Raw genomic sequence first — 55051 nt, forward strand, 5'->3', positions numbered from 1 at the left:
CGCACGTCCAGAAGCCCGGCTGGTTCACCGTCAACGTCCTGAACCGCTCGGTGGCCTGGCTGACCCGCCGGGGACTCAGCGTCTGGGGCTCCCGGGTGCTGGCCGTCCGCGGCCGCAAGAGCGGCGCGTGGCGCACCACCCCGGTCAATCTCCTGACCGTCGACGGTGAGTCCTACCTCGTCGCCCCGCGCGGTCACGTGCAGTGGACGCACAACATGCGGGCCGCGGGCGGCGGGGAACTGCGCCTGGGCAAGCGGGCCGACGCGTTCACCGCCACCGAGATCGCCGACGACGACAAGCCCGCACTGCTGCGCGCCTACCTCAAGCGCTGGAAGGCGGAGGTCGGCGTGTTCTTCAACGGGGTGGGTCCGGACTCGTCCGATGAGGAGTTGCGCCGCATCGCCCCGGACCACCCCGTATTCCGCGTCACGCTCACGGGCTGAGCCGCGTCAGGCGTCGAACCGCGACAGCGCCCGCCCCGCCATCGGATGCGTCCGCACGAGCTCGCCCAGCGTCGAGGAGCCGCGGGTGATCCTCGCGAACGCGTTCCACGCGGGGCGGAAGCCGGTCAGGGCCGCGTGCAGCAGACCGGGCTTGCGCTCGAAGACCTTCAGCATGCGCTTGCCGACGGCCATTTCGACGCCGAGGCCGGCCTTGATGGCGAACGCGTAGTTCAGCGCCTGGCGGCGGGCGTCCACGGCGTCGTGCGCCTCAGAGATGCGCACCGCCCACTCCCCCGCGAGCCGCCCCGAGCGCAGCGCGAACGAGATGCCCTCGCGGGTCCAGGGTTCGAGCAGCCCGGCCGCGTCACCGCACACCAGGACCCGTCCGCGGGAGAGCGGCGAGTCGTCGGCGCGGCAGCGCGTCAGGTGCCCGGAGGAGACCGACGGTTCGAACCCGGCGAGCCCGAGCCGCCCGATGAAGTCCTCCAAGTACCGCTTGGTGGCGGCGCCTTCGCCGCGCGCCGAGATCACGCCGACCGTCAGGGTGTCGTCCTTCGGGAAGACCCAGCCGTAACTGCCGGGCATCGGCCCCCAGTCGATGAGGACACGGCCGCGCCAGTCGTCGGCGACCTCCTGCGGAACCGGGATCTCGGCCTCCAGGCCCAGGTCGACCTGGTCGAGCTTGACCCCGACGTGCGCTCCTATGCGGCTGGCGCTGCCGTCCGCGCCGACCACGGCCCGCGCGAACACGGTCTCGCCGTCCTGGAGCACCACCGCGACGGTGCGCCGGTCGGGCACCGTGGATCCGTGCTGCTCGACCCGTGTCACGGTGACGCCCGTGCGCAGTTCGGCGCCGGCCTTCTGCGCGTGCTCGACGAGCTGCGCGTCGAACTCGGGCCGGTTGATGAGCCCGAACAGCATGGTCCTGGAGCGGCGGGTACGCCCGTACTTGCCGTTCAGGGAGAACGTCACCGCGTTGATCCGGTCCTTGAGCGGCAGCTCGAAGCCCGGCGGGAGCGAGTCCCTGGACGGGCCGATGATGCCGCCGCCGCACGTCTTGTAGCGGGGCAGTTCTGCCTTCTCCAGGAGCAGGACCCGTCGTCCGGCGACCGCGGCCGCGTACGCGGCGGACGCCCCCGCGGGGCCGGCGCCCACCACGACGACGTCCCACACCTCCATGGCCCGCTCGTCGTCCATGTCGTTGCCGCCCGTCGAGTTCTCGCTGCTCACGATGGTCTACTGCTCCCGATCCAGCTGCCTGCCGCACGTTTCCCAGGCATCCTACGGCGGGCGCTCGCGTGACCTGCTGTGGGAGGATCATCGGCGCACCCCGCACAACGTCGCACCCACAAGGAGCGTGCCCATGTCGCCGCATCCGATCGCCGCATCCGTCGCCTCGCTCATGCCGCGCGCGAAGGCCGAGCTGACCGAACTGGTGGCTTTCAAGTCGGTGGCCGACTTCGAGCAGTACCCGCGCAGCGAGAGCGAGGGCGCCGCGAACTGGGTCGCGGACGCGCTGCGCGCCGAGGGCTTCGAGGACGTCGCGCTGCTCGACACCCCGGACGGCACCCAGTCGGTGTACGGCTTCCTGCCCGGCCCCGCGGGCGCGCCGACGGTGCTGCTGTACGCGCACTACGACGTGCAGCCGCCGCTGGACGAGGAGGCGTGGGTGACGCCCCCGTTCGAGCTGACCGAGCGGGCGGACGGCCGCTGGTACGGGCGCGGCGCTGCCGACTGCAAGGGCGGCGTCCTGCTGCACCTCCTGGCGATCCGCGCGCTGAAGGCGAACGGCGGGGTCCCGGTCGGCGTCAAGGTGATCGCCGAGGGCTCCGAGGAGCAGGGCACCGGCGGCCTGGAGCGCTACGCCGAGCAGCACCCCGAGCTGCTGACGGCGGACACGATCGTGATCGGCGACGCGGGCAACTTCCGTGTCGGTCTGCCCACCGCGACGGCGACGCTGCGCGGCATGACCCTGGTCCGCGTCCAGGTCGACACCCTCGAGGGCAATCTGCACTCCGGCCAGTTCGGCGGCGCGGCACCCGACGCGCTGGGCGCGCTGGTGCGCGTACTGGACTCGCTGCGCGCCGAGGACGGCTCCACCACCGTGGACGGTCTGGGATCGGCGGAGTCCTGGGACGGGCTGCAGTACGAGGAGGAGGCGTTCCGCAAGGACGCGAAGGTGCTGGACGGGGTCGAGCTGATCGGTTCGGGCACGGTCGCGGACCGCATCTGGGCGCGGCCCGCCGTGACGGTGCTCGGCATCGACTGCCCGCCGGTGCTCGGCGCGACGCCGTCCGTGCAGGCGAGCGCCCGCGCGCTGATCAGCCTGCGCGTGCCGCCGGGCACCGACGAGGCCGAGGCGACGAAGCTCCTGATGGCGCACATCGAGGCGCACACCCCGTGGGGCGCGCGGGTGAAGGTGGAGCAGGTCGGCAAGGGCCAGCCGTTCCGGGCGAACACCTCCAGCCCCGCGTACACCGCGCTGGCGGAGGCCATGGCGGAGGCGTACGACGGCCAGGAGATGCAGTACGCGGGCCAGGGCGGCTCGATCCCGCTGTGCAACACGCTGGCCTCGCTGTACCCGCAGGCGGAGATCCTGCTGATCGGCCTGAGCGAGCCGGAGGCACAGATCCACGCGGTGAACGAGAGCGTGTCGCCCGAGGAGCTGGAGCGCCTGTCGGTGGCGGAGGCCCGGTTCCTGCAGAAGTACGCGGCCGCCAACTGACCCTGGCGGCTTCTCTGCCGGGAGCCAAGTCGTACGCGGTCGGGTGCGCGTCCTCCTTACGGTCGCCGCATGACGACCACCACACTGACGGACATCATCGATCTGACGCCCCGGCTCCGCCTCCTGCGCTTCACCGTGGGACAGGCCTATCTCTGGCGCGACGGCGCCGAGTTGACCCTGGTCGACGCGGGCCCGGCCGGAGCCGGGCAGCCGATCGCCGACGCCGTACGCGACTGGGGGCACGCCCCCGAGGACGTACGGCGGATCGTGCTCACCCACTTCCACGAGGATCATGCGGGCGGGGCCGGGGAGTTCGCGCGGCTGGGCGGGGCCGAGGTGTACGCGCACCGGCTCGACGCGCCGTTCGTGCGCGGGGAGGCGACGGAGCCGGAGCCGGTCCTGGAGGACTGGGAGCGCCCGTTCTTCGCGCAGGCGCAGGCCCAGCTGCCGCCCCGGCCGGCACATCCCGTACTCCCGTCGTCCGTGCAGGAGTTGGCGGACGGCGACGTCCTGGATTTCGGGGGCGGGGCGCGGGTGGTGGCCGCTCCGGGACATACCGACGGCTCGATCGGGCTCGAACTCCCGCAGCACGGCGTGTTGTTCACCGGTGACGCGGTAGCCGCGTCACCGGTGGACGGACAGGTGATGCTCGGCGTCTTCAATCTGCACCGCGAGCAGGCCGTGGCCTCGTTCCGTCGGCTCGCGGCGCTGGACAGCGAGGTGGCGTGCTTCGGGCACGGCGACCCGGTGACGGACGGTGCGGCCGCGGTGCTGCGGGCGGCAGCGGCGGCCTGCGAACCGGCCTGACCCTCCTCACCCCACGGGCACTCCGGCCTCCAGATAGTGCGCGGCGCCGCGTTCACGCGCCCGCAGGGCCCAGCGCAGCCGCTCGTAGCGGACCGGTGGCAGCAGCGCGGCCGCCTCGCTCTCGCTCACGAACCGCCAGCCCCGCAGCTCCGGTCCGGGCAGCAGGACGTGCCGGGCCTCGGCGCTCGTGAGCAGCCCGCCGTCGAAGAGCAGCCGCAGGCCGCCGTAGGCGGGCGGCACCGGGGACTCCCAGTCGACGACCAACAGGCTCGGGACATCGGCCAGTTGGATGCCTATCTCCTCGGCGACCTCCCGCATCCCGGCGCGGGCGGGCGCCTCACCCGCTTCGACGACGCCGCCGGGGAACTCCCAGCCCGGCTTGTACGTCGGGTCGACGAGCAGGACCCGCCCCTCCTCGTCGAAGAGCAGCACGCCCGCGGCGACCGTCTCGGCGGTCGGCTCGGGCGTCTGCACGATGCCGCACGGGGGCGCGTCCCCGGTGCGCACCGCGGCGGCGATCCGCACGGCGGTGTCGTGCGGGGTCAGCGCGCCGTTGTCCACGAGATAGGCGTCGGCGGTGAGCCAGCCCGCGAGGGCGGCCCGGTACGGCCCGATGTCGGCGGGCAGTTCGCCGCCGGGGTCACGCCCGCGCAGGATCGTTTCCCCTGGAGCAAGGAGCACATGGCACACAGGAATCCGCCGGGCAGCGAGACCGCCGAAGATCTCGTCCCGGTACTCCTGGCGCAGCAGCCCCATCGGCACCACCAGCACCCCGCCCAGTTCGGCGAGCAGGGCCGCCGCGGTGTCCACCACGAGTCTGCGCCAGATCGATAGATCCTGATGGTCGCTCACCTCGGCGAGCCGCTTGGGCGGCAACAGCCGCTCGAGCGCGCCGTCGATCACCTCGGGGTCGAAGAGCGTGCAGTTCGGGATCAGATCGATCAGCTCCCGTGCGGTGGTGGTCTTCCCCGCGCGGGACGCACCGTTGACCCAGACGATCACGGTTCCCCCTCTTCTGTTGGCCCCCTGAGGCTTGCCCGCAACACCCTGTCACGGAAACCAGGCGCTGATGAGGGGGCTGATCCGCGGGCCACCGGCCCCGCGGACCTGGGCAGCCGTGCCGCTGCCGGGCCCGTCCCGGGCGGCCCCGGGCCCTCAGCCGTCACCCAGGAGACCCAGCGCCCGCCGCAGATCGGCGCGCTCCCGGTGGTGCGCCCCGGTCATGCCGAGCGCGCCGGCGGCCTCGACGTTCTCCAGCCGGTCGTCCACGAACAGGCACCGGTCGACGGCGACTTCGGCCCGCGCGGCCGCGATCGCGTAGATCTCCGGGTCCGGTTTGGCCACACCGACCCGGGCGCTGCTGACGACGTGGTCCGCGAGATCCGAGAGCCCCATCGCCTCGAGGTCACGCTCCAGGTCCGGCGTCGCGTTGGTCACCAGCACCAGGGGCACCTGGCGCCGCGCCCGGCGCAGCAGGGACACGACGACGTCATCGGCCCGGAAGGGCGCATCGGCGAGCGCCTGCCCCAGCGCGCGGGCGCGCCCGGGCAGGACCTGGTCGCATAGTGCCGAGGTGATGGCGTCCGTCCACTGCGCCGTGGTGATGCGGCCGAGGAGGAGCGGCAGGTCGATGTCGGGGGCGTAGGCGACCGCCGCGGTGGTGCCGACGGCGAGGCCCGCGGCGCGTTCCAGCTCCGCCAGAGGAGTCATGTCGTAGAAGCGGATGACGTTGTCGACGTCGCAGAGCACCGCGTCGAAGGGTCTGCTCTTGGTCTTCCCGGAAGCCGTCACGCCCTTTGACCAGCACAGCCGTCCCCTGCCGCCCGACGGCCGTCGGACACCTGCAACGGCAACCTGATGACTCCCCGTGGTTCATAAGTCGGAGGCACGTTGTCAGTGCCGCCCGCTAGTCTCTTCACATGATCCCCACCGAGAGCCGTGGTTCCGTGCGGTCTGCCGACGAGTTGAACGAGCAGATCCGTGGCCTCATGGCGCGCTCCGGCGGGCGGTTGAGCGAGTCACAGCGCCGGGAGTACGAGATTCTCGTCGTGGAGTGGGCGGCCGCGGTCCGCGGGGAGATCGTGAAGGCCGCCTAGGCGTGTTCTCGCACCGGGCCCACGTCTCGCCCTAGGCCGTGTCGGTCCTGGTCGGTGATGCTGCGTAGGCCTCGCGGACGGGTGCGGGAACACGCCCGCGGTCGTGGACGAGACAGCCGTGCGCACGCGCCCACAGACGGACGGGCTCACCCTCCGGACGGGGATCGAGCCGGCGGGCTCCGCCAGGTCCGCTCCGGTCACCCGAGGACACTCCTTCCCACTGGTCCGCCACATCCTGGAAGAAGGCGGACAGCGAGGTGTACTCGTCCTTTTCGGGGGACGAACCCTCGGTCCAGGACCCCACGGTTCCGGTGCGTGCGTCGAGGAACGTGCCGTAGAAGCCGTCGAGCTCCGCGGCGATGGGCACCCACTCCGTGCGCCAGGAAGGGGATTCAGGGTCACCGGACGGTGCCGCCTCCTCCATGGCCGTCTTGTGGCGGTAGACACGCTCGACGTCCGTGAGACCGAGCAGGAGTCCGCCACCGGGTAGGACTCCCGGGCATCCCAACGCCACCGGACACGAGCGGACATCAGCCGGCCCGCCGGCATCGATGTCGGTCATCAGAAGCCACTGCCGCATCTCCCTCGGCAGCTTCAGACCCATGCGCCGTTCGGCTTCACTGATGGCCGTCTGGTTCCCCGGGTCGCCGAGGGCGGCGAACACATCAGGGCGTGTCGCTCCAGCCACGCGGTCACCCGGCCCCATGCCTGCCTACGTCTCCCGCCTCGGACATCGGTATCCCACTCATGGGCAGACCGTACGCGGACCACTGACAACGGATGGTCACCGGCCGCGCACCCGACGACCGACACCGACGGGCCCGTCAGGCCCCTGCAGCCACCCGCCGCAGCCCGTCGGCCGCCGCCGGGGACAGCGTCGCCTCGTCCAGCCCGGCGAGCGGACGCCACTCCACCGCCTCCGTCGTCCCTTCCTGTTCCACGACTTCCGGCGCGTCCCCCTTGAGCTCGACCGCGTAGAACAGCGCGATCAGGTGCCAGTGGACCCCGCCGCGTCGGACCGTGTACGCGCGGCTGTCGACGAGGCGGGCGTCGACGAGTTCCAGGCCGGTCTCCTCACGGAGTTCCCTCGCCAGCGCCTCCACCGGCTGCTCGCCGTGGTCGATCCCGCCGCCCGGCAGATGCCACAGACCGGGTTCGAAGACCGGTGACGTGTCGGAGAGGCGGGCGAGCAGGACGTGCCCTTCCTCGAGCGCCAGGGCGTACGCCGAGACGCGGGTCCGCGACCGCACCTCCATGCTGCTTCCCCTCCCTCGGGCGGCCACCTGGGGCGGCCGTGGCGAGAAGCACTCTACGGGGCACCCGCCCGCCGTCTTGGGGACAGAACGGCGGGCGGGCTTCCGCTGTGGGCGGCCGGGGGGCTCGGCGCAGCCCGCGACTCCGGCGACCGAGAGCCGGAGACGGATGGCGGGAGTACCGGAAGGCCGGGGTGTCCAGCCGCTGCCCGACGGCGGACCACCGGCCCATGACCGGCCTCCCGGTGTTCCCGCCAGTCAGTCAAGCGCAGCCGCACGGACGGCAGAAGCGTGTGCGCGGGCGCCGTTGCGGCACTGCGTTCACACGGGGTGTGCGGCAAACACACGGTCCGCGCGGCACGGCGCGCTAACCGGCCAGCGCCGCCCGGATCTGGCGCGACGTCTGTTCCGCGATCCGCGGGCTGGTGGCGGCGTACGCCGTGTACGCGCTGAGCCCGCTCGTCAGGGCCCAGCCGCGCCCGCGCAGCCACATCGCGTCGTCCGCGCCGAGTGCGCGGCGGAAGACCGCGCGGGTGTCCGGCGCCATCAGCGTGAAGGCGATCATCAGGTCGACGGAGGGGTCTCCGAGGCCGAATCCCCCGAAGTCGATGACCGCGGAGAGGCGGCCGTCGACGGTCAGCAGATTTCCGGTGTGGAAGTCTCCGTGGAACCACACCGGTGGTACCTGATGGCCGGCGAGGCCAGTGCGGCGTCCCACAGTGCCGTCATCGCGGGCCCGTCGAAGACGTCGCAGACCGCGGCGATGGCGGCCCGCGTGCTCCCGTCCCGCTGGGCCAGTACGGCGCCGGAGGTGTCCGGGCCGCCCTCCGGCCCTCCGTTCGCCCCCGGGTCGAAATCCTGCAACGCCAGGAGGAAAGCGGCCAGTTCACGGGCCGTATCCGTCGAGTCGCCGAGCCCCTCGACCGTGGCCACCTCGCCGTCCAGCCAGCATGTCACCGCCCACGACCACGGGTAGCCGAGCGCGGGCCGGCCCACCGCGACCGGGACCGGCACCGCCAGCGGAAGCCGCGGGGCGAGCCGCGGCAGCCAGTACTGCTCCTTCTCGGCCTGCCCGATGGCCCCGGAGTGCCGGGGCAGCCGGACCGACAGTTCGTCGCCCAGGCGGTGGATGACATGGTCCGACCCGGCCGGATCGACCGGCTTCAGGGGCAGCTCGGCCCACTGCGGGAACTGGGTGTCGACCAGGCGTCTGACCAGCGCGGTATCGATGGCGGGTCGACGGTCGGGGGCGCGCACTGTGGCCAAGTCGGCTGCTCCTGGCGAAGATGTGGGGTGGGGGGTACCGGACCGGTCCATGACAGCGGTCCGAACCCCTGCAGTCGAACGATTTTCCTAAACATCAGGCTCTTCAAAAGTCAAGCACTTCTGCATCATTTCACTCCATCAAGTGATGCGAAGGCGTCGGGAATCGTTACGCCACGACGCCGCGCGGGAAGTGCCGATACGGTGTCCGACCAGGCGCCCCAGCCCCCGGCGACCTCCCGAATCGTTCGCACGAATCATGTGGCAGCGCGGACGGCTCCCCAGGAGCCGGACAGGTGCTCGGCCCGGGGGGACCGATGCGACAGGGCAACCAACAGGACTTCCTCTTCGATGACTTCGGAGACTTCGACGGCATCACCGACATGTCAGGCCTCGACGAATCCGTGTGCGCTCCCGTGGTGCACACACCTGGCGACTGCGCCGTCATCGAACTCAACGGCGAGATCGACCTCCTGGCCTTCCAGCGGATGGCCCCGCTGCTCGACACCGTGGCGGCGGGCCCGTACCGCGTCGTGGCGATCGACCTCACCGGCACCACGTTCTTCGACTGCTCCGGGCTCTCGCTCCTGGTGCGCGCGCACCGCAGAGCCTCGGGACGCGGCGGACGCGTCGCGGTGGTCTGCCGCCACCGCCTGACACTCCGCATCATCGAACTCTCCGGACTGACACAGCTGTTGAATCCGGTGGCGACGCTGGACGAGGCGTTGCGCTGAAGCCGGGAGCGGTCCTGGGGCGGCGGCCGGAGCCACCGCCCCAGGACCGCTGAGCACATCCGATGTCCCGCGAAGGCGCGCGGCAAGACGGACGGCGTCGGCCAGCGGCTGCGTCACGCCCCGTTCTCGGGCTCTTCGGACTCCCCGGGACGCAACTCAACACAACCGAACGCGAGACCGCATCTCACGCTCAACTCTCGTGTTCCTGAAGGGTTCTGACGCGATATCAAGCACCTCCTACCGCTCCCCTTCCAACACACTCCAACACGCTCTACCGTAAACGCGCGTCAGTGACACGTACATGCAGTGATCCAACCTTTCGGGAGTACGGAGGAACGTAACCATGCGTCGTCTTCCCACCCGCAGCCCCGGTGCCGTCCGGCGAAGAGTCGTCGGAGCACTGGCCGTGGCGGTGCTGGGCGCCGGCGGACTCGTGGCGGCACCCGCATCCGCCACCGCGTCCGCACCCGCGCCCCGCGCCGCGTCCGACGAGTCGTCCCCCGCGCTCGACGACGGGCCGGCCCTCACCCCGCCCATGGGCTTCAACAACTGGAACTCCACGCACTGCCGCGCGGACTTCGACGAGGCCATGGTGCAGGGCATCGCCGATCTGTTCGTGGACAAGGGGCTCAAGGACGCCGGGTACCAGTACGTGAACCTGGACGACTGCTGGGCCCTGCCCGAGCGCGACGCGGACGGGAAGCTGGTGCCCGATCCGGCCCGCTTCCCCCAGGGGATCAAGGCGGTCGCGGACTACGTCCACGCCAAGGGGCTCAAGCTCGGCATCTACACCAGCGCCGGGACCAAGACCTGCAGCGACATCGGTTTCCCGGGCGCGCTCGGCCACGAGTACAGCGACGCGCAGCAGTTCGCCGACTGGGGCGTCGACTACCTCAAGTACGACAACTGCAACAACCAGGGCGTCGACGCCAAGCAGCGCTACACGACGATGCGCGACGCCCTGCGCGCCACCGGGCGCCCCATCGTCTACAGCATCTGCGAATGGGGCGAGAACAAGCCGTGGGAGTGGGCCGCGGACGTCGGGCAGCTGTGGCGCACCACGGGCGACATCAGCGACAGCTGGGGCTCGATGCTGTCGCTGATGAAGCAGAATCTGCCGCTCGCGCCGTACGCGGGACCCGGTCACTGGAACGACCCGGACATGCTGGAGGTCGGCAACGGCGGCATGACGGACACCGAGTACCGCACCCATTTCTCGATGTGGGCGGTCATGGCGTCGCCGCTGCTGATCGGCACGGACCTGCGCACGGCGTCGGACACGACGTACGAGATCCTGTCCAACCGTGACGTGATCGCCGTCGACCAGGACCCGCTGGGCAAGCAGGGCTCCGTGGTCTCGTCCGAGGGCGGCCGCTGGGTCGTGTCCAAGGAGATGCGGGACGGCAGCCGCGCCGTGGCCCTGTTCAACGAGACGGGCTCCGCGCAGCGCATCGCGACCTCGGCGAAGGCGGTCGGGCTGCCCTCCGCCACCGCGTACGTCGCGCGCGACCTGTGGCAGCACAAGAACGTCAACACGGCGGGCACGCTCGCGGCGACGGTCCCCGCGCACGGCACGGTGCTGCTGCGCGTGGCCGCCGACCCGAAGTGGTCCACGTATCCCCCGGCCGCCGAACTCGGCCTGGACGAGGGCGTGTTCGTCGAGCCGGGCGGCTCCACCGGGACCACCGCCACGTTCGCGAACCTGGGCCGCACCGCGGCCCGTGACGTCGCCGTGTCGGTGAGCGGGCCGGCGGGCGAGGGCTGGAAGGTCGAGGCGTCCGGGCCGACGAAGGCATCCGTGGTGGCGAGCGGGAAGTCGCTGCGGACCCGATGGACGGTGAGCGCTCCGGCGGGCGCGGCCACGGGGTCGTACGACCTCACGCTGCGCGCCACGTACCGGTCGCCGCAGGGCACGAAGGTCACCAGTACGGTCCCGGTGACGGCGGCCGTCGCGACAGCGCCGCCGAGCGGTACCGCGTCCCTGGGCGAGCTGCCCTGGCTCGCGACGTCCAACGGCTGGGGTCCGGTCGAGCGCGACTCCAGCAACGGCGAGAGCGACGCGGGCGACGGGAATCCGCTCACCATCGGCGGGGTGGTGTACGCCAAGGGTCTCGGCGTCCATGCCGCCAGTTCCGTGGACTACTACGCGGCGCGTTCCTGCGAACGCGTCACCGCGCAGGTCGGCGTCGACGACGAGAAGGGCACGAAGGGCACCGTCGCCTTCGAGGTGTGGGCCGACGACCGCAAGGTCGCGTCGACCGGCGTGCTCACCAACTCCGATGCCCCGCAGGCCCTTTCGGCCGATGTGACAGGGGCCCAGCTGGTGCGGCTCGTCGTCACGGACGGCGGCGACGGGGTCGACTCGGACCACGCGGACTGGGGCGACGCGCAGCTGCACTGCTGAGCGGGGCCCCGGTCGGGGGCGTGCGGGTCCCGTCCCGCACGCCCTCATCCGCAGTCGGTGCCGGGCGGGCGCGGTCGCTCCGTCAGACGGCCTGGTGGCGCGCCCGGTTCACGGCGGAGCCGGACCGCAGCGCGGCGGCCGCCGCGCCCACGAGCCCCGCGTCGGTGCCGGTGGACGCCGGGGCGACCGTGAGGCGCCGCACGAAGGACAGCGTGGCGTAGTCGCGCAGCGCGCGGCGCAGCGGGGCGAAGAGGACGTCGCCCGCCTTCGCCACTCCTCCGCCGATCACCGCGATGTCGATCTCGACGAGCGTCGCCGTCGCCGCGATGCCGGCCGCGAGGGCCTGGGCCGCCCGCTCGAAGGACGCCAGGGCCGCCTTGTCGCCGGCGTGTGCCGCACGGGCCACGGCGGCGGCGGAGGCGTCCCCGTCGGCCTCCGGTCGCCAGCCGTCGGCGAGGGCACGGCGGGCGATGTTGGGGCCGCTCGCGATGCGCTCCACGCAGCCGCGCGCCCCGCAGGGGCACGGGTCGCCGTCGAGGTCGACGCTGATGTGGCCGATGTGGCCCGCGTTGCCGGTGGGGCCGGGGTGGAGCTGTCCACCCAGGATCAGGCCGCCGCCGACGCCGGTGGAGACCACCATGCACAGCGCGTTGTCGTGGCCGCGCGCCGCGCCCTGCCAGTGCTCGGCCGCCGTCATGGCCACGCCGTCGCCGACGAGTTCGACCGGCAGGCCGTCCGTGGCGGCCGCCACGCGCGAGACCAGGGGGAAGTCGCGCCAGCCCGGCACGTTCACCGGGCTGACCGTGCCGGCCGAGCGGTCCACCGGGCCGGCGCTGCCGATGCCGACGGCCCGCGTCCGGGGCCACAGCTCGGACACCGTCAGCTCGGTGAGCACCGCCTCCACCGCGCCCATCACCGTCTCCCCGTCCTCCTGAGCGGGGGTCGGCCGCTGCGCCCGCGCGAGGATCCGGCCCTGGTCGTCCACGAGGGCGCCGGCGATCTTGGTGCCGCCGATGTCGAGCGCGGCGACGAGGTCCATGTGCATCAGTGTCAGATCCCCTGGAGAAAAGGCAGGTCGGAGAAGGTCACTCTAGGAAGCGAGAAAAGCGGTGCACAGTCTCCCCCGAGCCTGACAACGTTGTCCAGGCCCTATGCTCGACGCCACACGCCCGTACAGGATGATGAGGCCTGACGAATCGGGCCCGTCACCCCTTCCGGGTGGCCGGCTTCCCGGCAGCGACGACAGGACAGGACAGCGCATAGTGGACCGCACCGCCCGCCGCACCGAGAACCGCTACGGCAATCGCCCGACGATGAAGGACGTCGCCGCGCGCGCCGGAGTGGGCCTGAAGACGGTCTCCCGGGTCGTCAACGGCGAGCCGGGCGTCACGCCGGACACCGAGCGCCGCGTACAGGAGGCGATCGCCGCCCTGGGCTTCCGGCGCAACGACAGCGCGCGCGTGCTGCGCAAGGGGCGTACGGCGAGCATCGGGCTCGTGCTGGAGGATCTGGCGGACCCGTTCTACGGCCCGCTGAGCCGCGCCGTCGAGGAGGTCGCGCGGGCGCACGGCGCACTGCTCATCAACGGCTCCAGCGCCGAGGACCCGGACCGCGAGCAGGAGTTGGTGCTCGCCCTGTGCGCACGCCGGGTGGACGGCCTCGTCGTGATCCCGGCCGGTGACGACCACCGCTATCTGGAGCCGGAGATCGCGGCCGGTGTCGCGACCGTGTTCGTGGACCGGCCCGCCGGGAAGATCGACGCGGACGTGGTCCTCTCCGACAGCTTCGGCGGCGCGCGGGACGGTGTCGCGCATCTGATCGCGGGCGGCCACCGCCGTATCGGCTTCATCGGCGACCAGCCGCGCATCCACACGGCCGCCGAGCGCCTGCGCGGCTATCGCGCGGCGATGGAGGACGCCGGGATACCGGTCGCGGAGCAGTGGATGTCGCTCGGCGTCACCGACCCCGAGCGGGTGCGGCGCGCGGCCGAGGAGATGCTGTCGGGCCCGGAGCCCGTCACGGCGATCTTCGCGGGCAACAACCGTGTGACGGTGACCGTGGTCCGGGTCCTGGCCGAACTCGACCGCAGCGTCGCCCTGGTGGGCTTCGACGACATCGAGCTGGGCGATCTGCTGAAGCCGGGGGTGACCGTGGTCGCGCAGGACGCGGCGCAGCTGGGCCGGACCGCGGCCGAGCGGCTGTTCCGTCAGCTCGACGGGGCGACGCTGCTGCCGGAGCGCATCGAGCTGCCGACCCGGCTCATCCAGCGGGGGTCCGGTGAACTCGGCCCGGCCGATTGACCGTTGACGCGCTACGGACACACCACTGCCCCTTCCCGACCGTCCTCGGGAAGGGGCAGTGGTGTGTCCGTGGGGTTATTCGCCGGTGGTCGTCAGGTCGCCCCGGCGCGGTCCCGCGTAGCCCTCCAGGCCGCCCAGGGTGAGGCCGGTCAGGCGGGCCACCTCGGCGACGTCGAGCGCTCCGCAGTCGAGGCCGCGCAGCAGGTACCCGGCGAGGGCCTTGGCGGTGGCGGGCTCGTCGGCGATGTCGCCGGCGGTCTGCTTCGCGTACGCGGCGAGGCGCGCGGCGGCCTGTCGGAAGCCCTCGCGGTAGAAGGCGAAGACGGCCGCGTAGCGCGTCGGGATGTGGCCGGGGTGCATGTCCCAGCCCTGGTAGTAGGCGCGGGCCAGAGCGCGGCGCGTGAGGCCGTAGTGCAGGCGCCAGGCGTCGTGCACCTTGTCGGTGGAACCGACGGGCAGCACGTTCGTGGAACCGTCGGAGACGCGGACGCCGGTGCCCGCGGCGGCGACCTGCATGACGGCCTTCGCGTAGTCGGCGGCCGGGTGGTCGCTGGCCTGGTAGGCGGCGGAGACACCGAGGCAGGCGCTGTAGTCGAACGTGCCGTAGTGCAGACCGGTCGCGCGCCCCTCGGCGGCATCGATCATGCGGGCGACGGCGGCGGTGCCGTCGGCGGCGAGGATCGACTGGCTGGTCTCGATCTGGATCTCGAACCCGATGCGCCCGGCGTCGAGCCCGTGCTGCTTCTCGAACGCCTCCAGGAGTCGCACCATGGCCGTGACCTGCTCCGGGTACGTCACCTTGGGCAGCGTCAGGACGAGCCCGTCGGGCAGGCCGCCGTGCTCCATGAGTCCGGTGAGGAAGATGTCGAGGGTACGGATGCCGCGGTCGCGGACCGACGCCTCCATGCACTTCATGCGGATGCCCATGTGCGGGGCGGCGGTGCCGTTCGCGTACGCCTCGGCGATGAGGCGGGCGGCGCGGGCCGCCGCCTCGTCCTCGTCGGCGTCGGACGCGGGCCGGTAGCCGTCCTCGAAGTCGACGCGCAGGTCCTCGACGGGTTCGCGCTCCAGCTTCGCGCGTACGCGGCTGTAGATCGGCTCGGCGAGCTCGTCGGCCAGTCCGAGCACCGCGGCGAACGAGGCGGCGTCCGGGGCGTGCTCGTCGAGCTGGGCGAGCGCCTGGTCGCCCCAGGAGCGGATGGTGCCCGCGTCGAAGGCGTCCGCGGGGACGTAGACGGTGTGGACCGGCTGGCGGGTGCCGGGGTCTCCTGGGTAGCGGCGGCTCAGCTCCGCGTCGACCGGAGCGAGTGAGGCGCTGATGCCCTCGCTGACCGCGCCCGCGAGGCTCGTCGACACCTTCTCCTGCTGACCCATTCGTGCACCCTCCATACGCTCACTGTTTCCGCTTCACGGAATCAACAATCCGTATAGCGAAGTTAACGGGCCGGGTGACCTGCGTCAATGGTCCCCTTGCATGGTCCCGGTACGCGGACGGGGCCGCGCGGCGATGAACGCCACGCGGCCCCGTCGACAGCCGGACAGGTCAGCCCTTGCGGGTCTTGACCTCGTCGGTGAGCTGGGGGACGACGTCGAAGAGGTCGCCGACGACGCCGTAGTCGACGAGGTCGAAGATGGGGGCTTCGGCGTCCTTGTTGACCGCGACGATGGTCTTCGAGGTCTGCATGCCGGCCCGGTGCTGGATCGCGCCGGAGATGCCGTTGGCGATGTACAGCTGCGGCGAGACGGACTTGCCGGTCTGGCCGACCTGGTTGGAGTGCGGGTACCAGCCGGCGTCGACCGCGGCCCGGGACGCGCCGACGGCCGCTCCCAGGGAGTCGGCGAGGGCCTCGATGAGCGCGAAGTTCTCGGCGCCGTTGACGCCGCGGCCGCCGGAGACCACGATCGCGGCCTCGGTCAGCTCCGGCCGCCCGGTCGACTCGCGCGGGGTGCGCGAGGTGACCTTCGTACCGGTCGCCTTCTCCGAGAACGACACCGCGAGGGCCTCGACGGTACCGGCCGCCGGGGCCGCCTCCACGGCGGCACTGTTGGGCTTGACGGTGATGACCGGGGCGCCCTTGGTCACGGTGGACTTAGTGGTGTAGGAGGCGGCGAACACCGACTGGGTCGCCACCGGCCCGTCCGCGCCAGCCTCCAGGTCGACGGCGTCGGTGATGATGCCCGACCCGATCCGCAGCGCCAGACGCGCCGCGATCTCCTTGCCCTCCGCGGAGGACGGCACCAGCACCGCGGCCGGCGAGACCGCCTCCACCGCCGCCTGCAGCGCCTCCACCTTCGGCACGACCAGATAGTCGGCGAACTCGGCGGCGTCGTTGGTGAGGACCTTCACCGCGCCGTGCTCGGCCAGCGCGGCCGCCGTGTCACCCGCGCCCGCACCCAGCGCGACGGCGACCGGCTCACCGATCCGGCGGGCCAGCGTGAGCAGCTCAAGGGTGGGCTTGCGGACGGCACCGTCCACGTGGTCGACGTAGACCAGAACTTCAGCCATGGGAATCTTCCAACTCTCGCAATGTGATGACGACTTGGCGACTCGACGAGTCGGTGCCTAGATGAACTTCTGGCCGGCGAGGAACTCGGCCAGCTGCTTGCCGCCCTCACCCTCGTCCTTCACGATCGTGCCCGCGGTGCGCGCCGGACGCTCGGTGGCCGCGTCGACCTTGGTCCAGGCCCCCTCCAGACCGACCTGCCCGGCCTCCAGGTCCAGGTCCGACAGGTCCCAGGCCTCCACCGGCTTCTTCTTCGCCGCCATGATCCCCTTGAACGAGGGGTACCGCGCCTCACCGGACTGGTCGGTGACCGACACGACGGCCGGCAGCGAGGCCTGGAGCTGCTCCGAGGCGGTGTCGCCGTCCCGGCGGCCCGTCACCGTGCCGCCCTCGACCGCCACCTCCGACAACAACGTCACCTGCGGCACCCCCAGCCGCTCGGCCAGCAGCGCCGGCACAATACCCGCCGTGCCGTCCGTGGACGCCATCCCGGAGACCACCAGATCGAAACCGGCCTTCTCGATCGCCTTCGCCAGCACCAGCGACGTACCGATCGCGTCGGTGCCGTGCAGATCGTCGTCCTCGACATGGATCGCCTTGTCCGCACCCATCGACAACGCCTTGCGCAGCGCGTCCTTCGCGTCCTCGGGACCCACCGTCAACACGGTGATCTCCACATCGTCATCGGAATTCTCCGAGATCTGCAGCGCCTGCTCCACCGCGTACTCGTCCAGCTCCGACAGCAGACCGTCCACCTCGTCACGGTCAACGGTCAGGTCATCGGCGAAGCCCCGGTCGCCAGTGGCGTCGGGCACGTACTTCACGGTGACAACGATCCTCAAGCTCACGCCGGCTCTCCTACTGCAATCGTCTTTTACTGGGCGGCTTTGCTGCTGCGGCTGACAACGCCTTCTTGCAGGCAGCATAGGCGCCTGAAGCGGACTCTTCCGGTCGGGGCGGCCCGCGCTCCGAGCGAAATATTACTCGTCAGTACATCCACTCCATGCCCACTGAGCAAGCGCTTTGAACTGTGACCTTGCCAACGCTCCGTAATCGTGCGGCGCAGGAACTCTCAGTCGCGCAGCGCGTTGAAGCGACCCTGGTGATAGAGGAGCGGACGGCCGGCGCCGGCCGGGTCGCCGCAGACCGCTTCGGCGAGCACGATCCGGTGGTCCCCCGCGGGCACCCGCGCGATGACCCGGCAGACGAGCCAGGCCAGGACGCCGTCGAGGACGGGGACGCCCTCGGGTCCCTCGAACCAGCGGGTGGGGGCGCCGAAGCGGTCGGCGCCGCTCCGGGCGAAGGTGGCGGCGAGGTCGGCCTGGTGCTCGCCGAGTATGTGCACGCCGATGTGGTCGGCCTCGGCGACGGTGGGCCAGCTGGAGGCGCCCAGGCCGACGCCGAACGAGATCACCGGCGGTTCGGCGGAGACCGAGGTGAGGGAGGTGGCGGTGAAGCCCACGGGTGCGGCACCGGCCGCTGTGATCACCGCGACACCGGCGGCGTGCTGGCGGAAGACCGAGCGGAGCAGGTCGGGGGTGGCGGGCCGGGCGGTGCGCAGATCGGGCGTGGCCGTCATGGAGTTGTCCTTCTGCCGGAGGGTTCGAGCGGGGTCCGTGGCTGCGTCAGCAGACGCGACAGCGGGCGCTCGAACAGCGGGCCAGGTCGACGTGGACCCGCTCGTAGAGAAGGAGTTCCGGAGGCATACGGTCAGCGTGACGATACGTGGCGCGTGCAGTCAAGTGCGTTCCGTCATGTGGGAGATGCGTCACCGCCCTCCCTCCCCTCCCCCGCAGCCCACCGGCTCCTTCGCCGGCTCAGATCGCTTCGCCCAGCGCGGCGATGACGTCCGCCTTGCGGGGCTGGCCGGCCGCGCGGCGCACCTCACGGCCGCGGGCGTCCAGGACGAGCACGGTGGGGGTCTTGACGACACCGGTCCTGCGTACGAGACCGAGCTCGGCCTCGGCGTCGATCTCGATGTGGGACACGCCGGGGACCATGGCGGCGACCTCCGCGAGAACCCGTCGGGTGGCCCGGCAAGGTGCGCAGAACGCGCTGGAGAACTGCACGAGCGTGGCGCGCTCCCCCAACTCCTCACCCAACTGCCCGGCATCCAGCGTCACTTCGGTCACGCTCACCTCACACCTCCTCGGTCCACCGCTTCACTTGCAGCGCCGAAACGTCTCGCCGCATTCCCGGTCACGTGACAAGGATCTCGCGCGCGGCCGGAACCAGGACTGGTCACTCGGCCGTTCTTGGGGCACGATCTGCGCAAGCCGGAAAACCTACGGCTGCGTAACTTACCGCCGGGAGCCACCTCCTCCGGAATCCTCCGGAAGAAACTCCCCACGGCAATAAGAAGGGTCCACCCCCTCCATGGCAGAGCTCGTCTACCGTCCGGTCATCGGCGCCGCGAAAACGATGTTCAAGGCGCTCGACCTGAAGATCGACTGCAAGGGCTCGGAGAACATTCCACGCTCGGGCGGAGCCGTCCTGGTCAGCAACCACATCAGCTACCTGGACTTCATCTTCGACGGCCTCGCCGCCCTGCCCCAGAAGCGACTGGTCCGCTTCATGGCGAAGGAGTCGGTGTTCCGGCACAAGATCTCCGGCCCCCTGATGCGCAGCATGAAGCACATCCCGGTGGACCGCGCCCAGGGTGAGCACGCGTATCAGCACGCCCTCCAGTCGCTCCGCTCGGGCGAGGTCGTCGGGGTCTTCCCCGAGGCGACGATCTCGGAGTCCTTCACGCTGAAGAGCTTCAAGACGGGCGCCGTGCGGCTGGCCCAGGAGGCCGGGGTGCCGCTGATCCCGATGGCGCTGTGGGGCACCCAGCGCGTGTGGACCAAGGGCCGTCCGCGCAACTTCAAGCGACAGCACATCCCGATCACGATCCGGGTGGGCGAGGCCATCGAGGCGTCGCGCGACCAGTACGCCGGGGCGATCACGCGCCGGCTGCGCGACCGTGTGCAGGAGCTCCTCGAAGCGGCGCAGCGCGCCTACCCCGTGCGCCCCAAGGGTCCGGACGACACGTGGTGGATGCCGGCCCATCTGGGCGGTACGGCCCCGACCCCCGAAGAGGTCAAGGCCGCCGAGGCGAACTAGAGCCCGTCCGGGGCCGCGCCTCAGGCCGCCGGGTGAACCGTGAGGCGTACGCCGGGGCTGAACTTCTCCAGGAGTTCGGCCAGCTCGGCACCCGCCGCTTCCAGGCACGCGTGCTCGCCCATGCCCTCCAGGAGGAACAGGGCGTCGACGGAGGTGTCGGTGAGCCGGGTGCGGGTGCCCTGGCGCCAGTTCCAGCGGCGGCAGGTGACGCCCTCGTCGTCGCACCAGACGACCTCCCCGGCGTCCGGGTGCTCGACCGCCTGCTCGCCGGACGCGACGGTGACGAAGTCCTCCTCGCCGGTGGCCCTGATCAGCCGCATGCCGCCCTTGATGTGGCCGAGGTCCTCGCCGCCGACCGGGATCAGGCGAGCGACGCTGATCGCGTTGTATACGTCCACGAGCGTGTTGATCCGCGGCAGGCCGCCGTCGGCGAGCGCCCTCTTGGCGAGCGCCTCCGCGGAGTTCCGGGTGCGGTTGGGCTTGGCCCCGAAGGCGGTGTAGGCCGCGCGCCAGGCCGCCATGTGCGGGTCCTCGTGCGGCGCGCGTCCGTCGAGGCGCGCGGCCAGACGGCGTGCGGCGTCGTCGAGGAGGGCCGAGGTGCCGTCCGTGCTGGGCGCGTTGACGAGTCCGTACGCCTCGACGGCGATGTGCCGGAAGTCCGGGGCGATGGCGCGGACGTCGTCGGAGACGGTGAGCTGGAGGGACATGGCCTGCCTTACGAGGTGAGCGAGTCGGGGAGGTTCTCCCAGAGGTACGGACGGTCCGGCGCGCTGCGCATGACATCGAGCACCACCGGATGGGGTACATCAAAGAGTACCGGATAGTCCACCTCACTGAACTTCGGATCGGGCACCCAGGCCAGCCGCTCCCCTTCGAGCGAGAACCGGGCATCGACGCCCGGCTTGTTCCCTCGGCAGTCCTGCCGGTGCCATGAGCCGTGGAACCGTACGGCGATCAGCCCGTGCACACACCAGCCCGCCCCGACGTCGTGCGTCAGCCGCTGATAACAGAGGGCCGTGGGGATGTCCTCCGCGCGCAGCAGCGCGGCCAGGGCATGGGCCTTCGCATGACAGATGCCGGTGCCCTGCTCCAGGACGTCGGAGGCCCGCCAGGTGACGCGCATGTCGCCGCTGTCGGCGGAGTGCGGAATGGTGTCGCGGACGTACTCGTAGGCGGCGCGGGCGTATGCATATGAATCCGCGGAGTCTTTCGCGAGGCGTGACGCCACGTCCCGGACGAGCGGGTGATGGTGATCGATGACGTCGTCGGCCGCCAAATATGCCGACAGATCAGGGTTCTGCTGAATCAGCTGCATGGCACGGGAGCATAGGAACGCGACCGACCGTCAGTCAATGACTTTACGATCGATCGCATACCTATGCAGATTGAGAGGGGGTGGCTAGCGCGCCATCTCCTCCTTGAGGGCTGCGACGAACCCGTCGACGTCCTCCTCGCGGGTGTCGAAGGCGCACATCCACCGGACGTCGCCGGCCGCCTCGTCCCAGAAGTAGAAGCGGTAGTGCTTCATCAGACGCTCGGAGACGTCGTGCGGAAGGCGGGCGAAGACGCCGTTGGCCTGCACCGGGTAGAGGATCTCGACACCGTCGACGGCGCGCACCCCCTCGGCGAGGCGCTGCGCCATCTCGTTGGAGTGCCGGGCGTTGCGCAGCCACAGGTCCTTGGCGAACAGGGCCTCCAACTGCACCGACACGAACCGCATCTTGGAGGCGAGCTGCATGGACAGCTTGCGCAGATGCTTCATGTGCCGGACGGCGTCCTGGTTGATGACGACGACGGCCTCGCCGAAGATCGCGCCGTTCTTCGTGCCGCCGAGCGACAGGATGTCGACGCCGACCGCGTTCGTGAACGTACGCATCGGCACGTCGAGGGAGGCCGCGGCGTTGGATATCCGGGAGCCGTCGAGGTGCACGACCATGTTCCGCTCGTGGGCGTGGTCGCAGATCGCGCGGATCTCGTCGGGCGTGTACAGCGTGCCGAGCTCGGTGGACTGCGTGATCGAGACGACCTGCGGCATCGCACGGTGCTCGTCGTCCCAGCCGTACGCCTGCCGGTCGATGAGCTCGGGGGTGAGCTTGCCGTCGGGCGTCGGGACGGTGAGCAGCTTCAGACCGCCCATGCGCTCGGGGGCGCCGCCCTCGTCGACGTTGATGTGCGCGGACTCGGCGCAGATCACCGCGCCCCAGCGGTCGGTGACCGCCTGGAGCGCGACGACGTTGGCCCCCGTGCCGTTGAAGACCGGGAACGCCTCGGCGGTCGGGCCGAAGTGGCTGCGGATGATCTGCTGGAGACGGGCCGTGTAGTCGTCCTCGCCGTACGCGACCTGGTGCCCTCCGTTGGCCAGGGCCAGTGCGGCCATGATCTCGGGGTGGGCGCCCGCGTAGTTGTCGCTGGCGAAACCCCGGATCGTGGGGTCGTGGTGCCTGCGGGCGTCGGTCCTGGGAGGATTCACGGCTTCTCGGTCAGCCACAGACGGGTCCCGTTCACTTCGGCGGCGGGCCGCCTCCAGACGCCGGCGATGGCCTCGGCCAGCTCCTTGACGTCGGTGAAGCCCGCGAACTTCGCGTTGGGGCGCTCCGCGCGCATCGCGTCGTGCACCAGCGCCTTGACCACCAGGATCGCAGCCGCCTGCTGCGGTCCCGCGTCGCCCCCCGCCTTGCGGAAGGCGTCGCCGAGCGCGAGCGTCCACGCCTCGGCCGCGGCCTTGGAGGCGGCGTAGGCGGCGTTGCCCGCGGTCGGCTTGCTGGCGCCGGCCGCGCTGATCAGCAGGTAGCGGCCCCGGTCGGAGCGGCCGAGACCCTCCTGGAAGGCGAGCGAGGTGTGCTGCACCGTGCGGATCAGGAGCTTTTCCAGCAGGTCCCAGTCGGCGAGGTCGGTCTCGGCGAAGCTCGCGCTGCCGCGCCAGCCGCCCACGAGGTGCACCACCCCGTCGACCCGGCCGAAGTCCTTCTCGACGCGGCCGGCCCAGTCGCGGGTCGCGTGCAGGTCGAGCAGGTCGACGGTGTCGCCGATGACGGTGGCGCCGCCGTGCGCGTAGCGCGCCTCGTCGACGGCCTCGGCGAGGCGCTCGGGATCCGCGTCGGCGCCGACGACCGTGGCGCCCGCCTCCGCGAGCCGCTTGAGGGTGGCGCGCCCGGCCGGTCCCGCGGCTCCGGCGACCGCGATCACGGCACCGTCCAGCGTGTCCCTGGTCTCGTTGGTGTCGGTCATGGCAGTCGCCTCCTGTACGGGATTGCTCACGCGGCCACCCGCTCGGCACCCGCCGCGGTGATCCCCTTGGTCGAGGCGATCACGTTCTTCAGCTTCTTGGAGAGCGCCTCATAGAACATGCTGAGCGGAAACTCGTCCGCAAGCACCTCGTCCACCAGCTTGCGGGGCGGCAGGCTCGTGTCGAGGGCGTCGGGGCCCTTGGCCCAGCGGGAGCCGGGGTGCGGCGCGAGATACGTCGAGACGAGGTCGTACGCGGCGAACCAGTGGACCAGCTTCGGACGGTCGATGCCGTCGCGGTACAGCGTCTCGATCTCGGCGCACAGCTGGTTGGTGACCTCGGGGGCGCGCTGCCAGTCGATGTGCAGCTTGTTGTCGGTCCAGCGCACGACGTCGTGCTTGTGCAGGTACGCGAAGAGCAGCTGGCCGCCCAGACCGTCGTAGTTGCGCACGCGCTCGCCGGTGACCGGGAAGCGGAACATCCGGTCGAACAGCACGGCGTACTGGACGTCGCGGCCCTGCGGGACGCCGTCGGCCTCCAGCTTCACAGCCTCCTTGAAGGCGGTGAGGTCGCAGCGCAGCTCCTCCAGGCCGTACATCCAGAACGGCTGGCGCTGCTTGATCATGAACGGGTCGAACGGCAGGTCGCCGTGGCTGTGCGTGCGGTCGTGGACCATGTCCCACAGCACGAACGCCTGCTGGCAGCGGTCCTGGTCGCCGACCATCCGCGCGATGTCCTCGGGCAGTTCGACGCCGAGGATGTCGACGGCCGCCTCGGTGACGCGGCGGAAGCGGGCCGCCTCGCGGTCGCAGAAGATGCCGCCCCAGGAGAAGCGCTCGGGGGCCTCGCGCACGGCGATCGTCTCGGGGAAGAGCACCGCCGAGTTCGTGTCGTAACCCGAGGTGAAGTCCTCGAAGGTGATGCCGCAGAACAGCGGGTTGTCGTAGCGCGTGGCCTCCAGCTCGGCCAGCCAATCCGGCCAGACCATGCGCAGCACGACGGCTTCGAGGTTCCGGTCCGGGTTCCCGTTCTGCGTGTACATCGGGAAGAGCACCAGGTGCTGGAGGCCGTCCTGACGCCGCGCCGCGGGCTGGAAGGCGAGCAGCGAGTCCAGGAAGTCCGGTACCCGGTAGCCGTCGTCGGCCCAGCGCCGCAGGTCGCGGACGAGCGCCTCGTGGTACGCGGCGTCGTGCGGGAGCAGCGGGGCGAGCTGCTCCACCGCGGCTATGACACGGTCGACCGCCAGATCTGCGGTGGCCTTCGCGGGGGCGCCCTCGGCGCCGAAGTCGATCGACCCGTCCTTGTCCTGCCAGGTCCTGATCTCCTCCACGGCGTCCTTGAGCACGGGCCACGCCGGGTGCTCCACCACCCTGTCGCCGACCGTCGGAGCCGAAGGAACGATCCCCTCCATGCCCGCCTGCACAAGAATTTCCGTCATGTCCCATCCTCCACGGGAGAACCTCGCGTAAGGACACCGTATGCATGCGAGGTTCTCCGGGACAAGAGGAGACTCGGGAAATTATCCTGCGCAACCCCCGGTGTTACCGCTGTTTTTCCTGTCTCGCACGCTTGAAACGATGACCTGTGCCACATCCGCCCGTGCCTGGCGCGCATCGCCGAGCAGTTCGGGGAAGCCGAAGAAGCCGTGGAACATGTGCGGGAAGTGGCTCTCGGTCACCGGGACACCGGCGGCGCGCAGGGCTGTCGCGTACGCGCGGCCCTCGTCGCACAGCGGGTCGCAGCCCGCGGTGACGACGTGGGCGGCCGGCAGCCCGGCGAGATCCTCGGCGAGGAGCGGTGAGACGTGGGGGTGGGCGGGGTCGCCGTCGGACCCGAGGTACTGGTCGCGGAACCAGCGGCAGTGGGCGGCGGTCAGGAAGTACCCGGCGGCGTTGGCGTCGAAGGAGCCGGCCTTCTGCCGGGCGTCGGTCGCGGGGTAGACGAGGACCTGCCGGGCGATGCGCGGGCCGTCCTCGTCGCGGGCGATCTGCGCGACGACGGCGGCGAGGTTCCCGCCCGCACTGTCGCCCGCGACCGTCAACGCGCATGGATCCGCGCCGAGTTCACCGGCGTGGCCGGCGACCCAGCACACGGCGGCGTACGCGTCCTCGACGGCGGCCGGGAACCGGGACTCGGGCGCGAGCCGGTAGTCGACGGAGACCACGACGGCCCCGGCGTCCCGGCACAGGCCGCGCGCCGTCGAGTCGTGACTGTCCAGATCGCAGATGACCCAGCCGCCCCCGTGGAAGAACACGACGACGGGCCGGGGCGCGTCCCCGTCCGTCGCGCCGCCGGACTCCGGCCGGTAGATCCGTACGGGAATCGGGGGCGCCCCGGGCGGCCCCGGTATCTCCCGGTCCTCGACGGCGCCGACGACGGGCGCGGGGAACGGTGCGGCGGGCACGGCCGCGAGGATCCTGCGGGCCTCGGCGGCGTCGGTGACGGCCCCGCCGAGGTCGGGGAAGACGGCTGCCATCGCGTCCACGAGGGGACGGGCCTCGGGGGCGAGGCGGTCGACGGCGTCGGAGGTTTCTTCGATGGACATGGGCGACTCCGGTGGTCGGGTGGGCGCAGGCGCGCGGGTCTCAGGAGAGTCCGCTCCTGAAGTGCGGGATGACCGTCTCGCCCCACTGGCGCAGCGTCTCCAGACAGGCCTCCTGGGGAACCGTGCCCATCTGGATCAGGCACATGATCTCGTCGGCCCCGGCATCGCGCAGACGCTCGACGTAGGCGATGGCGTCGGCCGAAGTGCCGTACGCGTGGTCCGCGTTGAAGGTGGCCGTGGCTGTGGGGCGGACCGGGACGCGCTGTTCGTTGAGGCGGGCGACGACCTGCTCGGCGGCCCGGCGCATCTCGGCCGCCTCGTCCGTGCCGTCGACGACGGCCTCGTCGGGGATGCCCGCACCGCCGTACCAGTGCCCGATGGACTGGGCGAAGAAACGCTGGCCTCGGATGCCGATCCGGCGGGCCGCCTCCCGGTCGTCCGAGACGATGGTGGGGCACAGGACCGCGAAGTGGTCGTTGACGGCCGAGGAGACGAGCCGCTCGGGGGTCCGGCCGGCGATCGCCGCGTCGTAGGCGCCCCGCATCTCGGCGATCGACTCGGGGCCCGCGAAGCCCATCACCAGGGCGCCGACGCCGAGTTCGGCCGCCTGGCGCAGGGTGTCCGTGCGGCTGCAGGCGAGGAACAGCGGCGGGTGCGGGGTCTGGGCGGGCCGGGGCAGGATCGGGTGCGGGCCGATGTCGAGGAGCGGGCCGTGGTGCTCCAGCTCGTCCTTCTCCCAGGCCTTGCCGATGATGCGCAGCGCCTCCTCGACCTCCTGGGTCGTGCGGTCCTTGTCGACGCCGCACAACGACGTCTCCTGGACGGTGCCGCCGCGCCCGGCCCCGAGGTCGAGCCGGCCGCCGCTGAGCAGGTCGAGGGTGGCGGCGCGCTCGGCGACGCGGGCCGGGTGGTTGAACCGGAACGGCATGCAGACCACGCCGTGCCCGACGCGGATGTGGGACGTGCGGGCCGCTACCCAGGTCAGAAAGACCTCCGGCGCGGACATGTGCGCGTACCACTTCAGGGAGTGGTGCTCGACCGCCCAGATCCGGTCGAACCCCATCTCCTCGGCGAACACGGCCTGTTCGACGCAGTCGCGGAAGAGCTGGTGCTCACGCTCGACCGTGGGGTCGGCGAGCTGGGCCTCGAAGATGACGGAGAACTTCATGGCGCCTCCGGGTCGTTGCCTCCATATGACTCATAGCTATATGACGATCCGTCAGAGAAGGGAAGGGGCGGGCACGCACCGGAGGAGCCGCACGCGAAGACCGGGGACGGGGTCGCGGGCCCTTTAGGCTGTGCTTCCCTGCCACCCCGACCCTGGAGCCCCGCCGTGTTCGACCCCGCACCCGAGTACCCGTACCACGACAGCGACCGGCCGGACGGGGCGCCCGCACCGCACGCGCTGCTCGCCCCCGTGCTCGGCCTGCTGGGGAGCTGGCACGGACGCGGGCGCGGTGGATACCCCACGATCGACGGGGAGTTCAGGTACGCCCAGGAGGTCACCTTCCGGCACGACGGGCGGCCGTTCCTCAGCTACGAGGCCCGGGCCTGGCTGCTCGACGCCGACGACGTGCCGGTGCGTCCGGCGGCCCGGGAGAGCGGCTGGTGGCGGCTGCAGCCGGACGGGCGGGTGGAGGCGCTGATCACCCAGCCCACCGGTATCGGGGAGATCGCGGTCGGGCGCGCGGCCGACGGCACGGTCGACCTCGCCACCGACAGCGTGGCACTGACGCCGACGGCCAAGAAGGTCGAGGGGACCCGGCGCCGCTACACCCTGGCCGACGCGGACACCCTGACGTTCGAGCACGATCTCGCCGCGGTCGGACAGCCGTTGCAGCACCACCTGTCGGCGCGGCTGCGGCGCAGGGCCGCTTAGGGCTTGCGCCGGCCCTCGCGGCTCACTTCAATGCGGACGCATGCCGACCTCACCGCTGCCACCGACCGCCTGGGCCGTGCTCGGACTGCTGTCCTTCCCGGGTGAGCGGACCGGCTACGAGCTGAAGAAGTGGGCCGACGCCTCGCTCCGGTTCTTCTACGGGGCGCCCGCCTTCAGCCAGATCTACGCCGAACTGCGCCGGCTGGAGCGGCTCGGGTACGTGACGTCGCGGCGTTCGGGGCCCGAGGAGCCCCGGGTGAAACGGGCGTACGCCATCACGCCGGCCGGCCGGGACGCGCTCGCCGACTGGGCGGCCGGCGGAACCGGCGCAGAGGACGCGGCCGCGGACGCCGTGACGCTTAGGCACCCGGTGGTGCTGCGGGTGTGGCTGGGGCATCTCGCCGCACCGGAGCGGCTGCGGGCCCTCGTCGAGGAGCATCTGGCGCGCACCGAGGGCGAGTTGAAGGAGGTACGGGACGCGCTGGCGCGGGCCGACGGGGTCGAGGCGTGGGCCCATCCGCAGATCGCCCTGCGCTGGAGCGAGCGGCATCTGCTGGCCGAGGTCGAGCTGACCCGGGGCCTGTTGGCGGATCTGGAGGCGCTGCCCCCGGCCGACGGCGGCGCGGGTCAACCTCCGCCGGACTCGCCCACCGACGGGTGACATGACCGCCCGTCCGGGTCCGGGCCGGTAGGACGGGCCGCATCCCTGTCCCGCGCCGCATGGGAGTGCGTCAGCCGTGAGTACCCGCGCCGTCCTCGTCGCCGCCGTCATCACCGGACTGCTCCTCGGGGTGGTGGGGGCCAGAGGGGACGACTCCGGCCACGCGCGCCGCGGCGGGCCGGCGGCGGAGGCGGGCCGCTAGCGGAACCGGACAGTACGGTCCCCCGGATGCCGTCCGATCCGCCGGGCAGGCTCTAGGCTCGGGGCCTGTCGCGTGCGCGCGACAGCCGAGTCGCCGTCGACGGAAGCGAGACAGTCTTGAACTTCCTCACCATCGGGCATCGCGGAGCCATGGGTGTCGAACCCGAGAACACCCTGCGGTCCTTCGTCGCCGCCGAGCGGGCGGGACTCGATCTCATCGAGCTCGATCTGCATCTGAGCAAAGACGGCGCGCTCGTCGTCATGCACGACGCCGACGTGGACCGCACCACGGACGGCACGGGTCCCATCGCCGAGCAGACGCTCGCCGAGCTGCGGACGCTGGACGCCGGACGCGGTGAGCGAGTGCCGGTCTTCGAGGAGGTCCTCGACGCGGTGAGCGCCCCGCTGCAGGCGGAGATCAAGGACATCGCGGCGGCCCGGGCGCTCGCCGAGGTGCTGCTGCGCCGCGATCTGGTGCACCGGGTCGAGGTGATCTCGTTCCACGACGAGGCCGTCGCGGAGATCGCGCGGCTGGTGCCCGGGGTGCGGACGGCGCTGGTCGCCAGCCGTTACGGCACGGACGTCGTGGAGCGGGCCGTGGCCGTCGGCGCCACGACCCTGGTCCTCAACATCCGGCGCCTGACGCAGGAGATCGTGGAGCACGCCCGCAAGGCCGACCTGCGGATCATCGGCTGGGTGGTGAACACCCAGGACGATCTGCGGCTCGTCCGGGCGCTCGGCCTGGACGGAGCGACCACCGACTACCCGGAGATCAAGCGGACCGGCCGCTTCACCGCCTGATCACACGAGCGGCTTTACCAGCAGCTCGAACTGGAGGTCGGCGCGCTGCGGCACACCGAAGCGCTCGTCGCCGTACGGGAAGGGGCTCATCTTTCCCGTACGGCGGTAGCCGCGCCGCTCGTACCAGGCGATGAGCTCCTCGCGCACCGAGATCACCGTCATGTGCATCTCGCGCACGCCCCACGTCGCGCACGCCGTGCGCTCCGCCTCGGCGATGATCACCTTGCCGAGACCGGCGCCCTGGAGGGCGGGGCTGACGGCGAACATCCCGAAGTAGGCGTGGTCGCCGCGGTGCTCCAGCTGGCAGCAGGCGACGATCACGCCGTCGCGCTCGACGGTCAGCAGGCGGCTGTCGGTGTGGTTGACGACGTCGAGCACGCCCTGCGGGTCGGTCCGCTGCCCTTCCAGGATGTCCGCCTCCGTGGTCCAGCCGGCCCGGCTGTCGTCCCCGCGGTAGGCCGACTCGACGAGCGCGACGAGCGCGTCCACGTCGGCCTCGGTGGCGTCGCGGAAGCTCAGGCCATCGGTGGCGGGGTGCGGGGCGGCGGCGGTCATGGGCGGCTCTCCGATCTCGTACGGGCTGGGGCCTGTCGGCGCCGTCGAGGTTAACCCGGTCGCACTACTGTGCGTCGGCATGGTTCATGTACTGAGCAGCAGGGTTCTGATCACGCCCGGCGATCCGGAGCGGTCGCGGGCCTTCTACGGCGAGGCGCTGGGCCTCGCGGTGTACCGGGAGTTCGGGACCGGGCCCGAGCGGGGCACGGTGTACTTCCTGGGCGGCGGGTTCCTGGAGGTGTCGGGGCGGGCCGAGCCGCCGGTGAAGCCGGGCCTGCACCTGTGGTTGCAGGTGGCGGACGTGCGGGCCGCGCACGAGGAGCTCACGGCGCGGGGCGTGCCGGTGCTGCGGGAGCCGCGGACGGAGCCGTGGGGTCTGGTCGAGATGTGGATCTCGGATCCGGACGGCACCCGGATCTGCGTGGTCGAGGTTCCCGAGGAACATCCGATCCGTTACCGGCCGGGCATCTGACGTGCGGTGACACGGTGTGCGTCGCAGGATGGCGCTGAGTCAGGGGATTCGGCGGCGCCGATCCGGATACATGACCGGCAGCGCTCCTCGCCTGTCCGCACACCGTCCAGCCCAGGAGAGATCCGACCATGACCGCTCCCCGTACCTCGACCGTGCCCCGGATTCTGATCATCGGCGGTGGGTTCGCCGGGATGGAGTGCGCCCACAAGCTGGAGAAGGAGCTGAAGCCCGGGGAGGCGGTGCTGAAGCTCGTCAGTCCGATGGACCACCAGCTCTATCTGCCCCTGCTCCCCCATGTGGCGTCCGGTGTGCTGACCCCGCAGTCGGTCGCGGTGCCGCTGCGCCGGATGCTGCGCCGCACCGCGATCATTCCCGGCGGCGCCGTCGGCGTGGACCCGAAGGCGAAGGCCGTCGTCGTCCGGAAGATCAACGGCGAGACCGTCGTCGAACGCTACGACCATCTGGTGCTTACGCCGGGCAGTGTGACCCGGCAGTTCGACATCCCCGGCGTCGAGGAGCACGCGGTCGGCGTCAAGACGCTCGCCGAGGCGGCCTGGATCCGCGACCACGTGATCTCGCAGCTGGACCTCGCGGCGGCGAGCTCGGACCCGGCCGAGCGGGAGGCGCGGCTGCAGTTCGTGGTGGTCGGCGGCGGGTACGCCGGCACCGAGACCGCGGCGTATCTGCAGCGCCTGACCACCTCGGCGGTCAAGCGGTACCCGGGGCTCGACCCGCGCGGGATCAAGTGGCACCTGGTCGACGTGGCACCGAAGCTGATGCCGGAGCTGGGCGACCGGCTCGGCGACAAGGCGATGGCGATCCTGCAGCGGCGCGGCCTGCACGTCTCCCTCGGGGTGTCCGTGGCGAAGGCCACCGAGAACACCGTGACGCTCACCGACGGGCGCGAGCTGCCCTGCCACACGCTGATCTGGACGGCCGGTGTCGCGCCGAGTCCGCTCGTCGCGACGCTGAACGCCGAGACGAACCGGGGCCGCCTCGTCGTCACCCCCGAGCTGACCGTGCCGGGTCTCGACGGGGTCTTCGCGCTCGGTGACGCCGCGGCGGTGCCGGACGTCGTCAAGGGCGGGGACGCGATCTGCCCGCCGACGGCCCAGCACGCGATGCGACAGGGCTGGGCGGCGGCCCGCAATGTCCTCGCGGCGGTACGCGGCACCCCGCTGACCCCGTACCGCCACAAGGACCTCGGGCTCGTCGTCGACCTCGGCGGCATCCAGGCGGTGTCGAAGCCCATGGGGGTGCAGCTCACCGGGCTGCCCGCCCAGATCGTGGCGCGCGGCTATCACCTGGGGGCGCTGCGGACGCTGACGGCGCGTTTCCGTACGGCGGCGAACTGGGGTCTGAACGCGGTCGCGGGCGACGACTTCGTGCGCACCGGCTTCCAGCGGAACCGGCCCGCCACGCTCAAGGACTTCGAGATGACGGACGCCTATCTGTCGCCGGAGGAGGTGCACGCGGCGGTGACCGCGCACGTCGCGGGGCAGGCGATGACGCCGCAGAAACCGGATCTGCCGATCAACTGACACCGCGGTCGGGCCGCATCCCGGACAGCCGCGCGCGGCATGCGAGTTGCAGCGCGAGGCGGGTCTCGGGGTCGGAGAGGTCGGCGCCCGTGAGGTCCGCCACGCGGCGGATGCGGGCGCCGACCGCGTTGCGGTGCAGGTGGAGGGTCTCGGCGGCGCGGGCCGGCGAGTTGTTGTGGTCGAGGTAGGCCTGGAGCGTGCGCAGCAGCGGCTCGGCCTTGTCCGGCCCCAGCTCCAGGACGGGAGCGAGGAGTTCACCGGTCGCCTCGTGAGCGGTGTCGGAGGCGTACCACTCCATGAGCATCCGGTCGAGGCCCGCCGCGTCGTGCGCGGTGACGGACGTGCCGTCGGGCGGTGCCTGGAGCGCGGCGCGGGCCTCGCGGGCGGAGGTGCGGATGCCGAGGGGGCCGCGGTGCGGGGCGCCCAGCCCGCCGCGCAGTGCGGCCTCGGGGTGGCGGGTGCGCAGCCCGTCCAGGGTGCGGCGGGCGAGGGCGAGGACCGCGCGGCGGGCGTCGGGGCCCGGGGCCGCGGGCCGGGTGCCGAGCAGGACGAGGGCGTCGTCGACGAGTGCGGCGTGCCATTGGGTGCCGTCCGCGGGGGCCCGCAGCCGGTTCAGGGCTTGGGGGGCGAGGCCGTCGAGGAGCCGGTAGCGGTCGGCTGCGGGCAGGCCGGGGGCGGCCACGCGCAGCGCGGTGTGGTGGCCGTCGACGGGCAGGCCGAGCGCGCGGCCGCGGACGGCGAGGCCCGGGGCCCGGTCCTGCGGCGCGGCGAGGAGTTCCGCCAGCAGATGGCCGCGGGAGCGGACGGGGACGTCGCCGTGGCCGCCGCCGGCCGCCGCGAGGGCCGTCGTCGTCAGGACGCAGCGCACCGCGGTGCCGAGGTGGCCGGGGCGGGCCGGGGCCGCGAGGGCGATCTCCCCGTCGGGGCCGGGGGCGCTCGCGCCCGCTTCGCCGGGCCCCGGGGCGCGCCGCTCGACGGGGATGCCCAGTGCTTCGGCGGCGGTGGCGGCGGCGCGCTCCGGGTCCCCGGCGACGCCCGGCAGGCGCTCGGCGGCGTCGGCGACCCGGGCCAGCGCGTCGGCGGCGTCCCCGGCGACGGCCCGGTCCACGGCGACGACCAGCGCGGCGAGGTCGCCGGTGGCGCCCAGCACGGCGACGCGGCCGCGGTCGGCGAGGGCGCGGACCGTGGCGGAGGCGGCCCCGTCCGGCAGTGCCCGGGCCTGCTCGTCGGCGGTGAGGACGATGCCCGCCGCCCCGGCGGCCGCCGCGTCCCGTACCGCGACGTCCAGAAGGTGACCGGGGACGGCCGACAGCAGGATCACGACGGTGCCGGGCGGGGCGTCGGGGAGGCGGTCCGCCCGGGTCTCCAGGCGCACGCCGGTCACCTCGGTGGCGGTCAGCGGACCGGCGAGGTGGTGCAGGCCGGTGAGGCCGGGGGCGGTGAGCAGATCGGCGAGCGCGGGCATGCACCGAAGTGTGCTCCAAGCACATCCTCGGGCTCAAGCCTGTGCTGATGGCCCATGGGACCGTGGGCCTGGCTCCGTACGCTGATGTCATGCACCTGGACGCAGAAGCGCTCGCCGACTTCGCGCGGGGCTGTGCCGTCCTCGGGTCCGGGGGCGGCGGCCCCGTCGCCGACACCGTGCCCGTTGCCGCGCAGGCGATCGAGGAGTGCGGCCCGGTGCCCGTCGTGGCGGCGGACGCGCTGCCGGACGACGCGCTCGTGATGCCCGTCAGCCTGGTCGGGTCCCCGGCCGTCGCCGCCGAGCGGATCGGCGGCCGTGCGGAGCCCGGCCGGCTCGCGGCGCGCGTCGAGGCGCTGCACGGGCGGCCGGTGGCGGCCGTGATGTGCGGCGAGATCGGCGGCCAGAACGGCTGCTTCACCGTCGCGTGGGCGGCCCGGCTCGGCGTCCCGCTGCTGGACGCGGACGCGATGGGCCGGGCCTTCCCCCGCATGGACCAGACCGTGCTCGAACTCGCCGGGCTCGCCGCCTCCCCCGCCGTGCTGGCCGACGAACACGGGCGCACCGTCGTGCTCGACCACGTGGACGGGCCCTATTTGGAGGAGCTGGTCCGGCCGGTCGTCGCCGCGTTCGGCGGGCGCGTCGTCTCCTCGGACTATCCGCTCACCGCGGGCCAGGCCGCCCGGCACGCGGTGACGGGCTCGGTGACGCGGGCGCTGGCGCTGGGCCGGGGCGAGGGGCCGCGGCCGGTCCTGACCGGGAAGGTGGCGTCGGTGCGGCGGCCCGGTGACGGCGCGGCCGGTGTCCTGCTGGAGGGCGCCGGGGACGACGCGGGGCGGCTCGTGCTGCTGGAGGCGCGCAGCGAGTTCGTCGTGGCGATGGAGGACGGCAGGCCGCTGGCGCTCGTGCCGGACGTCATCGCCCTGATCGACGAGCGCACCGGCTGGGCGGTGCCGGTCGAGGAGGTCCGCTACGGGCTGCGGGTGCGGCTCGTGACGTTCCCGACGGCGCCCGTCTGGTACTCGGCGGCGGGGCTGGCCCTGGCCGGGCCCGCGGCCTACGGGCTGGAGGTGGCGCGGTGACCGTCGCGATCGGGGTGGACGTGGGCCCCACGAACACCGACGCGGTGCTGCTCGTCGACGGGCGCCCCGCGCACGCCGTGAAGGTTCCGTCGCGGCCCGGTGACACGGTCGGCTCGCTGGTCGGCGCCGTCGGGGAACTGCCGTCCGCGCAGCGGGCCCGTGCCCGGACGCTCGCGGTGGGCCTGCGGGACGCCGCCCGCGCCGTGACCGGGCGCTCGGGGCTCGCTCAGGTGGGCGTCCTGCGGATCGGCGGCGCGTCCGCCGACGCCGTACGACCCCTGTTCGGCTGGCCCGAGGAGCTGCGGTCGGCGGTGTGCGCCGGGGTCGCCGACGTGGCCGGCGGCAGCGGGCTCGCACCGCTGGACGGTGCACCCCTGGACGAGGCGGCGGTGGCCGCGTTCGGCGCCGAACTGGCGGGCCGCGCCGAGGCGTTCGCGGTCAGCTCGGTGTTCGCCCCGGTCGACGGCGCGCAGGAGCGGGCCGCGGCGGAGATCCTGCGGGCGCAGGCCGGGCCCGACGTGCCGGTGCTGCTGTCCGGCGCGATCGGGTCGCTGGGGCTGCTCCAGCGGGAGAACGCGACGGTGCTCGACGCGGCCCTGTGCCTGCTGGTGGCGCGGGTCGCCGACGATCTGACGGCCGCGCTGCCCGGGCTCGGGCTCGCACCGGACGCCGACGTCCTGGTCACCCGGCACGACGGCACCCTGATGAGCCTGGAGTATCTGCGCCGCCAGCCCGGACTGAGCCTCGGCTCGGGCCCGGCCTGCACCCTGCGCGGCGCCGGTCTCCTCGCCGGGATCGGGGACGCCGTCGTCATCGACGTCGGTGAACGGCGGGCCCGGGTCGGCGCGCTGACCGGCGGCTACCCGCGCGAGGCCGCGCCCGGCGAGCGCATCGGCGGCGTCCCCGTCAGTCTCCGCTTCCCCGACCTGCTGACCGTGGACGCCACCGCGCACCGCGAACTCGCCGAGGCCGCGGACCGGATGCAGCCCGCGGCGGACCGCGTCCCGGTGATCCTGGTCGGCGGCGGCGCCCCGCAGGTGCCGGACACGGCGCTGCCCGGCTGCGAGGTCGTGCGCCCCGGACACGGCGACGTGGCGGGCGCGTTCGGCGCCGCGGCGTCACCCGTCGGCGGCTCCTGCGAACGGATCGTCCAGCGGCCCGGCGCGCTCGACGCCGTACGGGACGAGGTACGGCAGCTGGCGCGGGCCAGTGCCGTGCGGGCCGGGGCCGATCCGCGCCGCGTGCGCACCGTGCTCGACCCGGAGGAATACGTGCCGTACCTCGCGGGCGCCGTGCTGTTACGCGCCCGCGCCTTCGGCCCGCCGTCCCCGCTCTGACCGCTCTCCCCCGCTCTCCCCCGCGTTCCGCATCTCCCTCTCGCCCCACGGCCGCCGTGCACCACGCCGCCGTGCGCCCCGTCCTGCCCTCATCCTTCGACAAGGACTGTCCCCATGACGAAGTCAGCGACCCGACCGTCCGCGCCGCCCGGCGCGGAGACCGCCCCGGAGACCGACGAGGACTACCCGCTGGAGCGCGTCCCGCAGGCCGCCCGCTACTCGTGGTTCAACGTGGCCGTGCAGCGCTTCGGCCAGCTCTCCGACCTCACCCAGTTCCTGCTCGGCGCGACGCTCGGCGCGGGCCTGTCGTTCTGGGGCGCCTTCTGGGCGTTCACGCTCGGCTCGGTGATCCTGGAGATCGTCTGCATCTTCGTCGGCATCGCCGGGATGCGCGAAGGCCTGTCGACCTCCGTCCTGGTGCGCTGGACCGGCTTCGGCCGCTACGGCTCGACGCTCATCGGACTGGTCATCGCGGTGAGCCTGTTCGGCTGGTTCGGCGTGCAGACCGCCGTGTTCGCCGCGGGCCTGCAGTCGATCGTGCCCGCGATACCGCTGTGGGCCTGGTGCCTGATCTGCGGCCTCGGGGTGACCGCCCTGGTGCTGCGCGGATTCCGGGCGATGGGCTGGACGGCCTTCGTCACGGTGCCGGCCTTCCTGGGGCTCGCCGGGTGGGCGATGACCGTGCAGATCTCCCGGCACAGCTTCGGCGACCTGGTCGCGTCGCCGCCGTTCGGCGCGCACATCAGCGTCGCCACCGGCGCCACGATCGTGGCCGGCTCGTACATCGTGGGCGCGGTGACCACGCCGGACATGACGCGCTTCAACCGCTCGACCGGTGACGTCGTCAAGCAGACCCTCGTCGGCATCTCGCTCGGCGAGTACGTCCTGGGCCTGGCCGGTGTGCTGCTCGCGTACGCCGTGAAGTCGTCCGACCTGATCGCGATCATCACGTCGAGCTCCGGCGTCGTCGGCGTGATCGTGCTGGTCTCCGCCACCGTGAAGATCAACAACTGGAATCTGTACTCGTCGGCGCTCGGCCTGATCAACGCGGTGGAGACCCTCTTCACGGTGCGCCTGGGGCGCGTCGCGACGACCGTCGTCATCGGTGTCCTCGGGTCGGTGGCGGCCGCGGCCGGGATCCTGGACCACTTCACCGGCTTCCTCACCGTCCTCGGCATCCTCACGCCGCCCATCGCCGGGATCATGGTGGCCGAGTACTTCGTGGTGAAGAAGTGGCGCCCGCAGCTGGACGCCTCGCGCCGCCTCGGCCGCCTCCCGGAGACGGAACCGTCCTGGGTGCCCGCCACCATCGCCGTGTGGGCCCTCGCCTCTCTTGTCGGCTGGCTCGGGGACCACTACCAGTGGTGGGGCATCCCCGCCCTCAACTCGCTCCTCGTGGCGGGCATCGGCTACGTCCTGCTCGGCCGACTCGGTCTCGTCCGCGGTACCCGTGAGCTGCCCTTCGACCAGCCCGCACGAGCGGCCGCCCAGCTGGAGGCAGCCCCGGCCGCCACGCACTGAACACCCGAACTCCCGTACCGACAAAGGAAAGCAGCAGCATGCGCATCGGCATCGACGTCGGAGGCACCAACACCGACGCCGCCCTGCTCGGGGACGACGACCGGGTGATCTCGGCCGCCAAGTCGCCGACCACACCGGACATCACCTCCGGCGTGACGGCGGCGATCCGGGCCCTCGACCCGCCCGTGGACCGGGTGAGCGCGGTCATGATCGGCACCACCCACTTCCTCAACGCGCTGATCGAGGGCGCCCGGCTCGCGCCCGTCGCGGCGGTCCGGCTCGGGCTGCCCGCGACGGCCGCGCTGCCGCCGATGACGGACTGGCCCGAGCGCCAGCGCGCGGCGGTCGGCGGGCACGGCTATCTGTGCCACGGCGGCCGGGAGTTCGACGGCCGCCCGCTGTCGCCCCTCGATCCCGGCGAGCTGAGGCGCACGGCCGCCGACATCGCGGCCAAGGGGATCACGTCGGTGGCGATCTCCTCCGTGTTCTCACCGGTCGCGGAGGACGACGAGCGGCGCGCGGCACAGATCCTGCGGGGTGAACTGGGCGACGGCGTGCACATCTCGCTCTCCCACGAGCTGGGCCGGATCGGCCTGCTGGCCCGCGAGAACGCGACGATCATCAACGCGGCGCTGCGCGACCTGGCCACGGTGATCGTCGAGTCCTTCGCCAAGTCCCTCGCGGAGGTGTCGATCACGGCGCCGTTCTTCCTGTCGCAGAACGACGGGACGCTGATGGACGTGGAGTTCGCGCGGACGTATCCGGTGGCGACGTTCGCGTCCGGGCCGACGAACTCGATGCGCGGCGCGGCGTTCCTGTCCGGGCTCCAGGACTGCGCGGTGGTGGACGTGGGCGGCACGACGGCCGACGTCGGCATCCTCGCGGGCGGCTTCCCCCGGGAGGCGGCGGGCGAGAGCGAGGCCGCCGGGATCCGCACCAACTTCCGTATCCCCGACGTGCTGTCGCTCGGCATCGGCGGCGGCTCTCTGGTCTCGCCGGAGGGCGACACCGGCCCGCGGTCGGTCGGCTACCGGCTCACCGAGGAGGCCCTCGTGTTCGGCGGCACGACACTGACGGCGACCGACCTCGCGGTGGCGGCGGGCCGCGCCGACATCGGCGCCCCGGCCCGGGTGGCCCATCTGGACCGGGAGTTCGTGGACCGGACACTGGACCGCATCGCCCATCGGCTGGCGGAGAGCGTCGACCGCATGCGGACGTCGGCCGCGGCGCTGCCGGTGGTCGCGGTCGGCGGCGGCTCCGTCCTCGTACCGGAACGGCTCCCCGGCTTCGACGACGTACGGCGTCCCGGGAACTTCGGTGTCGCGAACGCGGTGGGCGCGGCCATCGCGCAGGTCGGCGGCGAGGTCGACCGGGTCTTCCACGTGCCGCAGGGCACCCGGGAGTCGGTCCTCGCCGGGGCGCGGGAGGAGGCCGTGGCGCGCGCCGAGGAGGCGGGCGCGCGGCGCGGCAGTGTCCGCGTCGTCGACATCGAGGAGGTACCGCTCGCCTATCTGCCGGGCGGCGCGACCCGGATCCGCGTCAAGGCGGTCGGCGACCTCGACCTGAAGCACATCCCCGTCCGGACCGGAGTCACCGCCCATGCGTGAGATCACCCTCGACAACCTCGACGACATCGCGCGCGGCGCCGGGATCCTCGGCACCGGCGGCGGCGGGGACCCGTACATCGGCAAGCTGCTCGCCCGCGAGGCGATCCGCCGGCACGGACCGGTCAGGGTCGTGGACATCGACGAGGTGCCCGCGGACGCCACGGTCGTCCCGATCTCCGGCATGGGCGCGCCCACGGTCCTGCTGGAGCGGGTCCCGAACGGCGGCGAGGAACTGGCCGCGCTGCGTGCCCTGGAGAAGCACCTGGGCCGTCCGGCGACGCACATCGCGCCGATCGAGGTGGGCGGCGTGAACTCGATGCTGCCGATCGCCTGCGCCGCGCAGGCGGGGCTGCCGATCGTCGACGGCGACGCGATGGGCCGGGCGTTCCCCGAGGCGCAGATGGTGCTGCCCGGACTGATCGGCGTCACCAACTCCCCCATGGCGCTGGCCGACGACAAGGGCAACACGATCATCGTGGACGCGGTCGACAACCACGCGGCCGAGGCCATCGCCCGCGCCGTCTGCACGGAGCTGGGCTGCCAGATCTCCTGTGCGGACACGGTGCTGCGCGGCGACCAGCTCGCCGACGGCCTGGTTCCCGCGACGCTGACCCTCGCCGAGCGCCTGGGCGCGGCGGTCCGCGAGGCGCGCGCCGAGCACGCGGATCCGGTCGGGGCGGCCCGCGCCCTCCTGTCGGGCGTCCACCTGCTCACCGGCAAGGTGGTCGACGTCAGCCGGCGCACCGAGGGCGGCTTCGCCCGCGGCCTCGCCGACATCGAGGGCGTCACGGGCGACGCGGGACGTTCCCTGCGGCTCGACTTCCAGAACGAGCATCTGCTGGCCACCCGGGACGGCGTGACCGTCGCGACGACGCCGGACCTGATCTGCGTCCTGGACAGCGAGACCGGCGACCCGGTCACCACGGAGGGCCTGCGCTACGGCCTGCGGGTGTCGGTCCTTGCGGCGCCCTGCGACCCCCGCTGGACCACGGCGCCCGGCCTGGACCTGGCGGGCCCGCGGTACTTCGGCTACGACGTGGACTATCTGCCCTTCGGGGGCTGACGCGGATCCGGCCGGGCGCGAGGCGGTCCTCAGATCCGGGGACCGCCGAGGCGCCCCTCCAACTGGGACAGCAGCTGCCCGAGGAGGGCGCTGAGGTCCGCGTCCCGGCCGCCGTCGAGGCCGGCGAGCACCGTCGCCTCGTACGCCAGCTGCCGGGGCAGGACCTCGTCGACGAGGTCCTGCCCCTGGTCCGTGAGGCTCAGGTGCGACACCCGCCGGTCCCGGGTGTCGCCCCGCCGTGCGACCAGACCCCGCTCCTGCAGCTGCTTCAGCCGCTTGGTCACGGCCGCGCCCGACGAGAACGTCTCCCGCGCCAGGTCGCCGGGGGTCAGTTCCCGCCCGGTGCGGCGCAACGTGCCGAGCAGGTCGAACTCGGGCCGGGTCAGTCCGGCGTGCCGCAGCGGCGCGTCCTCCGCCTGCTGCAGCAGCGCGGCACACCTGTTGATCCGGCCGATGATCTCCATCGGCCCGGTGTCGACGTCCGGACGGACGGCCTGCCACTGCCGTACGACGGACGACACGGTGTCGAGCGGCGCCGCCGCTGGGTCGTGCTGCGTGCTCATGCCTGCCTGACCGGACCTTCCTCGACCGTTACCGCTGTCCGCGGGCGCCGCTCGGGTCGCCCGCCCTGTCACCAGTGTCGTCGACAGCGGCGACCGGTCCGAGCGCCTGCCGCCGGACCGTCGCCGCGAGCGTACGGTGTCCGGTCCGCTCGGCGGTGATCACCCGGTCCTCCGGCAGGGCCCGCTGCCACCACTCGCCGGCCGCCGTGTCGGCGGCGGCGCGCAGCTCCACCAGGGCTCCGGCGAGCGAGCGCCGGGCGGTCTCCAGGGCGGCGTGCCCGGGCGCGTCCGAGGCGAGCGTGCGGTCGGCGGCGGCGCGGGCGGTGTCGACCCGGGCCAGTGCCGCCTCGATGTGGTCGCCGGCGCGCCGGTTGGTCACCGCGACGGCGGCGACCACGCCGAGCAGCGCCCCCACCAGCGTGTCGACGATCCGGTCGGTGATCAGCTCACCGGGTTCCTGGAACCGGGCGAACTCGGTGACGAGCAGGGCCATCGGGGTCACGCACAGGCTGCCCAGCCAGTAGTTCCGGGTGATGAGCGCCTCGGCCCCGAAGCTGAAGACGAGGCAGCAGAGCACCAGCGCGGCGGGGCCGAGGTGGGCGAACGGGACGACGGCGGCGAAGACGAGGACCCCTGCGAGGTTGCCGACGACGCGCTGGACGCCGCGGCTCCAGGTCAGGGTCACGTTGGCCTGGTAGAGCGAGGCGGCGGTGACCAGCGCCCAGTAGGGCCGTCCGATGCCGAGGGCGAGCGAGGCGTACCCGGCGAGGGCGCAGCCGACGACGGTGCGCAGGGCGACCGGCAGCAGGGGCGACCCGGGCCCGATCCGCCGCCACAGCGAGGGGGCGCCGCTCGCGAGTTCGGCCTCGACGCCGAGCAGTTCGTCGTCGATCCCGGCGATCCGGCCGGGCCGCGGCACGGCACCGGCGCCGCGCAGCCCGGCGGCCCAGGCGCGCAGCTGCGCCGCGTCCGCGTCGCCCGGCGCCGCGACGGCCACCTCCGCGCGGACGACGAGCCGCTCCAGGGCGCGCCGCGCGGCGGTCCGGGAGCCGGTGGCGAGCAGGGATTGCCAGGCGGCGTGCACGGCCGCCGCGGCGGCGCCGCGGGCGGGCGCGTGCTCGGGCCGCTCGGCGTAGGCGGCGGCCGCGTTCAGGGCGCGCGCGGTGGCCCGGCGCTCCGGGCCGTGGGGGCGGACGAGGGCGGGCGCCATTCCGACGAGCCAGGCGACGGCACCGGCGCCGAGGGTGAGCGCGAGATGGCCCGGCACCTGTCCGATGGTCTGCGGCGCGAACAGCGACGCGGAGCTGATGAAGGTGAAGATCAGGTGTCCGGGCGGGCCGATCCGGGTGGCGTCGCACAGCGTCTTCTGCGCGGCGGCGAGCAGCGCGCCCACCGCCACGAGGACGGCGGCGGACGAGGTGAGCGACGCGGCGACGAGGGCGACGGCGACGCTCGCGAACATCCCGAGCACCACTCCCGCCAGGGCCCGGGCCCTGGCCGCGTACGGCAGGTTGTGCCCGTACAGGGCGCAGAAGCTGCCGGCCATCGTGTACATCACCAGGTCGAGGCGGCCGAGGGCGAGCAGTGTGAGGTTCGGTATCGCGGCGGAGACGACGACGCTCGACGCCGGTTTGAACCAGATGTCCGACGGCTTGTTCGGACGCAGCACTCCGGCCAGCGGGAGCCGGCGGACGGTGACGGTGCGCGGGGAGGGCGGAGTCGGGGGTGTGCTGCTCATACTGCTCATACCTAAAACCTTAGCAGGTGTTTTACCTGTAAAAGATATGCGGGCGGGAAGCGGCCTCACCTCCCTCCGCGCGGCCGCGCGACCGTCAGTGCTCCCCTGCGCCGCCATACGCTCCCGCGTGCCCGGGCATCTCAACCAGAGCCGCTGGAGAAAGAGGGGGACCCGGGGTGCACGGACCGCTGTCGGCCGCCTGGCTGCTCGTCGCGCTGTGCGCGGCGACCGGCTCGTACTGCCTGCTGCGCATGCGCCGCGGCGCCGAGGACCAGCGCCGCACGGCGGGCGGGGAGGCGCTGATGGGGTTCGGCATGGCGCTGATGGCGGTGCCGGCCGCGGTCCTCACGCCGCCGGCCTGGGCCTGGATGCTCTACGCGGCCGTGTTCGGGGCCGCGGCGGTGCGCGCCCTGTGGGCGGCGCGGCGCGGGGCGCATCACCTGCATCACCTGGTGGGCACGTTCGCCATGGCGTACATGGCGGTGGCGATGGCGGCGCGCCCGGCGGCGCACGCGCACCACGGCGGGGCGGGCACCCCGGCACTGACCGGTCTGCTCCTCGCCTATTTCGTGGTGTACGTCCTGTGGTCCGGGGCGCGCCTCGTCCCCGCCGCGGCCGCGACCGCGAGCGGCCCCGCGCTCGCGGGCTGGGGCGACCGGCCGGAGCTGGCGCGGGCCTGCCGGCTCTCCATGGGGATCGGCATGCTGGCGATGCTGCTGACGATGTAGGGCCCGGGCGTCGCAGGACCGGGGCACTCCGCAGCCGCTCACCGGACCGTGAACGAAACCGTGGCGTACATCACTTGACGCGCCAGGCCATACCCCGGCGACGACCCGGCTCATAGGGTGACGACCATGACGGTCCCCGTAGCGCTGTTGCTGCTCGGCACCCTTCTCGCTGTCCTCGCCCCGCGACTGCTCGCGCGCGCCGACTGGCCGGAGCGGGAGCCGATCGTCGCGCTGTGGGTGTGGCAGTGCGTGGTGGCCGCGGTGCTGCTGAGCTGCGCCCTGTCGATGGCCCTGAGCGCGGCCGCGGCATGGCAGGCGGTGCGCGGCCATCTGTTCGCACCCGCTCCGCACGCGGTCGTGGAGGCATACGCGCTGCGCGCCTCCGGACCGTGGGCGGCCACCGTCGCCGTCGCCCTCGCGCTCGGCGGGGCATGGACCGCCGCGATGCTGGTGCGGGAAGTGCGCCGGGCCCGGGCGCGGCGCAGGCAGCGGCGGACCGAACTCCAGGTCCGCGCGCCCCTGTTGCCCGGCGAGGATCCCGGCTCGGACCGTCTGGTGATACTGGAGGGCGAGCGCCCCGACGCGTGGTGGCTGCCCGGCACCACACCTCAACTGGTCATCACCACGGCCGCGTTGCGACGCCTGAAAGGGCGTCAGCTGGACGCGGTGCTCGCGCACGAGATGGGGCACGCGCAGTGGCGGCACGACTGGCTGCTGCACTGTTCGGGCGCGCTGGCCGCAGGATTCCCCCAGGTCCCGGTGTTCGCCGCGTTCCGCGACGAGATGCACCGGCTGGTCGAGCTCGCCGCGGACGACGTGGCCTCGCGCCGTTTCGGCCGGCTCACCATCGCCCTGGCCCTGGTCGAACTCAACGAGGACCGCGGCGTGTTCGGACCGTGCCCGACGCCGCAGGCCCATGTCCCGCAGCGCGTGCACCGGCTGCTCACCCCGCCGTCGCGGCTGACCCCGGCCCGGCGCCTGCGGCTCACGGCGGCCGCCGCGCTGGTCCCCCTGATGCCGCTTCTGGTGACGTTCGTGCCGGGACTGCGCGCGTTGGGATAGTTTGCACGGCCCGCCATGGGTGAGGATCGTCTGCATGTATCCGGCGCAACTCGACTCCCCGCCCCGGTCGCACACTCCGCTCGCGGCGGCGCTCGCCCTGGCCAGTGTCCTGCTGCTGGTCCTCGTGGCGGTCCGCTGGAGCCCCCTGATGGGCCTGGACGGCGACATCGTGCGGGCCCTGCACCGGGAGGCGGTCGCCGAACCCGGTCTCACGCGGACCAACCGGGTCCTGACGGACTGGGTGTGGGATCCGTGGACGATGCGCGCGCTGATCGCAGTGGTCGCGGCGGGCGTGGTGTGGCGGCTACGGGACCGGGTGCTCGGGGTCTGGCTGCTGGCGACGTGCCTGCTCGGCACACTCCTCCAGCAGGGGCTCAAGGCGGCCGTCGACCGGCCCCGGCCGGTGTGGCGCGACCCGGTGGACTCGGCGCACTACGCGGCCTTCCCCTCGGGTCACGCCATGACGACGGTGGTCGTGTGCGGGCTCGTGCTGTGGCTGCTGCGCCGGTACGCGGCCGGGCCCGTGCTGTGGGGCGCGGCCCTGGCCGTCTCGGTGGTCTCGGCGCTCGGCGTGGGCCTGACCCGGCTCTGGCTCGGGGTGCACTGGCCCTCGGACGTGCTGGGCGGCTGGCTGCTCGGGGCGCTGACGGTGACCCTGTCCACGACCGCGTACGAGAAGTGGCGTGCCCCGAACAGCCTCCCTTGACCGGCGACTTCGCCACACCACAGGATCGGACGCATGACGATCAAAGCGGTGCTCTTCGACTTCTCCGGGACGCTCTTTCGCATCGAGTCCACCGAGTCCTGGCTCCGTGCGGTGCTCGACGAGTCAGGGCTGACGCTGCCCGACGAGGACTTCACCGCCGCTGCGCGCGGGCTGCACGAGGCAGGGGCACTGCCCGGGGGCACCACGGACCATGTGGAGGTCCCCGCTCACCTCGAGGAGCTGTTCGCCGTCCGTGACGTGGACGCCACCCGGCACCGGGCCGCGTTCACGGGCCTGGCCCGCGAGGTTCCGCTCCCCGACGACCGGCTCTACGACGCCCTGTACGACCGTCACATGCGGCCTGCGGCGTGGCGCCCTTACCCGGACGCACTGGACGTCCTGTCGGTGCTGCGCGAGCGCGGGATCCCGGTGGGCGTCGTCAGCAACATCGGCTGGGACCTGCGTCCCGTCTTCGTGGAGCACGGGCTCGACCCGTACGTCGCCTCGTACGTCATGTCGTACCGGCACGGCGTCACGAAGCCTGACTCCCGTCTGTTCGCGGTCGCGTGCGAGGAGTTGGGCGTGGCTCCGCACGACACGCTCATGGTCGGCGACGACCGGCGGGCGGACGCCGGCGCCGCGGCACTGGGCTGCACGGTGCATTTCGTGGACCATCTGCCCACGGACCAGCGGCCCGACGGCCTGCGCCCGGTCCTGGATCTGCTTTAGCCGGCTGCGGGGAGCCGCGGTCGCGTCCGGCGCCACGGGCGCCTCTCCGCGCCGACGACCTGCGCCTCCCGGCCAGGGCCGTAGCTCAGTTCTTACTCAACTCGCGATTGGGTTCGCGCCTGGCGGGGGCATGATCGCTCCACTGTCGGGCGAACTGAGGAGGGGTCATGGCCAAGGCGGTGCGGGCTTCGTTGGGCGAGATGTGGATCACCTGTCAGGTGTGTCAGAGCGACCGCTTCCGCGAGCGGGGCGTGAAGCTCAACAGCACCGGTGGGGAGTTCTTCAACCTGGCCTGGGCGGACGAGACGGCGACGGGGCTGATCTGCTGGCGCTGCGGCTTCGTCCACCTCTTCGTCAACCGGGAGATCCAGTTGCACCGCGCAGAGAAGTGACAGCTCTGACACACCGGTTCACCGTCGTGCCCACGGGGCCTGCCTCATTTTCGTTGCCTGTGCGCGATGTTCGTCGTTTCTCGTTGGTGACCGCGCTTTCCTGTGGTTGCGTGCTGCGTGGTTGTCGTTCTTGAAGGACGTGTGTCATGTCTTCGGAGTTATGCCTTGAGTCGGCTCGCCGCGTCTGCGACGTGGTGGCGGGCGGTTCGCTGCCGGCGGGTTCGTCGGTGGCGGAGGTGGAGGCGCGGGGAGTGCGGGCGGTGCTGGCGGTCCGGCTGAATGCGGCGGAGGTCGAGCGGCGCCGGCAGGACGGCGTGGGGGCGGTGTTGGACGGCAGCGCGCTGGAGGGGCTGATGCAGCTCCCCGCCGGACTGCCGGTGCCGGTGTCGTCGCTGGCGCCCCGCGAGTGGTCGTCGCTGCGCCGCGCTCCTGGGCACGCGGTGGAGCGTGGTGACGGACAGGTGGTGCGTCGGCTGGTGGCGCCGCTGGAGGTGGATCTGGCGGTGGTGCGGTCTTCGAGTCCGGCCCGGAACGCGTTGAAGCGGGCGGGCCGGTTCGGCGCGTACGCGGCCTCGTCGGTGTGGCTGGACGCGTCGGCGGACGGGTCCGAGCTCCTGGTGACGGAGGCCGGTGTGTACGGTCTCGGGGTCGTACGCACCGGCCCCGGCGAGGCGCCGGAGTTGCTGGTGGCGCCCCGGTCGTCGTCGCGGTTCGGGCACACGTCCGCCGGCTGGCTGTTCGCGGAGCAGGTCTACGCGGAGTTGCTGAGGTCTAGTCAGGTTCTCCTGCCCACACCCTGAGCCAGCGGGGCGTGTCGAGAGCGCCGGGGTCCGCGAGTTCCTCGCGGAGCCGTTGATGGGCCTGGACCGCGTCCCGGCAGAGCTCCTGCCAGGCGTTGCGCCGGTCGGCGCCCGGGGCGGTCCGCTGGAGTTCGTCGGCCCACGGGAGCCAGGTGGCGAGGTTGTGGCGGTTGGCCTCTTCCTGGTCGTCGTAGGTGTGGTCGAAGCGCAGGAGGCTGCGGCCCTGGCAGACCGTGCAGTCGCAGCGGGGTGCGGGCAGCCTGCCGTAGTGGTCACGGAGCTTGTCCGCGTTGATGTAGTCCATGAGCTGCGGATGGAGGACGGCCGTGGTGACGTTGCTGCCGTTGCGGCGCGGTGGGCCGCTGTCCGGCGGTCTGATGTGGCGCTGCGAGGTCTGCATGCCGATGGAGACGAAGAGCGCGCCGTGGGCGTAGGCGTCGAGGCCGGCGAGGTCGGTACGGACGAGTGCGACGCGGTCGAGGCCGGTGATCAGCCTGCGGAGTCCCATGACGGAGCATCTGGTCCGGAGCGGGTTGTTGCTCGCGCCGAGGACGATGGCCTTGATGTGCGGCAGCTCGCCGAGTGCGCCGATGAGGTGGTCGAGGTCGTCGGGTGTGCGCAGCCATCGCTGGTCGAGGGGCACGGTGAGGATGGTCCGCTGCGGGTCGATGTCCCGGACCGCCGCCACCGCGGCGTCGAGGGCGCGACGGTCCCCGGGCCCGAGGTAGCGGGTGGGCGTGAGGCTTGCGGCCGCTCCCTGGAGCAGCTGTCCCTCTTGGGTGCGTTCGAGTTCGTCGTCCTCGCCGAAGAGGGACGTCTGCCCGGGGTGGTTGCAGCTCTCCAGTTGGAACGGTTGGTCGGCTGTGGCGTACCGCGCGTAGCCTTCCGGGTCGACGAGCCGGAGCGGCATGTCCGGCGTGTGGCGGTCAAAAGTTCCGGCGGTCGCCAGTGCGTCCGCTCCGCAGAGGACGATTCCGTCGTGGGCGGCGGCTGCGAGAGCCGGGCTCTTGCCGCTTCTGACGACGGCGCGGGTGTGCACGAGGATCTTGTCCTCGAGTACGTCCCATGCGGGCCGTGCGCGGCGTAAGTGGTCGCCGGGCTGTCCTGTCATCCGCCCTCCCCCGGTCACGGATCGCGAAGTATCCGTTTCAAAGAGTGCAAGGGGCAGGTAGAGGCGGGCAAGAGGGCGTACAGCTCGGGCAGTTGGCGGCGCGGCCCGTTCATTTCGGCCCTGAGCGGGACGCCGCGACCCTGGCGATCTTGACGCTCTTCGCTCTCGTGGTCCCGTCCGGCCTTCAGACGCGTTGCGGTGTCGGGAAGCGGGGGGGGAGTGAGGGGCGAGGCGTGGGCAGCGTCGCCGCGGGAGGTGGCGGAGGCTGCGTGGGTGCCGTTCGACGAGGTCCCGGAGCGGATCCCGGGCGGTGTGTACGGGCCGGTGCGGGATCATCTCAGGGACTCCCCTCACTGAAGCCCGCCCTCGCCAGCACGACCGGATGATGGCGCATGCCTCTGCCCATCGACTCGGTCACCGTCCGCCTGTGGGCGGCTCTTCGCCTGCCGCTCTGGCTGCCTCGCATTGTGCGATGCGGGCGCGTACTTGGGGGTCGCCGGCGATGTCTGGCGGGAGATTTGTGGATGTGTAGACCTTGGCCTGATGGATCTGCTCTGCGGTGAGGCCTTCGGTTTCGGTGAGGTCCGTCTTTTCGAGATCGGCCATGGTCAGGGTCGCGTGCTTCAGGTCGGCGCGGATCAGCCGGACGGTCGTGAGGTCGGCATGGAAGAGGTTGGCCCCTTTGAGTTCGGCGCCCGTGAGATCGGCTCCGGTGAGGTCGGCGTAGGGCAACTTCGCTTTGTTGAGCGTGGCCTCGGTCAGCTTGGCGTATCGGAGTACCGCCTTGGGCATGTGCGCGTCCTGCATCCAGGCGCCCTTGAGATTCGCCCTCGTCAGGTCCGCCTTCTCCAGTTGCGCCCCCGCAAGGACCGCATCCTCAAGGATGGCTTCCTGTAGCTTCGCGCCTCTGAGGTGTGCGCCTGTGAGCTGTGCCTTTGTCATCCACGCGCCTCTGAGATCAGCTTCGCTGAGGTCGCGCCCACCGGTCTTGATGCTGCGGAGGTCCGGCCGTCTGTTGCGCTGGGCGGTGTTTCGGCCAAGGACGTTGAGAGCGGCGCGCACTGGTTCCTTGAGGGGCTTGAGTACAGTGACCGGCCCTGCGGCGGCCGAGTCCGGGTCGATGACGGATCGCGCCTCGACGTGTTTGTCGAGCGAGGTACGGACGTAGGCGGCGAGCACTTCGACCACGGTGGCGCTGTCCTTGCCGGAATCGCGCATGATGCGTTCGAGGGAGTAGATGCCGCCGAGCCGTTCATGGATCTTGTCGGATGCGAGGAGCTTGATGGCTTCGACGTAACGGCCGGTGACTTGCCCTTCGCGGGTGAGGTCGGCCTGCTCCCGGTCCTTGGAGACTGTGTGCAGGTGACTTCGATGGGTGTAGTACAGCCCGGCTCCTGCGATGATGCCGGCGGCGAGTGCGACGAGGCCGGTTCGGAAGCCGGTGATGACGACGCCGTCAGCGGGCTGGAGCGCTCTGCTGCGGATGTGGGCGCTGTCGAACCACCAGGGGCCCCGCCAGAACACGACGACGAAGGCCACTGCGCCGACGGCTATCAGGAGAGATGCTCTGACCGCGCGGTTGCGCAGCGGGTTCTCACGTCTTCTGCCTTGTGGGCGTCTGAAGCGGATGGCAACCCACGCCAGGAGGAGCGCGACCAGGCCTTCGATGATCCAGACCCAGGTCGTCAGCGGGAGGCCTGATGGCCAGGAGAGCGCGGCAGGAGACATAGGCCAAGATCCTGTCGGACTGCCGCTTCCCGCGGGAGCTGAACACCGCATTTGCCGCAGGCGGTGATCGAGTGCCGGCACCGAGCCGCGTTCACCGATGAGCGGCCAGCACTGCCGCGAGGCCCTCCTGCAGATCCTTGACGAAGAACTCGGGAACCTCCAGCGACGGGAAATGACCCCCGTTCTCCGGCGACCTCCACCGGACGATGTGCCGGTACCGCTCCTGTGCCCAGGGGCGCGGAGATTTCTCGATGTCGCGGGGATACATGGTGATCGCGGATGGGACGTCGACCCGAAGTTCGGGATCGAGCGAGTTGTGGCTTTCGTAGTAGATGCGGGCCGCCGATGCGCCGGTCCGCGTCAGCCAGTACAGGGTGACGTCGTCAAGAATGCGGTCTCGGGAAATCGTCTCGAACGGGCTGTCCTCGGTGTCCGACCACTCGGCGAACTTGTCGAGGATCCAGGCGAGCAGCCCGACCGGTGAGTCGACGAGCGAGTAGCCGATGGTCTGCGGCCGGGTCGCCTGCTGCTTCGCGTACGCCGCGCGGTGGCTCCAGAAATCGTGGGTCTCCTCGGTCCACTTGCGCTCGACCGCCGTCAGCCCGTCCGTCGTCAACCCGGGCGGCGCCTCCGCGAACAAGGTGTGGATGCCGAGAACGTGCGCCGGGAACCGGCCACCGAGGACCGTGGTGATATTGCCGCCCCAGTCGCCGCCGTGGGCTACGAACTTTCCGTAGCCGAGCCTTCCCATCAGCTCCACCCATGCGGCCGCGATCTTTTCGGTTCCCCACCCGGTGGTGGCCGGCTTGTCGCTGTAGCCAAAGCCAGGCAGCGACGGGACCACGACGTGGAATGCCGGCGCGTCCGCGTCCTTCGGATCCGCCAACTCGTCCACTACATCGGTGAACTCGGCAATGCTGCCCGGCCAGCCGTGCGTCAGGATCAAAGGAGTGGCATCGGCGCGCGCGGACCGGCGGTGCAGGAAGTGGATGCCCAGATCATCAATGGTCGTGCGGAACTGGCCGATCCGGTTAAGGCGCTCTTCGAACGCCCGCCAGTTGTACCCGGTGCGCCAGTAGTTCACGACATCGACGAGGTCGGCGAGAGGAACGCCCTGCTCCCATCGGCGAGAGCCGGGCGCGGCGCCGTGGACCGTCTCAGCCTCCGGCAGTCGCGCCGCGGCCAGCCGCGCGCGCAGATCGTCGAGGTCGGCGTCGGTTGCGTGGGCTTCAAACGCGTGTACGTCGCTGGCGGGACGGGGCATGAGTCCTCCTGGCCATAGCGGAACCGTCTAAGACGGTTCTAACAGCCCTCCGAGTCACGCCGCAACCGGCTAAGGTGGTTCCATGCGTGTTGAGTTCCCCGACTTCCGCCTCGGCAAGGTGCTGGCGACGAGCTTCACGGGGACCCTGTCGGAGCGTCACGGCGACGCCGTGGAGCGCATTCCCACGCCGCAACGACTCGTCGACTGGCTGGCCGTCAGCGGCCTCGCCGTGGACTCCTGTACCGCTGCCCAGCTCGCCCTCGCCCGGGAACTGAGGGAGTCGATTCACGCCGCCGCGACAGCGGCCGCACTCCAGGACGCTCTCCCCGCGTCCGCCGTCCACGTCATCAATGACCGCAGCGCTCAGGGTCGAGCCGCGGCCGTCCTGACGCCCGAGGGCCGGCGGCGATGGCAGCTCGGCTCGGCTTCCTGCGTGGAGGACGCCCTCAGCGTGATCGCCGCCGACGCGGTCAGCATCATCGCGGGCGAACGAGACGGAAAACTGGCCTTGTGCGCCTCCCCCACCTGCCGAGCCGCCTTCTTCGACACCAGCCAGAGCCGCACTCGCAGATGGTGCGACATGAACACATGCGGCAATCGCCAGAAGAAAGCGCGCTTCAACGCCAACCAGCGGAATAACCCCAGACCAGCGGAGTGATCGTCACCTCGGCGCATCCATGCCAGCAGATCTGCAACTCGTCAGCGGCGGCATGATCAGCGCATCGATGATGAGCTGGATCGGCAGAAGGGCATGGCGGGCGACGACGAGGCCGGTGCAGAGTTCGCCAAGGTTTACAAGTCGGCCGCGGGCACGACGCTCGACAAACGTGGCTCACGCTCTGGACGCTGCGGGATTGTGCCGCTCCGCCTCGACGGTGCCAGGAACACTCCGAACAGCCCGGAGAGTGCCTACCAGTTGCGGACTGCGGGCTACCCGGAACGGAAGATCCCGCTGCTGCTGACGTCGCAGTCCAAGTTCAAGGCTTCTGACGGCATGCGCCCTCCAGAGGGCTACATGATCGACTCCAAGTACGTGCTCGGCCAGCACAACGACGCGATGACCGCGAACAAGGAAATCCGCGGCCTGGAGATCGTCACTAACGACGAGGACGCCACAGCCTGCTGGCAGACCCTGATGGCCCAAGAAGGCGTCAGAGTTCCTGCTCTGGCTCCGCGATCACTCCCTGCCTTCTCCCGGCATCATCCGGTACACAACAGAGGACGCCGTAGAACAGGGGCTGCAAACTGACGGGCGGGTGCCTGCTGTCGGAGGCGCCTTGGAGATCAAGGACGAGCTGGAGCAGCATCTTCGAGTCGTCACAGCGTGACCTGAAGGCCTGCGAGCCCGACCCCCAAATGACCCCATTCCCGCCGTCCCGGGGTCGGGTGGCGGTCGGTGGAGTCCACACCTTCTGGTGATCCACGCTTGCGGCCTGCGCCTTTGGAACCGGCGGAGATCGGTGGGGGCCCTCCAGCGCGACCATATTCGGACGATCCCCCGCGTCGCCCGAATACGGCCGGCTGATCCGTGCGCACCGTGCCCAGGGGCCGGTGGCCGGACCGCGCTGAGTATAGTTGGCTGAGAGCCAGTCAACGCAGGAGTCAAGGATGTCCCCCCGCAGCGCATCGGTCAATGAGGAGTTGCGCCGACGTTCCCGTGAGCGGCTTCTGCAGGCGACGCTGGAGCTCGTCGGGGAGCGCGGCTATGACGCGACGACCCTCGGCGACATCGCGGACCGTGCCGGTTCGGCGCGCGGCCTGGTCTCGTACTACTTCCCCGGCAAGCGCCAGCTGCTGCAGTCCGCCGTGCACCGGCTGATGCACCGGACCCTGGAAGAGGCACTGGAGCGCCGGCCGCCGACGCAGGACGGGGACGAGCGGCTGGCCCGGGCCGTCGACGCGATCCTGGGTCTGGCCCGGGACCAGCCCGTTCTCATGCGGACGCACATGGCGGGCATCCTGCAGGCCGAGGGGTTCGTGCAGTGCCCGGAGCAGCAGCGGCTGGCGGCCCTGCTGCGTGACACCGTCGTACGGCACGGGACGCTCGACGTCGACCGGGACTACCCGCTGCTGCGCGCCCTGTTGATGGGCGCGGTGTTCGCGATGCTCGTACCGGGAGCGCCGATGCCGATGGCGGCGCTGCGCGCCGAGCTGTTCCAGCGCTACGGGCTGGAGTGGGAGCGGGGCTTCCCGCCGGGCGACGACGCGTCGCCCGACGAGAGTCCCGCACACGAGCGGCCGGCGGATTTCTCACGCTACTTCGAACCGTTGCGGCCGGCCGCGGACAACGACGGTCAGTCGAAGTAGTCCGGCTGCGTCTGGACGTTGAGCTCGTCCAGGTGGACCCGCTTGGCCGGATCCGTGCGCCGGTCGCTGAGCTTCAGGACGTCGAAGCCCTTCGCGATGTCGTTGGAGAAGATGTAGCCGTTGTAGTAGTACGCCGACCAGGAGCCGCCGACCTGCAGCGCGTCGGTGGTCAGCGGGCCGCGCTCGAAGTAGGCGATCTCCTTGGGCTTCGAGGAGTCGGTGAAGTCCCACACCGAGACGCCGCCCTGGTACCAGGCCTGGACCATGAGGTCCTTGCCCTTGACGGGGATCAGCGAGCCGTTGTGCGCGACACAGTTCTCGGTGTCGGCCTGGTGGCGCGGGATCTTGTAGTAGGAGCGGAAGACGAGCTTGCTCTTGGTGCCCTTGCCGACGATGTCGTAGATGCCGTCCGCGCCGCGGTTCGGGCCGATCTGGGCGTTGCAGGTGGCCGCGCCGCCGCCGCCGAGCTCATCGGTGAACACGACCTTGTTCGCCTTCTGGTTGAAGGTCGCCGAGTGCCAGAACGCGAAGTTCACGTTGTCCTGGACCTGGTCGATGACCTTCGGGTTCTCCGGGTCCTTGATGGAGAACAGGATGCCGTCGCCCATGCAGGCACCGGCGGCCAGGTCCTTCGAGGGCAGCACCGTGATGTCGTGGCAGCCGGTGGTCTTGGAGACGCCCGGGTTGGTGGGGGCGCCCGGGTTGCCGCCGCCGTCCGCGCCCTCACCGGGGAACAGGACGGGGAAGTTCACCACGGCCGCCTTCTGCGGGGCCTTGCGCGGCACCTTGATGACCGAGATGCCGTCGTGCGGCGGCTGGCAGTCCGGGAACGTGGCGCTCGGCGAGTACGAGGAGACGTACACGTAGACGTTCTTCTTCTCCGGGACCAGGGTGTGCGTGTGCGAGCCGCACGCGGTCTCGACGGCGGCGACGTACTTCGGGTTCCGCTTGTCGCTGATGTCGAAGACCTTCATGCCCTCCCACGACGACTTCTCGGTCGCGGGCTGGGTGGTGGAGGCACAGGAGTTGTCGCTGCGGGAGCTGTCCGTGGAGAGGAACAGCAGGTTCCCGGAGACGGAGACGTCGTTCTGGGAGCCCGGGCACAGGACCTGGGAGACGGTCCTGGGCGACTTGGGGTTGCTGATGTCGTAGATGCGGAAGCCGTCGTAGTTCCCGGCGAACGCGTACTTGCCCTGGAACGCGAGGTCCGTGTTGAGGCCGGGGAGCACGTCCTTGGGGATGTTGGTGAGGTGCTCGATGTTGTCGGAGTGGACGATCTCGTCCTGTCCGGGTATCTCGTCGGCGGCTATCGCCGCCTTCGCCTCGGCCTCGGTGCTCTGCGAGACGCTCTTGGGGGCTGCGGATCTGTCGCCCGGATCAGGCGTCGCGGACACCGGTCCGGCGGTCAGCAGGGCCGCGAGGAGTCCGGCGGCCGCGGCCCCGACTCCCAGGCGTCTGCGGCGTGTTCGGGTGGAGTCCTGCAACAGGGTCACTGTTGTCTCCCTGATTGACGATGACGTCGTTGATACGTGAACGGTTCACGGATCCCCCGAGTATCGTCTTCCTCATGCACAGATCAACAGATGGCAACGGAATCGTCATCAAAGTTGGGGTTCCCGCCCTGCTCATGGCGCTCGCGCTGGGGTTGACCGCGTGCGACTCAGGGGGTTCCGGTGAGGCCGACTCCCCTGCTTCCGGCGGCCCTTCGGTCATCGCGCCGGGCAAGCCCGGTGAGGCCGCGGAGACACTCTCGGCCCGGGACGCGCAGCGACGCGGCGCGGACGACAAGCCCAACTCGGCCGACGTACGGTACGCGCAGATGATGATCCTGCACCACCAGCAGGCCCTGCAGATGACCGAACTCGCCCCGGAACAGGCCGAGTCGGAGCCGGTGAAACGGCTGGCCGAGCGGATCGCGGCCGCGCAGGGGCCCGAGGTCGCGATGATGCGCGGCTGGCTGGAACAGCACGGTCGGAGCGAGTCCCCGACGGGGCACGCAGGGCACGAGGCGATGCCGGGAATGGCGAGCGCGGCGCAGTTGAAGAAGCTGCGGGCCGCCCGGGGCGAGGCCTTCGACGCGTTGTTCCTGAAGCTGATGATCACCCATCACCAGGGGGCGGTGACGATGGCCACGGAGGTGAAGAGCGACGGGAACGACGTGCAGGTGGAGGAGATGGCCGACGACGTGATCGCCCAGCAGACGGCGGAGATCAACCGCATGCGGGACATGGACTGACGAGGGCGCTGCCCTGACGCCGCGTCACCGCCGGTTGTGGCGGGGCGCCAGGAAACCCGCGTCGCGAGCCGCGGCGATCAGCCGGAGGGACTTGCGGCGG

Annotated in this window: 56 protein-coding genes and 1 pseudogene (2 of these 57 cut by a window edge); 29 read left to right on the top strand and 28 right to left on the bottom strand. The window is 71.8% G+C overall.

Annotated elements, in window-relative coordinates:
• Window positions 1–443: the 3' portion of a nitroreductase family deazaflavin-dependent oxidoreductase gene (locus ACVHNB_RS24405; RefSeq protein WP_428956543.1), read on the top strand. The gene continues 13 nt to the left of window position 1, outside the view; 443 of the gene's 456 nt are visible here — the last part of the coding sequence; the start codon falls outside the window, past its left edge; the stop codon is at window positions 441–443.
• Window positions 444–449: 6 nt separating this feature from the next.
• On the opposite strand, the gene ACVHNB_RS24410 is transcribed toward ACVHNB_RS24405, so the two are convergent.
• On the bottom strand, window positions 450–1673 hold the full coding sequence (locus tag ACVHNB_RS24410; protein ID WP_428956542.1) for a geranylgeranyl reductase family protein: 1224 nt from the start codon (window positions 1671–1673) through the stop codon (window positions 450–452).
• Between the two features lie 133 nt (window positions 1674–1806).
• Here ACVHNB_RS24410 and ACVHNB_RS24415 point away from each other — a divergent pair, with 133 nt between their 5' ends.
• Window positions 1807–3168, top strand: a complete 1362-nt coding sequence (locus ACVHNB_RS24415) for a M20/M25/M40 family metallo-hydrolase (RefSeq protein ID WP_456225879.1) — start codon at window positions 1807–1809, stop codon at window positions 3166–3168.
• A gap of 69 nt (window positions 3169–3237) precedes the next feature.
• Window positions 3238–3975 carry an MBL fold metallo-hydrolase gene (locus ACVHNB_RS24420; RefSeq protein ID WP_456225880.1) on the top strand — a complete coding sequence of 246 codons (738 nt, stop codon included), beginning with the start codon at window positions 3238–3240 and terminating at the stop codon, window positions 3973–3975.
• Between the two features lie 6 nt (window positions 3976–3981).
• On the opposite strand, the gene ACVHNB_RS24425 is transcribed toward ACVHNB_RS24420, so the two are convergent.
• Both ACVHNB_RS24425 and ACVHNB_RS24430 read right to left on the bottom strand, forming a co-directional pair.
• Window positions 3982–4977 (bottom strand): NUDIX hydrolase, encoded by a 996-nt coding sequence (locus ACVHNB_RS24425; protein WP_428956539.1) that lies wholly within the window; start codon window positions 4975–4977, stop codon window positions 3982–3984.
• A 153-nt stretch (window positions 4978–5130) separates the two neighbouring features.
• The gene (locus ACVHNB_RS24430; RefSeq protein ID WP_456228941.1) at window positions 5131–5685 is read right to left on the bottom strand and encodes an HAD-IA family hydrolase; all 555 of its coding nucleotides are present in this window, start codon (window positions 5683–5685) and stop codon (window positions 5131–5133) included.
• 209 nt (window positions 5686–5894) lie between these two features.
• On the opposite strand from ACVHNB_RS24430, the gene ACVHNB_RS24435 reads away from it, so the two are divergent.
• Window positions 5895–6071 carry a hypothetical protein gene (locus ACVHNB_RS24435; protein ID WP_428956537.1) on the top strand — a complete coding sequence of 59 codons (177 nt, stop codon included), beginning with the start codon at window positions 5895–5897 and terminating at the stop codon, window positions 6069–6071.
• A gap of 31 nt (window positions 6072–6102) precedes the next feature.
• Here ACVHNB_RS24435 and ACVHNB_RS24440 read toward each other — a convergent pair whose 3' ends face one another.
• From ACVHNB_RS24440 to ACVHNB_RS24450, 3 genes and pseudogenes are all read right to left on the bottom strand, one after another.
• Window positions 6103–6759, bottom strand: a complete 657-nt coding sequence (locus tag ACVHNB_RS24440) for an Lsr2 family DNA-binding protein (protein WP_456225881.1) — start codon at window positions 6757–6759, stop codon at window positions 6103–6105.
• A gap of 136 nt (window positions 6760–6895) precedes the next feature.
• A complete protein-coding gene (locus tag ACVHNB_RS24445) occupies window positions 6896–7327 on the bottom strand; it encodes an NUDIX hydrolase (protein WP_456225882.1) in 432 nt (143 codons plus the stop codon).
• Between the two features lie 364 nt (window positions 7328–7691).
• Window positions 7692–8590, bottom strand: a pseudogene (locus ACVHNB_RS24450) (aminoglycoside phosphotransferase family protein).
• A gap of 314 nt (window positions 8591–8904) precedes the next feature.
• Between ACVHNB_RS24450 and ACVHNB_RS24455 the strand changes: the two are divergent.
• The gene (locus ACVHNB_RS24455) at window positions 8905–9321 is read left to right on the top strand and encodes an STAS domain-containing protein (RefSeq protein ID WP_456225883.1); all 417 of its coding nucleotides are present in this window, start codon (window positions 8905–8907) and stop codon (window positions 9319–9321) included.
• A gap of 343 nt (window positions 9322–9664) precedes the next feature.
• Window positions 9665–11725: an NPCBM/NEW2 domain-containing protein gene (locus tag ACVHNB_RS24460; protein ID WP_428956532.1), complete on the top strand. Its 2061-nt coding sequence runs from the start codon at window positions 9665–9667 to the stop codon at window positions 11723–11725.
• An 82-nt stretch (window positions 11726–11807) separates the two neighbouring features.
• Here the strand turns inward: ACVHNB_RS24460 and ACVHNB_RS24465 are convergent, their stop codons facing one another.
• On the bottom strand, window positions 11808–12770 hold the full coding sequence (locus tag ACVHNB_RS24465) for an ROK family protein (RefSeq protein ID WP_428956531.1): 963 nt from the start codon (window positions 12768–12770) through the stop codon (window positions 11808–11810).
• 217 nt (window positions 12771–12987) lie between these two features.
• On the opposite strand from ACVHNB_RS24465, the gene ACVHNB_RS24470 reads away from it, so the two are divergent.
• A complete protein-coding gene (locus ACVHNB_RS24470) occupies window positions 12988–14025 on the top strand; it encodes a LacI family DNA-binding transcriptional regulator (protein ID WP_428956530.1) in 1038 nt (345 codons plus the stop codon).
• 75 nt (window positions 14026–14100) lie between these two features.
• On the opposite strand, the gene ACVHNB_RS24475 is transcribed toward ACVHNB_RS24470, so the two are convergent.
• The 5 genes from ACVHNB_RS24475 to ACVHNB_RS24495 form a co-directional block, all read right to left on the bottom strand.
• Window positions 14101–15399 (bottom strand): DUF6986 family protein, encoded by a 1299-nt coding sequence (locus tag ACVHNB_RS24475; RefSeq protein WP_456228942.1) that lies wholly within the window; start codon window positions 15397–15399, stop codon window positions 14101–14103.
• Window positions 15400–15568: 169 nt separating this feature from the next.
• On the bottom strand, window positions 15569–16531 hold the full coding sequence (locus ACVHNB_RS24480; protein ID WP_456225884.1) for an electron transfer flavoprotein subunit alpha/FixB family protein: 963 nt from the start codon (window positions 16529–16531) through the stop codon (window positions 15569–15571).
• A 57-nt stretch (window positions 16532–16588) separates the two neighbouring features.
• Window positions 16589–17377, bottom strand: a complete 789-nt coding sequence (locus tag ACVHNB_RS24485) for an electron transfer flavoprotein subunit beta/FixA family protein (protein ID WP_428956528.1) — start codon at window positions 17375–17377, stop codon at window positions 16589–16591.
• A gap of 224 nt (window positions 17378–17601) precedes the next feature.
• Window positions 17602–18108 (bottom strand): flavin reductase family protein, encoded by a 507-nt coding sequence (locus ACVHNB_RS24490; RefSeq protein WP_428956527.1) that lies wholly within the window; start codon window positions 18106–18108, stop codon window positions 17602–17604.
• A gap of 238 nt (window positions 18109–18346) precedes the next feature.
• Entirely contained in the window at window positions 18347–18667 is a 321-nt protein-coding gene (locus ACVHNB_RS24495; RefSeq protein ID WP_428956526.1) for a TlpA family protein disulfide reductase, read from the bottom strand.
• 238 nt (window positions 18668–18905) lie between these two features.
• Between ACVHNB_RS24495 and ACVHNB_RS24500 the strand changes: the two genes are divergently transcribed.
• Complete coding sequence (locus ACVHNB_RS24500) at window positions 18906–19634, top strand: lysophospholipid acyltransferase family protein (RefSeq protein ID WP_428956525.1); 729 nt, start codon at window positions 18906–18908, stop codon at window positions 19632–19634.
• A 20-nt stretch (window positions 19635–19654) separates the two neighbouring features.
• On the opposite strand, the gene ACVHNB_RS24505 is transcribed toward ACVHNB_RS24500, so the two are convergent.
• From ACVHNB_RS24505 to ACVHNB_RS24535, 7 genes are all read right to left on the bottom strand, one after another.
• A complete protein-coding gene (locus tag ACVHNB_RS24505) occupies window positions 19655–20341 on the bottom strand; it encodes a B3/B4 domain-containing protein (protein ID WP_456225885.1) in 687 nt (228 codons plus the stop codon).
• 8 nt (window positions 20342–20349) lie between these two features.
• On the bottom strand, window positions 20350–20949 hold the full coding sequence (locus ACVHNB_RS24510; protein ID WP_456225886.1) for a transglutaminase domain-containing protein: 600 nt from the start codon (window positions 20947–20949) through the stop codon (window positions 20350–20352).
• Window positions 20950–21033: 84 nt separating this feature from the next.
• Window positions 21034–22104, bottom strand: a complete 1071-nt coding sequence (locus tag ACVHNB_RS24515) for a threonine aldolase family protein (protein ID WP_456225887.1) — start codon at window positions 22102–22104, stop codon at window positions 21034–21036.
• A complete protein-coding gene (locus ACVHNB_RS24520; RefSeq protein ID WP_428956520.1) occupies window positions 22101–22862 on the bottom strand; it encodes an SDR family NAD(P)-dependent oxidoreductase in 762 nt (253 codons plus the stop codon). Before ACVHNB_RS24520 ends, ACVHNB_RS24515 begins: the two co-directional genes overlap by 4 nt.
• A gap of 26 nt (window positions 22863–22888) precedes the next feature.
• Window positions 22889–24298, bottom strand: a complete 1410-nt coding sequence (locus ACVHNB_RS24525) for a DUF6421 family protein (RefSeq protein WP_428956519.1) — start codon at window positions 24296–24298, stop codon at window positions 22889–22891.
• 81 nt (window positions 24299–24379) lie between these two features.
• Complete coding sequence (locus ACVHNB_RS24530; RefSeq protein WP_456225888.1) at window positions 24380–25405, bottom strand: alpha/beta hydrolase; 1026 nt, start codon at window positions 25403–25405, stop codon at window positions 24380–24382.
• A 40-nt stretch (window positions 25406–25445) separates the two neighbouring features.
• On the bottom strand, window positions 25446–26573 hold the full coding sequence (locus tag ACVHNB_RS24535) for an LLM class flavin-dependent oxidoreductase (RefSeq protein WP_456225889.1): 1128 nt from the start codon (window positions 26571–26573) through the stop codon (window positions 25446–25448).
• A gap of 165 nt (window positions 26574–26738) precedes the next feature.
• Here ACVHNB_RS24535 and ACVHNB_RS24540 point away from each other — a divergent pair, with 165 nt between their 5' ends.
• The 4 genes from ACVHNB_RS24540 to ACVHNB_RS24555 all read left to right on the top strand — a co-directional run bounded on the left by ACVHNB_RS24540 (window position 26739) and on the right by ACVHNB_RS24555 (window position 28947).
• Window positions 26739–27284, top strand: coding sequence for an FABP family protein (locus ACVHNB_RS24540; protein ID WP_456225890.1), 546 nt, complete (start codon window positions 26739–26741; stop codon window positions 27282–27284).
• Window positions 27285–27324: 40 nt separating this feature from the next.
• On the top strand, window positions 27325–27945 hold the full coding sequence (locus ACVHNB_RS24545; protein ID WP_456225891.1) for a PadR family transcriptional regulator: 621 nt from the start codon (window positions 27325–27327) through the stop codon (window positions 27943–27945).
• A gap of 76 nt (window positions 27946–28021) precedes the next feature.
• The gene (locus tag ACVHNB_RS24550) at window positions 28022–28147 is read left to right on the top strand and encodes a hypothetical protein (protein ID WP_428956514.1); all 126 of its coding nucleotides are present in this window, start codon (window positions 28022–28024) and stop codon (window positions 28145–28147) included.
• Window positions 28148–28263: 116 nt separating this feature from the next.
• Window positions 28264–28947 (top strand): glycerophosphodiester phosphodiesterase, encoded by a 684-nt coding sequence (locus tag ACVHNB_RS24555; RefSeq protein WP_428956513.1) that lies wholly within the window; start codon window positions 28264–28266, stop codon window positions 28945–28947.
• Here the strand turns inward: ACVHNB_RS24555 and ACVHNB_RS24560 are convergent, their stop codons facing one another.
• Window positions 28948–29502, bottom strand: a complete 555-nt coding sequence (locus ACVHNB_RS24560) for a GNAT family N-acetyltransferase (RefSeq protein ID WP_428956512.1) — start codon at window positions 29500–29502, stop codon at window positions 28948–28950.
• 79 nt (window positions 29503–29581) lie between these two features.
• Between ACVHNB_RS24560 and ACVHNB_RS24565 the strand changes: the two genes are divergently transcribed.
• Both ACVHNB_RS24565 and ACVHNB_RS24570 read left to right on the top strand, forming a co-directional pair.
• Window positions 29582–29974 carry a VOC family protein gene (locus ACVHNB_RS24565; RefSeq protein ID WP_428956511.1) on the top strand — a complete coding sequence of 131 codons (393 nt, stop codon included), beginning with the start codon at window positions 29582–29584 and terminating at the stop codon, window positions 29972–29974.
• 128 nt (window positions 29975–30102) lie between these two features.
• Window positions 30103–31515, top strand: a complete 1413-nt coding sequence (locus ACVHNB_RS24570) for an NAD(P)/FAD-dependent oxidoreductase (protein WP_428956510.1) — start codon at window positions 30103–30105, stop codon at window positions 31513–31515.
• Here the strand turns inward: ACVHNB_RS24570 and ACVHNB_RS24575 are convergent.
• Window positions 31508–32980: a PucR family transcriptional regulator gene (locus tag ACVHNB_RS24575; protein ID WP_456225892.1), complete on the bottom strand. Its 1473-nt coding sequence runs from the start codon at window positions 32978–32980 to the stop codon at window positions 31508–31510. The two genes, ACVHNB_RS24570 and ACVHNB_RS24575, sit on opposite strands and share 8 nt — an antisense overlap.
• Window positions 32981–33069: 89 nt before the next feature.
• On the opposite strand from ACVHNB_RS24575, the gene ACVHNB_RS24580 reads away from it, so the two are divergent.
• From ACVHNB_RS24580 to ACVHNB_RS24600, 5 genes are all read left to right on the top strand, one after another.
• A complete protein-coding gene (locus ACVHNB_RS24580; protein WP_456225893.1) occupies window positions 33070–34059 on the top strand; it encodes a DUF917 domain-containing protein in 990 nt (329 codons plus the stop codon).
• The gene (locus ACVHNB_RS24585) at window positions 34056–35396 is read left to right on the top strand and encodes a hydantoinase/oxoprolinase N-terminal domain-containing protein (protein ID WP_428956507.1); all 1341 of its coding nucleotides are present in this window, start codon (window positions 34056–34058) and stop codon (window positions 35394–35396) included. Before ACVHNB_RS24580 ends, ACVHNB_RS24585 begins: the two co-directional genes overlap by 4 nt.
• Before the next feature lie 114 nt (window positions 35397–35510).
• A complete protein-coding gene (locus ACVHNB_RS24590) occupies window positions 35511–36917 on the top strand; it encodes a purine-cytosine permease family protein (protein WP_428956506.1) in 1407 nt (468 codons plus the stop codon).
• 38 nt (window positions 36918–36955) lie between these two features.
• Window positions 36956–38524, top strand: a complete 1569-nt coding sequence (locus ACVHNB_RS24595; RefSeq protein WP_456225894.1) for a hydantoinase/oxoprolinase N-terminal domain-containing protein — start codon at window positions 36956–36958, stop codon at window positions 38522–38524.
• Window positions 38517–39587 carry a DUF917 domain-containing protein gene (locus ACVHNB_RS24600; protein WP_456225895.1) on the top strand — a complete coding sequence of 357 codons (1071 nt, stop codon included), beginning with the start codon at window positions 38517–38519 and terminating at the stop codon, window positions 39585–39587. The genes ACVHNB_RS24595 and ACVHNB_RS24600 overlap by 8 nt, the downstream gene beginning before the upstream one ends.
• Before the next feature lie 29 nt (window positions 39588–39616).
• Here the strand turns inward: ACVHNB_RS24600 and ACVHNB_RS24605 are convergent, their stop codons facing one another.
• Window positions 39617–40150, bottom strand: a complete 534-nt coding sequence (locus ACVHNB_RS24605) for a MarR family winged helix-turn-helix transcriptional regulator (protein ID WP_428956503.1) — start codon at window positions 40148–40150, stop codon at window positions 39617–39619.
• 28 nt (window positions 40151–40178) lie between these two features.
• Complete coding sequence (locus tag ACVHNB_RS24610; RefSeq protein ID WP_428957743.1) at window positions 40179–41888, bottom strand: FUSC family protein; 1710 nt, start codon at window positions 41886–41888, stop codon at window positions 40179–40181.
• A gap of 176 nt (window positions 41889–42064) precedes the next feature.
• On the opposite strand from ACVHNB_RS24610, the gene ACVHNB_RS24615 reads away from it, so the two are divergent.
• The 6 genes from ACVHNB_RS24615 to ACVHNB_RS24640 all read left to right on the top strand — a co-directional run bounded on the left by ACVHNB_RS24615 (window position 42065) and on the right by ACVHNB_RS24640 (window position 46305).
• Window positions 42065–42616 carry a DUF5134 domain-containing protein gene (locus ACVHNB_RS24615; protein WP_428956502.1) on the top strand — a complete coding sequence of 184 codons (552 nt, stop codon included), beginning with the start codon at window positions 42065–42067 and terminating at the stop codon, window positions 42614–42616.
• 126 nt (window positions 42617–42742) lie between these two features.
• Complete coding sequence (locus tag ACVHNB_RS24620) at window positions 42743–43678, top strand: M56 family metallopeptidase (protein ID WP_428956501.1); 936 nt, start codon at window positions 42743–42745, stop codon at window positions 43676–43678.
• Between the two features lie 34 nt (window positions 43679–43712).
• Window positions 43713–44384 (top strand): phosphatase PAP2 family protein, encoded by a 672-nt coding sequence (locus ACVHNB_RS24625; protein ID WP_428956500.1) that lies wholly within the window; start codon window positions 43713–43715, stop codon window positions 44382–44384.
• A 33-nt stretch (window positions 44385–44417) separates the two neighbouring features.
• Entirely contained in the window at window positions 44418–45113 is a 696-nt protein-coding gene (locus ACVHNB_RS24630) for an HAD family hydrolase (protein ID WP_428956499.1), read from the top strand.
• Window positions 45114–45280: 167 nt separating this feature from the next.
• Window positions 45281–45505 (top strand): hypothetical protein, encoded by a 225-nt coding sequence (locus ACVHNB_RS24635; protein WP_428956498.1) that lies wholly within the window; start codon window positions 45281–45283, stop codon window positions 45503–45505.
• A 146-nt stretch (window positions 45506–45651) separates the two neighbouring features.
• The gene (locus ACVHNB_RS24640) at window positions 45652–46305 is read left to right on the top strand and encodes a hypothetical protein (protein WP_428956497.1); all 654 of its coding nucleotides are present in this window, start codon (window positions 45652–45654) and stop codon (window positions 46303–46305) included.
• Here ACVHNB_RS24640 and ACVHNB_RS24645 read toward each other — a convergent pair.
• The 3 genes from ACVHNB_RS24645 to ACVHNB_RS24655 all read right to left on the bottom strand — a co-directional run bounded on the left by ACVHNB_RS24645 (window position 46277) and on the right by ACVHNB_RS24655 (window position 50408).
• Window positions 46277–47416: a hypothetical protein gene (locus ACVHNB_RS24645; RefSeq protein ID WP_428956496.1), complete on the bottom strand. Its 1140-nt coding sequence runs from the start codon at window positions 47414–47416 to the stop codon at window positions 46277–46279. The two genes, ACVHNB_RS24640 and ACVHNB_RS24645, sit on opposite strands and share 29 nt — an antisense overlap.
• Window positions 47417–47830: 414 nt before the next feature.
• Window positions 47831–49144 carry a pentapeptide repeat-containing protein gene (locus ACVHNB_RS24650; protein ID WP_456225896.1) on the bottom strand — a complete coding sequence of 438 codons (1314 nt, stop codon included), beginning with the start codon at window positions 49142–49144 and terminating at the stop codon, window positions 47831–47833.
• 91 nt (window positions 49145–49235) lie between these two features.
• On the bottom strand, window positions 49236–50408 hold the full coding sequence (locus ACVHNB_RS24655; RefSeq protein WP_456225897.1) for an epoxide hydrolase: 1173 nt from the start codon (window positions 50406–50408) through the stop codon (window positions 49236–49238).
• An 82-nt stretch (window positions 50409–50490) separates the two neighbouring features.
• On the opposite strand from ACVHNB_RS24655, the gene ACVHNB_RS24660 reads away from it, so the two are divergent.
• The 3 genes from ACVHNB_RS24660 (at window position 50491) to ACVHNB_RS24670 (ending at window position 52715) form a co-directional block, all read left to right on the top strand.
• Window positions 50491–51066: a CGNR zinc finger domain-containing protein gene (locus ACVHNB_RS24660; RefSeq protein WP_428956493.1), complete on the top strand. Its 576-nt coding sequence runs from the start codon at window positions 50491–50493 to the stop codon at window positions 51064–51066.
• A gap of 93 nt (window positions 51067–51159) precedes the next feature.
• Window positions 51160–51657 carry a restriction endonuclease fold toxin-2 domain-containing protein gene (locus ACVHNB_RS24665; RefSeq protein ID WP_456225898.1) on the top strand — a complete coding sequence of 166 codons (498 nt, stop codon included), beginning with the start codon at window positions 51160–51162 and terminating at the stop codon, window positions 51655–51657.
• Window positions 51658–52016: 359 nt separating this feature from the next.
• The gene (locus ACVHNB_RS24670; protein WP_428956491.1) at window positions 52017–52715 is read left to right on the top strand and encodes a TetR/AcrR family transcriptional regulator; all 699 of its coding nucleotides are present in this window, start codon (window positions 52017–52019) and stop codon (window positions 52713–52715) included.
• On the opposite strand, the gene ACVHNB_RS24675 is transcribed toward ACVHNB_RS24670, so the two are convergent.
• Complete coding sequence (locus tag ACVHNB_RS24675) at window positions 52703–54208, bottom strand: LVIVD repeat-containing protein (protein WP_428956490.1); 1506 nt, start codon at window positions 54206–54208, stop codon at window positions 52703–52705. The genes ACVHNB_RS24670 and ACVHNB_RS24675 overlap by 13 nt on opposite strands.
• A 74-nt stretch (window positions 54209–54282) precedes the next feature.
• Between ACVHNB_RS24675 and ACVHNB_RS24680 the strand changes: the two genes are divergently transcribed.
• Window positions 54283–54951, top strand: a complete 669-nt coding sequence (locus tag ACVHNB_RS24680) for a DUF305 domain-containing protein (RefSeq protein WP_456225899.1) — start codon at window positions 54283–54285, stop codon at window positions 54949–54951.
• 24 nt (window positions 54952–54975) lie between these two features.
• On the opposite strand, the gene ACVHNB_RS24685 is transcribed toward ACVHNB_RS24680, so the two are convergent.
• Window positions 54976–55051, bottom strand: partial view of a DUF6214 family protein gene (locus ACVHNB_RS24685; RefSeq protein WP_456225900.1) — the final stretch only. The gene runs 446 nt beyond the window's last position; 76 of the gene's 522 nt are visible here — the last part of the coding sequence; its start codon lies off the right edge, out of view; its stop codon occupies window positions 54976–54978.

The organism is Streptomyces sp. YJ-C3 (assembly GCF_053891275.1).

Excerpts from the sequence above, each read along its gene's own strand:
- ACVHNB_RS24650 (WP_456225896.1), bottom strand. The coding sequence starts at position 49,144 with ATGTCTCCTGCCGCGCTCTCCTGGCCATCAGGCCTCCCGCTGACGACC.
- ACVHNB_RS24480 (WP_456225884.1), bottom strand. The coding sequence starts at position 16,531 with ATGGCTGAAGTTCTGGTCTACGTCGACCACGTGGACGGTGCCGTCCGC.
- ACVHNB_RS24475 (WP_456228942.1), bottom strand. The coding sequence starts at position 15,399 with ATGGGTCAGCAGGAGAAGGTGTCGACGAGCCTCGCGGGCGCGGTCAGC.
- ACVHNB_RS24575 (WP_456225892.1), bottom strand. The coding sequence starts at position 32,980 with ATGCCCGCGCTCGCCGATCTGCTCACCGCCCCCGGCCTCACCGGCCTG.
- ACVHNB_RS24445 (WP_456225882.1), bottom strand. The coding sequence starts at position 7,327 with ATGGAGGTGCGGTCGCGGACCCGCGTCTCGGCGTACGCCCTGGCGCTC.
- ACVHNB_RS24430 (WP_456228941.1), bottom strand. The coding sequence starts at position 5,685 with ATGACTCCTCTGGCGGAGCTGGAACGCGCCGCGGGCCTCGCCGTCGGC.
- ACVHNB_RS24605 (WP_428956503.1), bottom strand. The coding sequence starts at position 40,150 with ATGAGCACGCAGCACGACCCAGCGGCGGCGCCGCTCGACACCGTGTCG.
- ACVHNB_RS24435 (WP_428956537.1), top strand. The coding sequence starts at position 5,895 with ATGATCCCCACCGAGAGCCGTGGTTCCGTGCGGTCTGCCGACGAGTTG.
- ACVHNB_RS24655 (WP_456225897.1), bottom strand. The coding sequence starts at position 50,408 with ATGCCCCGTCCCGCCAGCGACGTACACGCGTTTGAAGCCCACGCAACC.
- ACVHNB_RS24420 (WP_456225880.1), top strand. The coding sequence starts at position 3,238 with ATGACGACCACCACACTGACGGACATCATCGATCTGACGCCCCGGCTC.
- ACVHNB_RS24595 (WP_456225894.1), top strand. The coding sequence starts at position 36,956 with ATGCGCATCGGCATCGACGTCGGAGGCACCAACACCGACGCCGCCCTG.
- ACVHNB_RS24635 (WP_428956498.1), top strand. The coding sequence starts at position 45,281 with ATGGCCAAGGCGGTGCGGGCTTCGTTGGGCGAGATGTGGATCACCTGT.
- ACVHNB_RS24520 (WP_428956520.1), bottom strand. The coding sequence starts at position 22,862 with ATGACCGACACCAACGAGACCAGGGACACGCTGGACGGTGCCGTGATC.
- ACVHNB_RS24510 (WP_456225886.1), bottom strand. The coding sequence starts at position 20,949 with ATGCAGCTGATTCAGCAGAACCCTGATCTGTCGGCATATTTGGCGGCC.
- ACVHNB_RS24590 (WP_428956506.1), top strand. The coding sequence starts at position 35,511 with ATGACGAAGTCAGCGACCCGACCGTCCGCGCCGCCCGGCGCGGAGACC.
- ACVHNB_RS24600 (WP_456225895.1), top strand. The coding sequence starts at position 38,517 with ATGCGTGAGATCACCCTCGACAACCTCGACGACATCGCGCGCGGCGCC.
- ACVHNB_RS24465 (WP_428956531.1), bottom strand. The coding sequence starts at position 12,770 with ATGCACATGGACCTCGTCGCCGCGCTCGACATCGGCGGCACCAAGATC.
- ACVHNB_RS24570 (WP_428956510.1), top strand. The coding sequence starts at position 30,103 with ATGACCGCTCCCCGTACCTCGACCGTGCCCCGGATTCTGATCATCGGC.
- ACVHNB_RS24565 (WP_428956511.1), top strand. The coding sequence starts at position 29,582 with ATGGTTCATGTACTGAGCAGCAGGGTTCTGATCACGCCCGGCGATCCG.
- ACVHNB_RS24415 (WP_456225879.1), top strand. The coding sequence starts at position 1,807 with ATGTCGCCGCATCCGATCGCCGCATCCGTCGCCTCGCTCATGCCGCGC.
- ACVHNB_RS24625 (WP_428956500.1), top strand. The coding sequence starts at position 43,713 with ATGTATCCGGCGCAACTCGACTCCCCGCCCCGGTCGCACACTCCGCTC.
- ACVHNB_RS24665 (WP_456225898.1), top strand. The coding sequence starts at position 51,160 with ATGGCGGGCGACGACGAGGCCGGTGCAGAGTTCGCCAAGGTTTACAAG.
- ACVHNB_RS24460 (WP_428956532.1), top strand. The coding sequence starts at position 9,665 with ATGCGTCGTCTTCCCACCCGCAGCCCCGGTGCCGTCCGGCGAAGAGTC.
- ACVHNB_RS24620 (WP_428956501.1), top strand. The coding sequence starts at position 42,743 with ATGACGGTCCCCGTAGCGCTGTTGCTGCTCGGCACCCTTCTCGCTGTC.
- ACVHNB_RS24525 (WP_428956519.1), bottom strand. The coding sequence starts at position 24,298 with ATGACGGAAATTCTTGTGCAGGCGGGCATGGAGGGGATCGTTCCTTCG.
- ACVHNB_RS24580 (WP_456225893.1), top strand. The coding sequence starts at position 33,070 with ATGCACCTGGACGCAGAAGCGCTCGCCGACTTCGCGCGGGGCTGTGCC.
- ACVHNB_RS24505 (WP_456225885.1), bottom strand. The coding sequence starts at position 20,341 with ATGTCCCTCCAGCTCACCGTCTCCGACGACGTCCGCGCCATCGCCCCG.
- ACVHNB_RS24535 (WP_456225889.1), bottom strand. The coding sequence starts at position 26,573 with ATGAAGTTCTCCGTCATCTTCGAGGCCCAGCTCGCCGACCCCACGGTC.
- ACVHNB_RS24630 (WP_428956499.1), top strand. The coding sequence starts at position 44,418 with ATGACGATCAAAGCGGTGCTCTTCGACTTCTCCGGGACGCTCTTTCGC.
- ACVHNB_RS24610 (WP_428957743.1), bottom strand. The coding sequence starts at position 41,888 with ATGAGCAGCACACCCCCGACTCCGCCCTCCCCGCGCACCGTCACCGTC.
- ACVHNB_RS24560 (WP_428956512.1), bottom strand. The coding sequence starts at position 29,502 with ATGACCGCCGCCGCCCCGCACCCCGCCACCGATGGCCTGAGCTTCCGC.
- ACVHNB_RS24680 (WP_456225899.1), top strand. The coding sequence starts at position 54,283 with ATGCACAGATCAACAGATGGCAACGGAATCGTCATCAAAGTTGGGGTT.
- ACVHNB_RS24645 (WP_428956496.1), bottom strand. The coding sequence starts at position 47,416 with ATGACAGGACAGCCCGGCGACCACTTACGCCGCGCACGGCCCGCATGG.
- ACVHNB_RS24530 (WP_456225888.1), bottom strand. The coding sequence starts at position 25,405 with ATGTCCATCGAAGAAACCTCCGACGCCGTCGACCGCCTCGCCCCCGAG.
- ACVHNB_RS24545 (WP_456225891.1), top strand. The coding sequence starts at position 27,325 with ATGCCGACCTCACCGCTGCCACCGACCGCCTGGGCCGTGCTCGGACTG.
- ACVHNB_RS24500 (WP_428956525.1), top strand. The coding sequence starts at position 18,906 with ATGGCAGAGCTCGTCTACCGTCCGGTCATCGGCGCCGCGAAAACGATG.
- ACVHNB_RS24490 (WP_428956527.1), bottom strand. The coding sequence starts at position 18,108 with ATGACGGCCACGCCCGATCTGCGCACCGCCCGGCCCGCCACCCCCGAC.
- ACVHNB_RS24670 (WP_428956491.1), top strand. The coding sequence starts at position 52,017 with ATGTCCCCCCGCAGCGCATCGGTCAATGAGGAGTTGCGCCGACGTTCC.
- ACVHNB_RS24455 (WP_456225883.1), top strand. The coding sequence starts at position 8,905 with ATGCGACAGGGCAACCAACAGGACTTCCTCTTCGATGACTTCGGAGAC.
- ACVHNB_RS24640 (WP_428956497.1), top strand. The coding sequence starts at position 45,652 with ATGTCTTCGGAGTTATGCCTTGAGTCGGCTCGCCGCGTCTGCGACGTG.
- ACVHNB_RS24660 (WP_428956493.1), top strand. The coding sequence starts at position 50,491 with ATGCGTGTTGAGTTCCCCGACTTCCGCCTCGGCAAGGTGCTGGCGACG.